This window comes from uncultured Eudoraea sp. (assembly GCF_947490415.1).
Taxonomy (GTDB): Bacteria; Bacteroidota; Bacteroidia; order Flavobacteriales; family Flavobacteriaceae; genus Eudoraea.
Genome location: NZ_CANLGX010000001.1, coordinates 1,038,084 through 1,095,754 on the forward strand (window position 1 = coordinate 1,038,084; position 57,671 = coordinate 1,095,754).

Annotated in this window: 45 protein-coding genes (2 of these 45 cut by a window edge); 17 read left to right on the top strand and 28 right to left on the bottom strand. The window is 37.1% G+C overall.

The genetic code is table 11. The features are described 5' to 3' along the window. Together gmk and nadD are read left to right on the top strand one after the other, a co-directional pair. Positions 1-363, top strand: partial view of a guanylate kinase gene (gene gmk / locus Q0874_RS04595; RefSeq protein WP_299159938.1) — the 3' portion only. Its footprint begins 219 nt before the window's first position; only the last 363 of its 582 coding nucleotides appear in the window; the start codon falls outside the window, past its left edge; the stop codon is at positions 361-363. An 81-nt stretch (positions 364-444) separates the two neighbouring features. Further along, complete coding sequence (gene nadD / locus Q0874_RS04600; protein ID WP_299159940.1) at positions 445-1,029, top strand: nicotinate (nicotinamide) nucleotide adenylyltransferase; 585 nt, start codon at positions 445-447, stop codon at positions 1,027-1,029. Between the two features lie 91 nt (positions 1,030-1,120). Here nadD and Q0874_RS04605 read toward each other — a convergent pair whose 3' ends face one another. From Q0874_RS04605 to Q0874_RS04615, 3 genes are all read right to left on the bottom strand, one after another. Beyond that, positions 1,121-1,627 carry a nicotinate-nucleotide adenylyltransferase gene (locus Q0874_RS04605; RefSeq protein ID WP_299159942.1) on the bottom strand — a complete coding sequence of 169 codons (507 nt, stop codon included), beginning with the start codon at positions 1,625-1,627 and terminating at the stop codon, positions 1,121-1,123. A gap of 227 nt (positions 1,628-1,854) precedes the next feature. Next, on the bottom strand, positions 1,855-2,361 hold the full coding sequence (locus tag Q0874_RS04610; RefSeq protein WP_299159944.1) for a nicotinate-nucleotide adenylyltransferase: 507 nt from the start codon (positions 2,359-2,361) through the stop codon (positions 1,855-1,857). A 245-nt stretch (positions 2,362-2,606) separates the two neighbouring features. Continuing rightward, positions 2,607-3,332 carry a DUF6503 family protein gene (locus Q0874_RS04615; protein ID WP_299159946.1) on the bottom strand — a complete coding sequence of 242 codons (726 nt, stop codon included), beginning with the start codon at positions 3,330-3,332 and terminating at the stop codon, positions 2,607-2,609. A 101-nt stretch (positions 3,333-3,433) separates the two neighbouring features. On the opposite strand from Q0874_RS04615, the gene Q0874_RS04620 reads away from it, so the two are divergent. After that, positions 3,434-5,221 carry a Na/Pi cotransporter family protein gene (locus Q0874_RS04620; RefSeq protein WP_299159949.1) on the top strand — a complete coding sequence of 596 codons (1,788 nt, stop codon included), beginning with the start codon at positions 3,434-3,436 and terminating at the stop codon, positions 5,219-5,221. A 65-nt stretch (positions 5,222-5,286) separates the two neighbouring features. Here the strand turns inward: Q0874_RS04620 and Q0874_RS04625 are convergent, their stop codons facing one another. Both Q0874_RS04625 and Q0874_RS04630 read right to left on the bottom strand, forming a co-directional pair. Beyond that, positions 5,287-7,578, bottom strand: coding sequence for an inorganic phosphate transporter (locus Q0874_RS04625; protein ID WP_299159950.1), 2,292 nt, complete (start codon positions 7,576-7,578; stop codon positions 5,287-5,289). A 73-nt stretch (positions 7,579-7,651) separates the two neighbouring features. Continuing rightward, positions 7,652-8,860, bottom strand: coding sequence for a porin (locus Q0874_RS04630; RefSeq protein ID WP_299159953.1), 1,209 nt, complete (start codon positions 8,858-8,860; stop codon positions 7,652-7,654). 382 nt (positions 8,861-9,242) lie between these two features. On the opposite strand from Q0874_RS04630, the gene Q0874_RS04635 reads away from it, so the two are divergent. Further along, a complete protein-coding gene (locus Q0874_RS04635) occupies positions 9,243-9,602 on the top strand; it encodes a nicotinic acid mononucleotide adenyltransferase (protein ID WP_299159956.1) in 360 nt (119 codons plus the stop codon). 81 nt (positions 9,603-9,683) lie between these two features. Here the strand turns inward: Q0874_RS04635 and Q0874_RS04640 are convergent, their stop codons facing one another. The 3 genes from Q0874_RS04640 to Q0874_RS04650 form a co-directional block, all read right to left on the bottom strand. Then, entirely contained in the window at positions 9,684-10,079 is a 396-nt protein-coding gene (locus Q0874_RS04640; RefSeq protein WP_299159958.1) for a carboxypeptidase-like regulatory domain-containing protein, read from the bottom strand. A 259-nt stretch (positions 10,080-10,338) separates the two neighbouring features. Continuing rightward, positions 10,339-11,529, bottom strand: coding sequence for a multidrug transporter (locus tag Q0874_RS04645; protein WP_299159960.1), 1,191 nt, complete (start codon positions 11,527-11,529; stop codon positions 10,339-10,341). A gap of 20 nt (positions 11,530-11,549) precedes the next feature. Next, complete coding sequence (locus tag Q0874_RS04650; protein ID WP_299159962.1) at positions 11,550-14,372, bottom strand: TonB-dependent receptor; 2,823 nt, start codon at positions 14,370-14,372, stop codon at positions 11,550-11,552. Between the two features lie 219 nt (positions 14,373-14,591). Between Q0874_RS04650 and dgt the strand changes: the two genes are divergently transcribed. Next, complete coding sequence (gene dgt, locus Q0874_RS04655) at positions 14,592-15,935, top strand: dGTP triphosphohydrolase (RefSeq protein WP_299159965.1); 1,344 nt, start codon at positions 14,592-14,594, stop codon at positions 15,933-15,935. On the opposite strand, the gene Q0874_RS04660 is transcribed toward dgt, so the two are convergent. Then, positions 15,932-17,029 carry a DUF3078 domain-containing protein gene (locus Q0874_RS04660; RefSeq protein WP_299159967.1) on the bottom strand — a complete coding sequence of 366 codons (1,098 nt, stop codon included), beginning with the start codon at positions 17,027-17,029 and terminating at the stop codon, positions 15,932-15,934. The two genes, dgt and Q0874_RS04660, sit on opposite strands and share 4 nt — an antisense overlap. Before the next feature lies 1 nt (position 17,030). Next, positions 17,031-18,800, bottom strand: a complete 1,770-nt coding sequence (locus Q0874_RS04665) for a 1-deoxy-D-xylulose-5-phosphate synthase (RefSeq protein ID WP_299159970.1) — start codon at positions 18,798-18,800, stop codon at positions 17,031-17,033. A 74-nt stretch (positions 18,801-18,874) separates the two neighbouring features. Between Q0874_RS04665 and Q0874_RS04670 the strand changes: the two genes are divergently transcribed. Continuing rightward, positions 18,875-19,324, top strand: a complete 450-nt coding sequence (locus Q0874_RS04670; protein WP_299160105.1) for a nucleoside deaminase — start codon at positions 18,875-18,877, stop codon at positions 19,322-19,324. 58 nt (positions 19,325-19,382) lie between these two features. On the opposite strand, the gene Q0874_RS04675 is transcribed toward Q0874_RS04670, so the two are convergent. The 4 genes from Q0874_RS04675 to aspS form a co-directional block, all read right to left on the bottom strand. Beyond that, entirely contained in the window at positions 19,383-19,577 is a 195-nt protein-coding gene (locus tag Q0874_RS04675) for a cold-shock protein (protein ID WP_299159973.1), read from the bottom strand. 90 nt (positions 19,578-19,667) lie between these two features. Continuing rightward, positions 19,668-19,931: a hypothetical protein gene (locus tag Q0874_RS04680; RefSeq protein ID WP_299159975.1), complete on the bottom strand. Its 264-nt coding sequence runs from the start codon at positions 19,929-19,931 to the stop codon at positions 19,668-19,670. Next, positions 19,921-21,717 carry a chloride channel protein gene (locus Q0874_RS04685; RefSeq protein WP_299159978.1) on the bottom strand — a complete coding sequence of 599 codons (1,797 nt, stop codon included), beginning with the start codon at positions 21,715-21,717 and terminating at the stop codon, positions 19,921-19,923. The genes Q0874_RS04680 and Q0874_RS04685 overlap by 11 nt, the downstream gene beginning before the upstream one ends. A 56-nt stretch (positions 21,718-21,773) precedes the next feature. Then, on the bottom strand, positions 21,774-23,528 hold the full coding sequence (gene aspS / locus Q0874_RS04690) for an aspartate--tRNA ligase (protein WP_299159980.1): 1,755 nt from the start codon (positions 23,526-23,528) through the stop codon (positions 21,774-21,776). A 186-nt stretch (positions 23,529-23,714) separates the two neighbouring features. Between aspS and Q0874_RS04695 the strand changes: the two genes are divergently transcribed. Together Q0874_RS04695 and Q0874_RS04700 are read left to right on the top strand one after the other, a co-directional pair. Then, positions 23,715-26,702 carry a SusC/RagA family TonB-linked outer membrane protein gene (locus Q0874_RS04695; RefSeq protein WP_299159983.1) on the top strand — a complete coding sequence of 996 codons (2,988 nt, stop codon included), beginning with the start codon at positions 23,715-23,717 and terminating at the stop codon, positions 26,700-26,702. Positions 26,703-26,722: 20 nt separating this feature from the next. Continuing rightward, positions 26,723-28,030, top strand: coding sequence for a RagB/SusD family nutrient uptake outer membrane protein (locus Q0874_RS04700; protein ID WP_299159986.1), 1,308 nt, complete (start codon positions 26,723-26,725; stop codon positions 28,028-28,030). Positions 28,031-28,098: 68 nt separating this feature from the next. Here Q0874_RS04700 and Q0874_RS04705 read toward each other — a convergent pair whose 3' ends face one another. The 4 genes from Q0874_RS04705 to Q0874_RS04720 are packed head-to-tail and all read right to left on the bottom strand — an operon-like array spanning position 28,099 to position 34,746. After that, entirely contained in the window at positions 28,099-31,605 is a 3,507-nt protein-coding gene (locus Q0874_RS04705) for an efflux RND transporter permease subunit (RefSeq protein WP_299159989.1), read from the bottom strand. Positions 31,606-31,609: 4 nt separating this feature from the next. Beyond that, on the bottom strand, positions 31,610-32,779 hold the full coding sequence (locus Q0874_RS04710) for an efflux RND transporter periplasmic adaptor subunit (RefSeq protein WP_299159992.1): 1,170 nt from the start codon (positions 32,777-32,779) through the stop codon (positions 31,610-31,612). A gap of 26 nt (positions 32,780-32,805) precedes the next feature. Next, positions 32,806-34,140: a TolC family protein gene (locus Q0874_RS04715; RefSeq protein ID WP_299159995.1), complete on the bottom strand. Its 1,335-nt coding sequence runs from the start codon at positions 34,138-34,140 to the stop codon at positions 32,806-32,808. Beyond that, positions 34,141-34,746, bottom strand: coding sequence for a TetR/AcrR family transcriptional regulator (locus tag Q0874_RS04720; RefSeq protein ID WP_299159999.1), 606 nt, complete (start codon positions 34,744-34,746; stop codon positions 34,141-34,143). It lies immediately after the preceding gene. Between the two features lie 163 nt (positions 34,747-34,909). Here Q0874_RS04720 and Q0874_RS04725 point away from each other — a divergent pair, with 163 nt between their 5' ends. After that, the gene (locus Q0874_RS04725; protein WP_299160004.1) at positions 34,910-35,884 is read left to right on the top strand and encodes a polyprenyl synthetase family protein; all 975 of its coding nucleotides are present in this window, start codon (positions 34,910-34,912) and stop codon (positions 35,882-35,884) included. On the opposite strand, the gene Q0874_RS04730 is transcribed toward Q0874_RS04725, so the two are convergent. Both Q0874_RS04730 and Q0874_RS04735 read right to left on the bottom strand, forming a co-directional pair. Then, a complete protein-coding gene (locus Q0874_RS04730; protein ID WP_299160006.1) occupies positions 35,881-37,044 on the bottom strand; it encodes a lycopene cyclase family protein in 1,164 nt (387 codons plus the stop codon). The genes Q0874_RS04725 and Q0874_RS04730 overlap by 4 nt on opposite strands. A gap of 34 nt (positions 37,045-37,078) precedes the next feature. Beyond that, positions 37,079-39,382, bottom strand: a complete 2,304-nt coding sequence (locus Q0874_RS04735; protein WP_299160011.1) for a TonB-dependent receptor — start codon at positions 39,380-39,382, stop codon at positions 37,079-37,081. A 77-nt stretch (positions 39,383-39,459) separates the two neighbouring features. On the opposite strand from Q0874_RS04735, the gene Q0874_RS04740 reads away from it, so the two are divergent. Further along, the gene (locus Q0874_RS04740) at positions 39,460-40,119 is read left to right on the top strand and encodes a metal-dependent transcriptional regulator (protein ID WP_299160014.1); all 660 of its coding nucleotides are present in this window, start codon (positions 39,460-39,462) and stop codon (positions 40,117-40,119) included. After that, the gene (locus Q0874_RS04745) at positions 40,119-40,934 is read left to right on the top strand and encodes a ZIP family metal transporter (RefSeq protein WP_299160107.1); all 816 of its coding nucleotides are present in this window, start codon (positions 40,119-40,121) and stop codon (positions 40,932-40,934) included. Before Q0874_RS04740 ends, Q0874_RS04745 begins: the two co-directional genes overlap by 1 nt. A 33-nt stretch (positions 40,935-40,967) precedes the next feature. On the opposite strand, the gene Q0874_RS04750 is transcribed toward Q0874_RS04745, so the two are convergent. From Q0874_RS04750 to ppk2 (Q0874_RS04770), 5 genes are all read right to left on the bottom strand, one after another. Beyond that, positions 40,968-42,113, bottom strand: coding sequence for an efflux RND transporter periplasmic adaptor subunit (locus Q0874_RS04750; RefSeq protein ID WP_299160017.1), 1,146 nt, complete (start codon positions 42,111-42,113; stop codon positions 40,968-40,970). A 10-nt stretch (positions 42,114-42,123) separates the two neighbouring features. After that, positions 42,124-46,461, bottom strand: a complete 4,338-nt coding sequence (locus tag Q0874_RS04755) for a CusA/CzcA family heavy metal efflux RND transporter (RefSeq protein ID WP_299160020.1) — start codon at positions 46,459-46,461, stop codon at positions 42,124-42,126. Positions 46,462-46,540: 79 nt separating this feature from the next. After that, positions 46,541-46,945: a hypothetical protein gene (locus Q0874_RS04760; protein WP_299160021.1), complete on the bottom strand. Its 405-nt coding sequence runs from the start codon at positions 46,943-46,945 to the stop codon at positions 46,541-46,543. A 39-nt stretch (positions 46,946-46,984) separates the two neighbouring features. Beyond that, on the bottom strand, positions 46,985-47,794 hold the full coding sequence (gene ppk2, locus Q0874_RS04765; protein WP_299160025.1) for a polyphosphate kinase 2: 810 nt from the start codon (positions 47,792-47,794) through the stop codon (positions 46,985-46,987). A 3-nt stretch (positions 47,795-47,797) separates the two neighbouring features. After that, positions 47,798-48,643: a polyphosphate kinase 2 gene (gene ppk2 / locus Q0874_RS04770; protein WP_299160028.1), complete on the bottom strand. Its 846-nt coding sequence runs from the start codon at positions 48,641-48,643 to the stop codon at positions 47,798-47,800. A gap of 220 nt (positions 48,644-48,863) precedes the next feature. On the opposite strand from ppk2 (Q0874_RS04770), the gene Q0874_RS04775 reads away from it, so the two are divergent. From Q0874_RS04775 to Q0874_RS04790, 4 genes are all read left to right on the top strand, one after another. After that, a complete protein-coding gene (locus tag Q0874_RS04775) occupies positions 48,864-50,909 on the top strand; it encodes a S9 family peptidase (RefSeq protein ID WP_299160030.1) in 2,046 nt (681 codons plus the stop codon). A 3-nt stretch (positions 50,910-50,912) separates the two neighbouring features. Next, positions 50,913-51,353: a hypothetical protein gene (locus Q0874_RS04780; RefSeq protein ID WP_299160032.1), complete on the top strand. Its 441-nt coding sequence runs from the start codon at positions 50,913-50,915 to the stop codon at positions 51,351-51,353. Between the two features lie 38 nt (positions 51,354-51,391). Beyond that, positions 51,392-51,799, top strand: a complete 408-nt coding sequence (locus Q0874_RS04785; protein ID WP_299160035.1) for a DUF2141 domain-containing protein — start codon at positions 51,392-51,394, stop codon at positions 51,797-51,799. A gap of 175 nt (positions 51,800-51,974) precedes the next feature. After that, on the top strand, positions 51,975-52,367 hold the full coding sequence (locus tag Q0874_RS04790; RefSeq protein WP_299160037.1) for a DUF423 domain-containing protein: 393 nt from the start codon (positions 51,975-51,977) through the stop codon (positions 52,365-52,367). A gap of 153 nt (positions 52,368-52,520) precedes the next feature. Here the strand turns inward: Q0874_RS04790 and feoB are convergent, their stop codons facing one another. From feoB to Q0874_RS04805, 3 genes are all read right to left on the bottom strand, one after another. After that, positions 52,521-54,746, bottom strand: a complete 2,226-nt coding sequence (gene feoB, locus Q0874_RS04795; RefSeq protein ID WP_299160040.1) for a ferrous iron transport protein B — start codon at positions 54,744-54,746, stop codon at positions 52,521-52,523. Beyond that, the gene (locus Q0874_RS04800; protein WP_299160043.1) at positions 54,743-54,988 is read right to left on the bottom strand and encodes a FeoA family protein; all 246 of its coding nucleotides are present in this window, start codon (positions 54,986-54,988) and stop codon (positions 54,743-54,745) included. The genes feoB and Q0874_RS04800 overlap by 4 nt, the downstream gene beginning before the upstream one ends. Before the next feature lie 131 nt (positions 54,989-55,119). Beyond that, a complete protein-coding gene (locus Q0874_RS04805; protein WP_299160047.1) occupies positions 55,120-55,794 on the bottom strand; it encodes an SCO family protein in 675 nt (224 codons plus the stop codon). Between the two features lie 162 nt (positions 55,795-55,956). Here Q0874_RS04805 and rseP point away from each other — a divergent pair, with 162 nt between their 5' ends. Together rseP and Q0874_RS04815 are read left to right on the top strand one after the other, a co-directional pair. After that, positions 55,957-57,309, top strand: a complete 1,353-nt coding sequence (rseP, locus tag Q0874_RS04810) for an RIP metalloprotease RseP (RefSeq protein WP_299160050.1) — start codon at positions 55,957-55,959, stop codon at positions 57,307-57,309. A 139-nt stretch (positions 57,310-57,448) separates the two neighbouring features. After that, positions 57,449-57,671, top strand: partial view of a GIY-YIG nuclease family protein gene (locus tag Q0874_RS04815; RefSeq protein WP_299160053.1) — the 5' portion only. Its footprint extends 62 nt past the window's final position; the window shows 223 of its 285 coding nt (coding positions 1-223); the start codon lies at positions 57,449-57,451; its stop codon lies beyond the right edge, outside the window.

A 57,671-nucleotide genomic window follows, 5' to 3' on the forward strand; every position in this document is an offset into this window, starting at 1 on the left:
GAAGAAGTATACAGAGATAATTTTTATGGGACTTTAAAAAGTGAAGTTGAGCGTTTGTGGTCAGAGGGAAAGAATGTAATATTTGACATTGATGTTGCAGGTGGCTTGCGGATCAAAAAAAAATATCCCAATAAGACGCTGGCAGTATTTGTAAAACCACCAAGTGTGGACGAACTAAAAATCAGACTAAAAAAGCGAAGTACTGAAAGTGATGATAAAATTAATATGCGTATTGCAAAAGCTTCTGTGGAATTGGCTACTGCTCCGCAATTTGATAAAGTAATTAAAAACTACGATTTGGATACCGCACTTGATGAGGCGCATGAGTTGGTTGCAAATTTTATTGGAGTGAAGAAAAAATAGCCCTAAAGCAGAGGGGCGTTATGAAGTCTGAGACAAATTCTATTGAAATATTATAATGGGTATAGGATATAGCAATTCTTTATGAAAAAAATTGGTCTATATTTCGGGACATTCAACCCTATTCATATCGGACATTTGGTAATTGCCAATTTTTTGGTAGAGTTTTCTGATTTGGATGAAGTGTGGTTCGTGATTACTCCGCAGAGTCCGTTTAAGGTAAAAAAGACGTTACTGGATAATACCCATCGCTATCAAATGGTGTTTGAAGCTGTCAAGGATTATCCCAAACTTAAGGCAAGCCAAATTGAATTTGATTTACCACAACCAAATTATACTATAAATACTTTGGTTCATTTAGGAGAGAAGTATGGTAAAGACTACCAATTTTGCCTCATAATGGGCGAGGATAATCTGAAAGGATTCCATAAGTGGAAGAATTATGAGGTGATATTGGAAAATCATGACATCTATGTATATCCGCGAATTTCTAATGGTTCTTCGGATCACCAATTTAGGGGACATCCAAGAGTGCATTGGGTAAATGCTCCTATTATGGAAATCTCATCCACTTTTATACGAAAACAGCATAAGCTGGGTAAAAATATCAGGGCAATGCTGCCTGATGCAGTCTGGAATTATTTAGATGAAATGAATTTTTATAGATGATAGTCAAAAAAAGGGCCTGGTATAAATTATACCAGGCCCTGCAAAGTAGCAACATCAGGGGTAAAATTTTGTCATCAATTAAGGACGGATATTAAAGAAATTCTCCGTTCTCGCTCATCATTACTCTCATTGTTTTATCCCCATTTACCAATTTAATCTTAAAGTTCTTTTTGGCGCCTTCTCTATCCTCATACCTTATTCGATATACATCCTTGACAATCTCCCAGCTTGGGAATCTGTCCTGTAATGCTTTACGTACTTCATCTGGTAATGGAACATCGTTGTATTTTTCAATGGTTCTTAAAATTTTACCATCGGGACCATAAGCAGCGACTAATTTGCCATCAGGAATCACAAATGAAACAGTATAATAGTCATAATTATCCTGATAAAAATCCTTTGTTGTTACATCATAGGCTGCCGCTTTGCGTTCCAACATTTTAACAGGCACCGGAGCTTCTTTGTTATCTGTTGTACTTAAATACTTATAATTTACAGCCTCAATAACAACTTCGGATAGTTCCTCTACTTTGATCTCTTGAGAATATGTCAGGCTGGCTATCCCAAAAGCCAATAAACCGATACAAATTTTTTTCATGGTATTACGTTTTAAAGTTAATATATAGCCTCTTTCTGGCGTTAATAGCACAAAGATATCTTCCTTCAAAGTTTCCTGAAATGATTTGGATCAGTTGAGCTTCAGGCAAATAATCAAATTTTAAAAATTTAAAGGTTCTGCCGCTAGTCGTCGGACAGAACCTTTTTAATTTAGTCTTGAAGCTACCTGACTATGGTAACTCCAATCGGATTAAGTTAAACTGCTTCCTAAAGAAATTCGCCATCTTCGTTCATCTTAACCTTCATTGTTCTTTCCCCATTCTGTAATTTGAGCTTATAATGTTTTTTGGCGCCCATTTTATCTGTATAAGTAACGCGATAAACATCGCTTACTACATCCCAGTTTGGGAAACGCTCTAACAATGCTTTAGTAACAGCGCTTGGTAATTTAATGTCTTTGAATTTTTCAATAGTTCTTAAAATCTTGCCGTCAGCATCATAAGCGGCTACTATTTTGCCGTCGGGAATATAGAATTCCACGGTATAGTAGTCATAATCATCCTGATAATAGTCTTTAGTGGTTACGTCATAAGCGGCAACTTTACGTTGCAGCATTTGAACAGGAACTGCGGCCTCTTTATTATCTGTTTGATTTAGGTATTTGTAATTCACAGCTGTAACTACAACTTCAGATAGTTCTTCCACTTTGGTAATTTGTGAATATACCTGGCTAACCAGGCCAATAGCCAATAAACTAAGAATAAATTTTTTCATAATTCCAGATTTTAGATGTTGATAAATTTTACGCTTTGTAGCGTAACTTAGGTTAAAAGTATAAAAAGAAATATTCTAACGAAATGATCTTGGTCAGTTCAAATAAGAGGGCCCAACAGGTTAGTAGGGCAGATATTATTCATTAAGCCACCACTAATCTGAACTTCTTTAGTGGTAATTTTAATATTTAGGCAGCCATTGTTAAAAGGGTATTTATTTTTTGATGAACGGATCAGGAATGCTTCTTAGTCTTTTAACCCAGACGTTTTGGTAAGTGTATCCGTACCTAAATATTTGTCATCTTTATTGTAGTACCATGCCCTTATTTTTGGCATTTTAATCCCGTTAATTTCCTCCAGACCATTAAGAATTATGTATTCACCATCATTTTTTTCTTCATCGTGGTAAAACTGATAAACCTCTAGGGCATAAGTTGCGGGATCAAAATAAAAGTACCAGGTATCGTTTCCTACAGCTTCATCATAGGTAACCTTAAGCACATCATAAATTTTGCCCTTAAATGTTTTCTGATATACTTTTCTATCTAACAAGGTTCCCGGATTTTTTAACTTCATTGGCAGCCCGTATAAATAGGTGTAATAGTTTCTCATGGTTTGGGTCCGGTCGCATGTTAATCGATGTTTCGCAATTTCATCCTCAGAAACTGTTTCAGAACCATTGAGCAGAAGTTTACAATTCCCCTTATTTATAATTTGCTCTGTAATTATGTTGTCTTTATTAGTAACTAACTTAAAATATTGCTGAGGAAGATCAATGGTTATCTCACTTAACCTATCACTACTATTAGGAGTCTCCATGGTAATGAATAGTTGCCCTTTAAAATCCACCCAATTTCCTTGCGGATCGTGATAGGCTATCGCTTTGTTGAGCAATTGATTAGGTGAAAGGTCCTGCCCAAAAAGGATGGTAGTACTCCAAACGCAAAATAACAGTAAGAAAGCTTTTGTCATGATTTGATTATTTTCTTATTACAAGGAATTACAATATCTTAAATTTACTTAGAATTAGCTATTTGTTTACTTAAATTTAAAAAATAGACTAAAGTAGATACATGGAATACGGCTTTACAGATATTTTACAATTGATCGGCTCCCTGGGGTTATTTCTCTTTGGGATGAAAGTAATGAGCGATGCCTTGTTAAGGCTGGCAGGGAATAAAATGCGGTCTATTCTTGCAACCATGACTTCTAACCGGTTTTTAGGTATAGCAACCGGCTTTCTTATTACATCTGTAATACAATCTTCCTCTGCAACAACACTTATGGTGGTAAGCTTTTCAAATGCATCTTTACTAACCTTGCCTGAAGCCATAAGTGTAATCATGGGTGCTAATATAGGTACTACCATTACCGCATGGCTGATTACGCTTTTGGGATTTAAGGTGAGTATGAGCTCTATAGCCCTCCCTTTGGTTGGCTTTGGCTTTATATTTACGTTTTCAGAGAAAGAGAATACAAAAAATTGGGGAGGATTTATCATAGGATTTGCAATTCTGTTTATAGGATTACAATTTTTAAAAGATGCTATGCCCAATATTGATGATAATCCGCAAATTCTTGAATTTCTCAAGCAGTACACTAATGCCGGGTTTTGGTCTGTGCTTCTTTTTTTATTAATTGGCACAATTCTCACCCTGATCATTCAGTCTTCCAGTGCTACTATGGCACTGACCTTAATAATGACAGCACAGGGCTGGATTCCATTTGAGTTAGCTGCCGCTATGGTATTGGGAGAGAATATTGGCACCACTATTACGGCCAATATTGCGGCCATTGTGGCCAATTTCCAGGCAAAAAGGACAGCAAGAGCCCATCTTATTTTTAATATTTTGGGTGTAATCTGGATGCTGGCTTTGTTTTATCCATTTTTAAGGATGATAAGTTGGACAGTGCAGGAATTGGGGTCTCCATCTCCTTTTGTAAGTGCCGCAGCTATACCAGTCGCTATTTCATTATTCCACACGGTTTTTAATATCCTGAATACATTCATTTTGGTTTGGTTTATTAAGCCCATCTCCCGATTAGTTGAAAAAATAGTACCTGAAGTTGTAGCCCCGGATATGGCAATAGAAGTACCCAAATATTTAGACAAGGAAATGTTAAAGTATCCGGAAACCGCAATTGCTTCCATAATAAAAGAAACCAAATATTTATATAAAAATGCCATTTTTGAAATTGTGGCTCATGCATTAAATATTCACCGGGAAGATATCATATCAGATATTAAACCGAAAACTGTAGTCAAAAAATCGACAAAGGATTTTAAAACGGATGTTCGGGCATTGTATTTAAGAAAAGTAAAAACTATTTATGGGGAAATCATAAAGTTTGCAGTACAAGCGCAAAGTAACCTTAAGTTAAATGATGACCAAAACAATCAAATAATGGAACTAAAAGTGGCTAATAGGAAAATGGTTGAAATAATTCGCAATGTCCTTGATTTGGGAAATAATGTTTCGAAATATTTAGCTTCTGATAATAAATATATTAAAAATGCCTATGATAAGTTTAGACAAAAAATAGTTAAGGTATTACGGGTTATTTATTTGTTCCGTACTGAAAAGGAAAAAGAACAACATCATCAAAAACTCATGTTACTAAGGCAACAAGCTAAGGAGAGTATACATAAGAGCAATCTGGAAATTGACCGTTTAATTAGAAAAGACTTAATAACAACCGATATGGCTTCTTCTCTTGTGAATGACACTGACAACCTTAACAGTCTAATAAAAGAACTTATCGACGTTGCCGACATACTTTATGGCCGTTCTAGCACAACTTTTGATGAAACAAAGGCTATGGATAAAAACGAGAAGGACATCTTAGTGCCAGCAAAGTAAAATCTACCTTAAACCAGACCTCAAGGGACTAAAATTAGGTGTGTACTTTGCTATTAAAAGTGATGCTAATCTGTTGTTCTTGCAAGATCAACACTGCGATCGTGCATATCATAATATAGTTCCAGTAAATTAATAGTCGCCGTCATCAAATCCTTCGTTTCTAACAGAAGTGAAAAATATAAGGTCGTGTTTTTTGGACTAGATTCTTCCGAACGGGTTCTTTGTACTTGTTTTTCAACTTTAAGAGAAACCATTTTAAATAATTCTTCCTTTTGTTGTAAAATCCTTCCAATTTCTTCAAAAGAACGATTATCAAACGCCTGTTTGGAACGGCCAAGAAGGGATTCCATTTCTTGATTTATTTCGGTAAGTTCTTTAACCTGATTATACTTTAATTTTTTGTGATTATTGTTGACATGCTTATGGGTAATTTTTGTAATGTATTCAAGAGATTGTGCAATATCCGTTAAATAGCCCAAAATATTTATATAAAAATTACTTGCCTCTATACTACTATCATCAAGATTTTTAATAAAGTAAAATAAATTGTCTCTTAAATCATCTATTTCATCCGATAATTTTACAACATTTTTCTTATTCTTTTTAAGTGTATCCAGGTCTTGCTTCGCCAAACCGTCTATACTATTTCTATACAGTTTACTACTCCTTTTAAGTACTTTAGAAATATTATGAGCACTTTCTTCTATTACACCCTGTATGGAAGTACTTTCTGATCTAATTAACATATCCTCGGCACGTATAGCCTTGGCTTTCCGGTTATAGGAAATGTAATTTCTTGCCAACAATAAAATAGCAACAAATAGCAATACCGCAATTGCAGCTCCTTTCCCGAAACTAATAATAGCTAAAATAATACCTGCAGCAAGGAATGCAACAATTGCAGTTGCAAACCAACCACCAATCACATTCAATACACCGGCCACCCTATAAACGGCACTTTCGCTGCCCCAGGCACGATCAGCCAGTGAAGTTCCCATAGCAACCATAAACGTAACATAGGTTGTAGATAAAGGTAATTTATAAGAGGTTGCAATTGAAATCAGTATACCAGCTACCATAAGATTTACAGCAGCTCTAACCATATCAAAAGCTGCATATTCATGTATTTTTCCTTTGGCCAGGGCAAGTGTAGGTTTTTTAAATTGCCTGTTAATTCTTTCAAGTAGGGAATTTGGCAATACCGTTTCAGTATATCTGGATGCTAAAATTGAAAGCCTTACTAAACCTCTAGACAAGTTATTTGGTTTAAAACGTTCTTTAGCATCTCCCTCTCTTGCCAAATTAATCTCAGTATCTGCTACATATCGCGCTTTTTTTGAAAACCATAATGTGGCTACCATAACCATACCTGAAATGAACAGTAATATTGTTGGTGTAGGCACTTTTGTGGCCAATACATCCATACTAAATTCTGTGGCGGCCACACCAGAAACTGTCCACGCCTCATAAGACTGATATGCTGCAATAGGGACACCAATAAAGTTTACAAGATCATTTCCTGCAAAGGCCAGAGCCAAGGCAAACGTACCTACCCCAATAATCAATTTATATATATTAGTTTTAGTAAGTTTTACCAATATATATGACAATAAAGACCAGAATACAAAACTGACCAGAACAATGGGTAATACCTGATTTTCCAAAAAGGTGCTAATGTTTACCCCTCCAATTAAATCGTAACTTTCACCGGCATAAGGAGTTCCTTTAATGCCCTTCATAAATATAAAATAGGTGATTGCAGATAATGCCACACCACCAAAAAGAGCACCTACCCACTTCGATTTTTTTTCAAAATCATATGACAATAAAATACGGGATATCCATTGTACAATAGCTCCTATTGAAAATGCTACCACTACAGACAGTAAAATTCCCATGATTATCTGAAACGCCTTTGAAGTGTTTATATAATTCACTACTTCTGAGAAACTCCCACCATCGGCACCAATTTTAATTAAAGACATGGCTACTGCAGCACCCAATAATTCAAACACAATAGATACCGTTGTAGATGTGGGCATCCCAAGAGTATTAAAGAAATCCAATAACAGGATATCCGTAATCATTACGGCCATGAAAATGAACATAATCTCATCAAAGTAAAATTCTCCCGGGTTGAAGATCCCTTTTCTGGCAACTTCCATCATCCCACTGGAAAAAATTGCCCCACAGGCAATACCCAAACTGGCCACTATCATAATTGTTCTAAAAGATATTGCTTTAGAACCAACAGCAGAATTTAAAAAATTTACTGCGTCATTACTTACGCCTACTACCAAATCTGCAATGGCAAGAGTAGCCAGTGCTATTAGCATTATAAAATAAATATTATCCATTATACAAAGAGGATTAATTTGTAAATATCTAAAGTATGCATTTTTAATATATTACCTAAAGGTTATTTTTATGTCAAAAATGGAGATCCATTTGTAATCTGTATAGTAAAACGTCTGTTTCTCCCAGAATATCTAAAAAACTGACATCCGTTTGTACTTTCAATTTATGACCTACTATAAATTTAGAAACACCAAATGTATATTGATCTGATTTGTTGTTACCTGTAATTTCCAGATCGGGGGTTACATTAGAATATCTTACAGCCAAAGCCCAATTACTTTTAAATACATACCCGGTTGCAAGGTTTAAACCAGTACCAACCCTAACAATATCTCCAGTCTCGGTGCCATCAGAATTTTTAGCTACAGGGTCATCGGCAGTCCTGTTTGCATATTCGCCCATAAACGAGAAACCTCTGTATTTGAACATGGCATCCACAAAAAGTGTTTCTATTGTAGTTTCATAAAGACCTACATCATTGAACATATAATCACCCAGGTTACTTCGGGTTCTTACCGCATTAGAATTAATATCATAAGTAGCTGACAACATTAATTTAGGCTTTTCTTCCCTTTCAAGATCACTGCCAAAGTAATCACCTTTATTTTTGAATTTCCCAAAAGGCAAAAGTTCCAGACGTCCGGTATATTGATGGCCCCCTAAATTTCCAAGAACCACATTCCTCCCTTCTCCCTGCGAAAATGCAATTTTCTCTCTTACCAAGAATTTATCTGTAAGATTAAAATGATGTCTTAATTGTAACCCGATATCGCGATCTATATTATAGGCAGCGTTTAATATGGAACGATCCACTAATTGCATATTTCCAGAAGAAATAACCCGCTCAATATTGCCAGGTAATTTTGTCTGCCCTGCCCATAAAACAAAATTTCCATAGAAATTCCACATGATTACAGCATCCATTATCATTCTCGGGGAATTTCGTGTAAACTCGGATTGCCCTGCCTGATCTCTGTTAGACAACCCTAATTCAATTTTATATTTCAGTCTGGGAGAAAGTACAAATCCATCGAATTTAAGACGAGCCCGACGAACAAGCATATTAGAAGCGGGATCTACTAAACCACCATCTGGTTCTTTTTCCCATGCAGCCGTGCCTAATAATTGCATACGCGCAGCAATCTTCATGCTCCAGGTGCTATCCTTTCCCATCAAATTAAATATTCCTTTGCCAAAGACTCCTGGTGAATTGGTTTCCTGTGAAATTACAGAAGAAAAAAAAGTTAAAATAAATGCCAGTGTTAGAAGCTTAGCCTTCATGAGTTATTAGTTTTTGTCTGAGACAAAGAACCAACATAGTTGTTAATACAACGTTAACGCAACATTAATTTATAGAACAAAAAAACTGCCTTGGCCAAAGGCAGTCATTAGAATTCATAAATGATAGTCGACAAAAACTAATATTCAATATGAAATTGCTAATAGTTGTGTTTAAACACAGCAACAAATCTCAAGAAAAGTTATGATGTATATGTAATGTAAAGATTAAATAATCATTAAAGTCAATTGAAAATGAAAGTATGTAAAATACTATAAATCATTACTTATCGTTTTTAATGTAAAATTAACGTTATGTAAAAGTTCATTTAAGGTTAAAAATATTTAACTTTATACAATTAATGAATTACAAAATAAACTGAATATGAAGAAAGCAGTCATATTAATAGTGTTGACTTTTGTCACAGTATTAGCCTATGGACAGGAAAACAAAGTACAGAAACTAAATAAAGAGACCAACTTAATAGAAGTTACGGACTATCATGATAATGGTATGATTAGCCAGGAAGGGACTTTTAATTTAAAAGGGCAATTACATGGTGAGTGGATTAGTTATGATGCTTTAGGAAATAAAATATCTCAGGGCAGTTATGAAAATGGATATAAGTCTGGCAAATGGTTTTTTTGGTCTAATAATACAATGAAGGAGGTTGAATACAGTAAAAATGAAATTGCCAGTATTAACGGAGTAAAAAATTCCTCAAGGGTAGCCGACAATCATTAATATTTTATGGTATTAATCATAGATAAAACATCCCGCCGATCGGCGGGATGTTTTATTTTACAATACATTTCAATTTTTTTATCAAGGACTTTTTTCAGAATTGGCAGCAATGTATACAGGCTCTTCTGATACGCTCTGCATACGGGCAATATCCTGAAGGCTTATTTTTTTGGCTTCGAGTTCATTATTGACCTGCGTAATCTTATTTTCCTCGATTGATATTGGTATTTCTAAAGTCTCATATCCCAAATAACTGACTAATAAGGTGTAATTCCCGGGATCAATACCGGCTATTTCAAAATTTCCATGAAAATTAGTCTGGACACTTATAGGTGTATTTTTGATTTGTACATGGGCAAATAGCATGGGTTCGTTATTCATCTCTTTGTCGAGGATTGTACCCATAACAGAGCCCTGTTCCTGTGAAAACAAGAGTGCTGTAAACAATAAGGAAAAGACCAAAACTAAATATTTCATTGACTTAATTTTTCTACTGCAAAAGAAAGACGTCAATGTAAAGCTAAGGTTACTTCTATATTAAAGTTTGGTAACAAAAAGGTTATCAAAATTTAGGATAGCAGAAAAAATATTGAGAGAAACAGATCAATAGTAAGTTATATTCGTGGATCATCAAGACCACAAATTATTGCATTTTTTAAAAATGATCCCCAGTACTTTAAATATAAAAAGCTCGGCATTGCCGAGCTTTTTAATCGAGTATATACTATTTTATAAATTAATTGACCCCTACAGTCCAACCTGTTCCCCAGGCAGAAACATCTGTTCCGGTACCATTACCATCACCTGAAATAAAGTCTGCCTCTGTAAATGTATATCCGGTATCATTTTTTAGCTTGGTAGTGACATTGTTAAAAGTAACATCAACAACACCAAGATTACCATCTAAGACCCCCTGGCCTGTTGGATTACTTCCTGTATCACCATCAAGATCAAAACCTTCATCAAAATCATTAAGTACTATATTGGTGAAAATTCCCTGGGTACCCGCCCTAAGACGTATAGCTTCACTGGCATCGTTAGCACCAACTACTGTTACATTAAATACATTTGGAGCGGAAAAATACCCACCGTCGTTGCTAAAGTCTGTATTATAGCCATCACATTCAAAGGCTTTATCATGTGACACACCGTGCTGTACATAAACATCTGTTAGTGTTCCGGTATAACCTTCAGTCCAGTCAATAGAATCATCTTCTGCATTGACAATAACTATATGACTCGCATTTACGGTTCCACCGAAAAACTCTATGCCGTCGTCAGATCCTTCATAAATCTCAACATAGTCTATGGTAGTGCCATTTCCAACCGCATATAAAGACAAGCCATTTAGTTCCGCATTTCCGTCAATAGCTCCACCGGCATATTCAATTCTTAGATATTGAATGTTACCAGAATTATCTGTTGGAGTATTCCCCCCATAAGATAAACCTCCTACCTCTGAAGTTGCAGTATCTTCTGAACCATCTGCAGTAGAATTTATAGGTGCCTTCCCACAAATAACAAGTCCACCCCAATCCCCGGAAGAAGGGCTGCCGGCGTTAGAGGTCATTATTATTGGGTTACTGGCTGTGCCTAACGCATTTATTTGAGCACCTTGTTGTATAGCTATATAGGCATTTACCCCAACTGGCTGTGCTTTAATAGTAATACCGGCAGGGATAGTCAAAGTAGTTCCATCTGCCATTAGAACCGGTCCGGTTATAACATAGTTAATTTCGGAATCCAGCACAAGATTTTCTGTATAGACACCACTCAAATTAACCGTGTTATCTCCAGGATCTGTGCCACCACCTGATATGTTATTAATAACACTGTTATCATTTATAACAATATCCGGGGTATTGTCCTTCTCGCATGCAAATATTAATGCGGCGGTTATACCTAATACTAAAAATTTGTTTTTCATTGTTTTAAGATTAAATAGAATTAAAATTTATATTTGAGGGTTAGCCCAATGTTAACCCCAAGAGTATACTCTCTTATTATAACATCACCTATCCCCGTATTTTCTCTGATTAAAGAAACTTCAGGATCCAGGAGATTCATTGCGGTAAGATTAGCTTCAAAGTGTTCGCCAATTTCGTTTTTCCAAACAAAATTTAATGTAGGGACTGATTTTTCTACAATATTGCCCAAACTTCCGGCCCCTAAGGAAAAGATCCTATCGGAAAAATAAGAAAACACTACGGTGGCTTTAGGTTTATAATTACCAAACACCGGGCTAAAATTAAGATCGGTATTTATAATAAACGGAGACGCTCCTTCCAACTCATCAGAATCCCTGTCAAAAGTGGTTCCAAAGGTATTTTCGGATCCTGCCGGAATGTCTTTTAAATCTTGCTTGGTACTTGTATAAGCGGCATTGAGGCCAAAAGACAATACAGGGATATCATCGGTGTTAGAGATCAGATTTTTGCGAAATTCAAGTTCTACGCCGTAAATGTTTGCCTGATCTCCGGTCCTGAAATAGCGTTGCGTGCCTGTTGCGTCTGCTGCAACAACCCTGTTTACGGGATTTTTAATGGTTTTTGAGAAAGCTGCTAACGAGATAATTTCATCCCGCTCTAAAAACCACTCGTATTTTAAGTCAAAATTGTATACATCCGAATAGGTTGGCCCCTGCCCATTCAATCCACCTAATAGATCCGGATTACCGCCTATTCTCTGAGTTACAGATTCGTAAACAAATGGAGCAACTTCTTTAAATTCCGGAAAAGATGCGGTTTTACTGAAGGCAAATCGCAAATTGGAATCATCATTTAAGGCATAACGGACATTCAAACTGGGTAAATAGATGTTTTCATAAACATTTCGAAAACCAGGGTCATCCGGCCTGATGTTTATTACATCATATTCCACATTTTGTGAAAAAGATTCAACTCTGAAACCTGGGACCAAGGACCATTTTTCACCCAGGTTTAATTCTGCTGAGGCGTATACTCCATGAATATCAAGATTTCCGGTATAGGTATTCTCTGGTAATCCCGGCCTGTTTTTATTACCTATTTTATCGTTAATAGGGTTGAGAACAATTAAATCATATAACCCTGATCCTTCAGGGATATTTATGTTTGAAACATTAAAAATAGAGTTAAAATTATTGACATCGGTTACAGGTGTATTGTCCCGGTCCACTATTTCATAGCCATATCTTATACTGCTAAACCTACGTTCTTTGGTTCTGCCGTTATATCCAAAATTTAATTTTACTTTCTCAGATAGTTTATACCCCAGATTAAGGTAACTATTTAGCTCATCATCTTTTATGCTTTGAAAGAACCTCTGATTGTCAAAAGGGATATTTGTGTAAAAAACAGGGTTTGTATTGTTGTCGCCATCTAAGGCGAATTGATAATTTTCAAGAGTGATTCGTTTTCTATCGGGTTCATCTGAAAATACATTGTTATATCCTATACCCCAGCCCAGCGTAATTTTATCATCAAAATTGTGAATACCGGTAAGTTGATTTACAAAAATCATGTCCTGATTAAACTGGGCATTCATAACGTAAAACCCCTCATCGGTATTTAATATTGCATCCCTGTTTGTGCCAAGACCATTTATTCCGTAGTAACCAACTGCATCAACAGAATTATTGATAAATAATGAACTTAATTTAACAACATGATTAGTATTTATTCTATAACCAATGTTCGCCAATGCGGTAGTTGTGGTATTATAGGAATATTCCCGAACATTAGGGAAGTCGGTTTTAAGAACATTGGTATAATCACGTGCAGGACCTTCCAATAATTCATAACCATTTTTAAAAGAAGTTGCTCCAAAAAGGCTCAATCGGGACTCTTTTCCAAAAGAAAAGGAATAACCTCCTTCAATTGCTCCGGAAATATTTATTGGATCCCATGCGGCTTGTGGATCTACCCCATGGGCCAGGACTATGGCGAATGGGTCATTGCTATAACGATTATAGAATCCGTAATTGCTGGGCCCTTCACTCCGGACAAAATTTTCACCGGCTACATTTGAATTTAAACCACTACCCAATGAAACTTCTAAATAACCATTGCCGGTGTAATCTTTAGAATCTATATTAACGTTCCCTGCTGCAAAATCTCCATAAAATGCGGAGCCATAAGCTTTGCTAACTGATACATTCTCTATAATACTTGACCCAAAGATATCAAGATCAATATTCTTTTTATTAACGTCATTAGAAGGTAATGAAAGCCCGTTCATAGTGGTGTTTTGGTATCTGTCACCAAGACCTCTTACATAAACATTACTGGATCCTTGCTGCTTGGATATCCCTGAAATTTGAGATACGGCTGCCGCGGCATTATCAATTCCCTTAAGTTTCAGCGCTTCTGCACTTATGGCCTCCTGAATGACAAGCGCCCTTTTTTGTTCGAGCAACAATGCTATTTCTGAATCTTTACTAGTTGATACGGTAATTACTACCTCATCCAATGAAACACTACCTGCCCCAAGTGCCGTATTAATCTGAGTTACTTTCCCGCTCTCTACAACCACATTAGGAATTTCCAGCGTTTCATAACCTAAAAAGCTAAAAATCAATGTATACTCACCGGGTGGCACCCCTGTAATTTCATACAGGCCATCGAAGTCTGAAGTGGTTCCTTTAGATGTATTTTTTATAAGAACATTGGCAAACGCAAGAGGCTCATTATTTACCTCTTTATCTGTAAGCTTACCTATTATACTTCCAGCTTCCTGGGAATGACCTATAAAGTGGGTAAAAATAAGTAGTGCAATAAAAACTTGTTTCATCAATTTGATTTACGTTTTCAGCCGCAAAGAACGCTATGAGTTGTAAAAGTCCTGTTACCTGCAGGTTAAACATTTATTTTATTAAGGTTACCATAAGGTTAGCAGATTAAGGAAACGTTAAGGTGTATTGTTCCTGTTTATTAATTCACTGAAAAATGGATTATTTAAGTATTTATTCACCTTTAAAAAAATGTATCTTGCCAGCTTAATCTTAGACATATGAACTGGGAACAACTCCTTTCTTTAAGACGATTCGGGGACACACATAAAAGACTTCGAAATGAGCAAAACGAGACCCGCTTAGGATTTGAAGTTGATTATGACAGGGTCATCTTTTCGGCGGCTTTCAGGAGTCTGCAAGACAAAACTCAGGTAATTCCGCTTTCTAAAACGGATTTCGTTCATACCCGTTTAACCCATAGCCTGGAAGTTTCTGTGGTTGGGCGCAGCCTGGGAAGGATTGCTGGTGAAAAGCTACTAAAAAAGCACCCATTTTTAAAAGAAACCCATGGGTATAAATTTGGAGATTTCGGCGCCATAGTAGCTGCAGCCGCTCTGGCCCATGATATAGGCAATCCACCATTTGGTCATAGCGGAGAAAAGGCGATTGGGGAGTTCTTTAAACACAGGGAAGGTAAAAAATACCAATCGGTTTTATCTCAAAAAGAGTATCAGGACATTATTGATTTTGAAGGCAATGCAAATGGGTTTAAGTTACTTACAGAATCACGCGAGGGAGTATCAGGCGGACTCCGGCTAAGCTATGCCACGTTGGGAGCCTTTATGAAATATCCGAAGGAATCTCTTCCGAAGAAGCCAACAACTCATATAGCTGCTAAAAAATTTGGATTTTTCCAGTCAGAAAAGGAATTCTTTAAAGAAGTAGCTGAAGAATTGGGTCTTATCTGCACAAGTGCAGGGGAGGATATAGCCTATTCAAGGCACCCTCTGACTTATTTGGTGGAAGCAGCTGATGATATCTGTTATACTATTATTGATTTTGAAGATGGAATAAACCTGGGATTGATCTCAGAAGAATACGCTTTGGAGTACTTGATTAAACTGGTTAAAGACACCATAAATACAAAAAAGTACAATTCATTAACTATTATGGCCGACAGGCTCAGCTATCTAAGGGCATTAGCAATTAATACGCTCATTACGGATGCGGTATCAGTTTTTCTTGAAAATGAAGAAGCGATCATAAAAGGTGAATTTGAGGTCTCACTTCTGGATCGTAGCCGCTATAAGGCCCAAATTGAGGACATTATTCAATTAAGTGTTAACAAAATATATCGCTCTGCGGGAGTTATAGAAAAGGAAATTGCCGGATATAAGATTATCTCTGATATTTTGGAAGTTTATACAAAGGCCCTGGTTGGTCAAAAAGAAGGTAAGCCCACGAACTATGATAAGCTTTTAATAGAAACCTTGCCGCATGCCTATAGAAATACAGAAGGTTCAACGTATTCTGTTTTGTTAAATTCCTGTTGTTTTGTAGCTAGTCTATCAGACAGTGCAGCTGTTCATATACATAACAAAATAAGCGGAAAACAACTTTAAAAACTATATGCTAAGCCAATTGCCAAAACCTGTCTGAATTGGATTTTGGGAACCCCGGGATCAATTACATTACCAGTGTCAGAGATTACCTGGTCAAAACGAATATCATCATCATAAATAACCTGGGTGCCTAAATTGGCCTCAAATAAGTCATTCACCTTAAATGTAAAATTCAATTCCCAGTCTACATCTATATTACCAAAACGCCTTATATAATCCGTAAAAAGACTTAGACGATGATTCATATTTATATTGGTTGCTATCTCTTTCTCCCAGGTATTCGTAACCAGGACCCCGAACTCAATAAATTTTTTTTCGCCTTTTTTAATGATATTTCCAGCTGTATCATATTCCGCTCTTTTAACTCCAAAGGCACCTTGGTTTGCCAGTGTTTGATCAAGAACAAAAGTTGCTTTTACCGTTGTTGGAGATAAATAGAGGTTAAAGTTTTTTCCTTCAGGAACAAAGGAAGGACCCCCACCAAAGAATAGATATCCGGGAGCCATAAATGTGGAGATGGGATTGTCTCTATCCGGATACTTAAAACCATCAGTAAATTGTGTATTAAATTTAGTATTAATTGAATAGTACCATTTGCTCAAAGTATCCCGGCGATAGCCAAGACTAGAAGCAAGCCTTATTACATCCTCTGTTTTTCTGGGTTCTCTATCTTCCTGAACGTTTATACCGTACCTAAGGATTGCTTCATTATCCCAGGTAAAGTTTCTGAATTTGTAATTTCTTGCAAATTTCAAGTTTACTATGGCAGAAATAGAATTTTCACCCCCGGCGTTCCAATTAACAAAGGCTACCTCACTTATATTTAATCCCAATTTATTTTCCTTTGACCAAAAGGAAGGGATTACGAAGGGTTTATATGGTTCACTCAGCACTTTAGTGTCATTGAATGAAATAACAGGATTGATAAAGCGAATTCCTCTGGGGACTGCTTTTATTTTGTATTGTGTGGCCCGGATAACAATAGTATCAATTTTTGTAGTATCAACAGCTGTGCCCGAAGGAATAGTATCCTGCAGGTATGCATAGGAAGAGGATAATACCAACAATCCGAATAAAATTAATCTTCTTGTCATACTATAACTCCAATAATTCTAAAAGAAGTTTTTTAATGGATTGGTCATCAAGATGTGCCATTTTGTGCAATTCTTCTACTGTTCCATGTTCAATGAAAACATCATCTATTCCGCATATTGAAATAGGAATAGGGTTATTTAAATCGTTTGCAAATTCCAAAATGGCACTTCCAAAGCCCCCAATTTTGCAACCATCTTCTACGGTGATTATCTGCTCATAGGTATCAAAAATAAAGCGTAACATTTTCTCATCCAAAGGCTTGGCAAAACGCATATCATAATGGCCTATTTTTCCTGGCATATTCAGGTCTTTAATAAGCATGGAGATAGTGTTCCCAAGGTGGCCTAAAGATAGTACAGCAATTTTATTTCCTCGGGTCAATTCTTCAGCGACACCAATTTCCATTTTTTGGAAAGGTTGTTTCCAATTAGTGGTAGTAGCACGCCCTCTGGGGTAGCGAATTGCAATTGGCTGTGAAAGGCTATCTTGAATGGTATACATAATATTGCGGAGCTCCGCCTCGTTCAGGGGTGAAAAGATAATGAGATTTGGGATACACCGTAAATAGGCTATATCATAAATTCCGTGATGTGTGGCACCATCTTGTCCGACTATTCCCGATCTGTCCAGAATGAAGGCCACCGGAAGATTCTGTAAAGCAACATCATGAATTACCTGATCGTAAGCCCTTTGTAAAAAGGTAGAATAAATAGCGCAAAAAGGCAGTAATCCTTCAGCAGCCATTCCTGCAGCCATAGTAACCGCATGTTGCTCTGCGATACCAACATCAAAAGCCCTTTCCGGAATTTGCTCCATCATAAACTTTAAGGAACTTCCGGTAGGCATGGCAGGAGTAATGCCAATAATCTTATCATTTTTTAATGCAAGTTCTACCAGCGTTTGGCCAAATACATCCTGGTATTTAGGCGGCATATTTTCGGCCTTCGCGCTTATTAAATCGCCGGTTTGTATGTTGAATTTACCCGGAGCATGATAGGTAACCTGATTCTCTTCTGCCTTTTTTAAACCCTTACCCTTAGTTGTAATAATATGAAGTAATTTAGGGCCTTTTATGGCTTTCAACCGTTCTAATTCTTTTATCAGAGCTTGGATGTCATGACCATCAATCGGTCCTGTATAATCAAAATTCAGGCACTCGAAAATATTCTCATCTTTTGCCGTACCCTTTTTGACATTAGTCAGGTATTTTTTAAGAGCACCTACACTGGGATCTATGCCAATGGCATTATCATTGAGGATTATAAGAATATTCGTATTTGTAACACCGGCATGGTTCAATCCTTCAAAAGCCATCCCACTGGCAATAGAGGCGTCGCCAATAACTGCAATATGTTGTCTTTTAATATCTCCTTTTAATTTTGATGCAAGAGCCATCCCCAGGATCGCAGAAATTGAAGTGGAACTATGACCAGTTCCAAAGGAATCATACTTACTTTCATCTCTTTTTGGAAAACCACTTATTCCACCCAGTTGCCTGTTAGTGTGAAAGACATTTTTACGCCCTGTGATAATTTTATGGCCGTAAGCCTGGTGACCAACATCCCAGATTAATCTGTCAAAAGGCGTATTAAATACATAATGTATTGCCAAAGTTAATTCTACCACACCTAAGCTTGCACCTAAATGTCCTTCTTTGACGGCTACTATATCAATTATAAATTCCCTTAATTCTTTGGCAAGAAGAGGTAATTCATTCGCTTTTAATTTGCGAAGATCAGAAGGATAATTAATAGTATTCAGCAGTTTCATAAGAAGTAACAAATGTACATTAATTCATTTTTTGATATAACCACATCTATTCCTAATATTGCAGTATTATGTCTATTGATTTTAAATTTGACGATGCTTATTTTATGAAAAGAGCATTGCAGGAGGCTGAAACTGCTTTTGAGAAAGGTGAAGTTCCTATTGGAGCAATAATTGTTGTGCAGGATAGAATAATTGCCCGGGCGCACAATTTAACCGAGCGACTTAATGATGTAACGGCACATGCGGAAATGCAGGCAATAACATCTGCCGCTAACTTTTTGGGAGGAAAATATTTACATAATTGCACTTTATATGTAACTCTGGAACCTTGTCAAATGTGTGCCGGGGCACTTTTTTGGAGTCAAATTCCTAAAATTGTTTTTGGAGCTTATGATCCTCAAAGGGGTTTTTCTGCTTTAGGGGGACAATTACATCCAAAAGCTACTATATCCGGGGGTGTTTTAGAAGAGGAGTGTGCAGAATTGCTAAAACGGTTTTTTATTCAGAAACGAAGTTTGAATTAGGAACAAAAAAAATCCCCGATTTTGGATCGGGGATCGTTCAATTCAAAATAAAATATTTTTATCCGATTACTTGCACTTGTGCCGCAACCATGCCCTTTCTTCCTTCTTCTTCTTCGTATTCTACTTTGTCGCCTTCGTTTAATTCCACTCCGTTCAATGCTGTGGCATGAACAAAGATGTCCTTCCCGGTGTCGTCGTTGGTAATGAACCCGTATCCCTTGGATTCATTGAAAAATTTTACAGTTCCTGTCATTAAAATAAGTATTAAAATAAAAAAATTACGATACGAAAGTATGATTTTTTGCGCAGACCTCTTTAAAGAAAAGGCAAAATTTGACCAAATTTATTGATTTTCAGACTTTTTGGGAAGTTTACCTTGCATTTTACGAATATTTTCCTCAGTGAGCATATAATCCTTTACTTTTCTGGTTTTGCTCTCCTTAATAAGAAATAACGGCATAGCTATTAAAAACAGCCCAACAGTGCCAAATCCAATATATTTATTGGCAATTTGAGAATGTTCTTCTCCAAGTGAGAAACCATAAAATATAGCCCCCAGCGATCCCAGTACAATTAAAAGAATGATATGTTTGAGTCTAATTTGCATCTTCTTTTGTAAAGTTAATCAACTTCCTTCTATAAGCGGTTAGCAACTTCGATTTTGAAATAAATCCAAAATATTTACCATCTTTAATTACCGGCAGGTTCCATGCACTGCTATCCTGGAATTTTTGCATTACTTCCTGCATAGAGTCTCTTTCATAAAATATAAGTTCAGGGGCATTGTGCATAAAGGATTCGACCCTTATTTTATCATATAATGTTGTGTCAAACATAAATTCACGTATGTCATCCAATAGAACAATACCTACAAGGGCATCATTTTCGTCTATTACCGGAAATATATTTCGGGCAGATTTTGCAACCGATTTGTAGACCAGTTCACCGAGTGTCATATCCTGCCTGACGGCCTTAAAATTCTGTTCAATAATATCATCGAGCTCCATTAAAGTGAGCACAGTTTGATCTTTGTTATGCGTGATAAGCGCGCCTTGTTCTGCCAATTCTCGCGTATAAATAGTATAATCAATTGCATTTTTTGTGAGAAGAAAGGAAATTGCTGAAGTAATCATTAAGGGGACAAAAAGTTCGTAGCCTCCTGTTATTTCAGCAATTAAAAAGATGGCGGTTAATGGTGCCTGCAGCACCCCGGCTATAAGTCCTGCCATTCCAATTAGGGTAAAATTACTCTCATTCACGGAAAGCCCCAACCCTAAATTATTGATCACCTTTCCAACCACATTACCTAAAGCGCTTCCCATGACCATAGTAGGAATAAATATACCTCCTGCGCCCCCGGCTGCAAAAGTTGTAGTCATTGCAACAGCTTTGAAAATGGTAATCCCGAAGAGTAGTGCTATAACGACCCATATATTATTGGTGTAGTTGTCAAAAGGGGTTTTACCCAGCGCATCAATATGTTCACCGTGCAAGAGCTTATTAATAAATCCAAAACCTTCTCCATAGAGCGGTGGAATAAAATAGAGCATAATACCAATGGCCAATCCACCAACCAGAAGTTTATATTTTGGACTTTTAAATCTTTCAAAGAAAGCTAGTATTCCAAAATACATTTTTGTAAAATAAATAGAGGCGATAGCCGTACCTACTCCTAAGACGATATAGAAAAATGTATCTTTTATTTCAAATTTTTCAGTTATGGAAAAGCTAAATAAAGATTCATCTCCAAGAAAAAAATAGGACGTAAGAACACCGGAAATAGAAGCTAACAACAATGGCAGCATTGAAATCATAGTCAAATCCAGACTAAAAACCTCGACGGCAAAAATTATTGCGGCAATAGGGGACTGAAATATTGATGCAATAGCCCCCGCAGATGCACAGGCTATTAGAAGGGACCTTGTTTTGGCATTAATATGTAATAACTGGGCAACATTTGAACTAATTGCTGCTCCTGAAGCTACAGCAGGGCCCAAAAGTCCAACAGAACCCCCGAATCCAACAGTTAACGGGGCAGTAACCAAAGGCAAAAATATTTTCTTTGCACTGATAATCCCTTTCTTTTTAGATAGTGCAAAAAGAATAGAGGAAATGGCGTGCTCCAATTTTTCCTTGTGTACAAACTTTACATACAAATAAACCAGTGTAAGCCCAATAATTGGGGTAACAAAATACAGCTGGTAATTTGAAAAAACGATTCCTTTTTCCAAAAGAGATTCTATGAAGTAAGTGATGTTTTTAAGCGAAACTGCCGCAAGACCGGCTAAAAATCCAACAACCACACTCATTAACTGGGTAAAGGTCTTATTGGAGATATTTTTGTACCTCCATTTAAGAAACCTGGTAAATAAGGTTGTTATTCGGTTGGGCATTACGTGATTATACGTTTAAAGGTATTAAAAAATGCCGCTTTAAGACGGGATTGATGTTAAGTTTGAATATCCAATTTTAAGTGAAGTTCCTTCAATTGTGCATCATCAATAAAGGCAGGTGCATCAATCATTACATCTCTTCCACTATTATTTTTTGGAAATGCAATAAAATCTCTTATGGTTTCCTGTCCGCCAAGAATAGCCACTAATCTGTCAAGGCCAAATGCAATTCCTCCATGAGGGGGTGCGCCATATTGAAAGGCATCCATTAAAAAACCAAATTGTGCTTTGGCCTTTTCTGGCGTAAAACCTAGATGTCTGAACATGGTGGCTTGTGTATCTTTGTCGTGAATTCTTATTGATCCACCACCAATTTCATTTCCATTTAAGACCAAATCATAAGCATTGGCTCTAACCGCAGCCGGATCAGTATCCAGTAATTCTAACTGTCCTGGTTTGGGAGAAGTAAATGGGTGATGCATAGCATGGTAATTACCCGTTTCTTCATCTAACTCCAGTAATGGAAAATCTACAACCCATAATGGCGCAAATTCTTTCGGATTTCTAAGTCCCAGGCGTTCTGCCATTTCCATGCGTAAAGCACTTAATTGAGTTCTTGTTTCTGCAATATTGCCTGAGAGAATACAAATAAGATCTCCAGGTTTTGCACCAGTATGCTTAGCCCATTTGGTAAAGTCTTCCTGGTTGTAAAATTTGTCAACAGACGATTTAAAACTTCCGTCTTCATTATATTTTACATATACCATGCCTTTTGCGCCTATCTGTGGCCTGCGCATCCAATCTATTAATTGATCAATTTCTTTTCTGGTATACGACGCTGCGCCGGGTACCGCAATACCAACAACCAATTCAGAGGAATTGAACACATTAAAATCTCTGTTCTTAGCTACTTCATTTAATTCTCCAAATTCCATTCCGAATCGGATATCCGGTTTGTCATTACCGTATCTCCGCATGGCTTCGTCATAGGTAAGTCTGGGGAATTCTCCAGTTTCTACCCCGATAATTTCAGCAAGCAGATGCCTGGTAAGACCTTCAAAAGCATTTAATATATCATCCTGTTCCACAAAAGCCATTTCGCAATCTATCTGGGTGAATTCAGGTTGTCTGTCTGCTCGTAAATCCTCATCTCTAAAACATTTTACAATCTGAAAATATTTATCCAACCCACCCACCATGAGTAGTTGCTTAAAAGTTTGAGGAGATTGTGGCAACGCGTAAAACTGCCCTTCATTCATCCTGCTAGGCACAACAAAATCGCGGGCACCTTCCGGGGTGGATTTTATTAAATAAGGGGTTTCCACTTCTATAAAGCCTTGTTTAGTAAGATAATTCCTTACCTCTAAGGTAACTTTGCTGCGAAAAATGAGATTTTCTTTAACCGGATTTCTTCGAATATCCAGATAGCGAAATTTCATTCTCAGGTCTTCTCCACCATCAGTTTTGTCTTCAATGGTAAATGGAGGTAACAACGATTCGTTTAAAACATGAAGTTGGGTAACTAATATTTCGATATCGCCTGTGGGGAGATTCGGGTTTTTAGAAGTTCTTTCAATCACAGTTCCCTTTACCTGTAATACAAATTCGCGACCTAAATCCCTGGCTTTTTCCAATATTTTAGGATCACTTCGTTCTTCATCAAATACCAGTTGGGTAATGCCATAGCGATCTCTAAGATCTACCCAGACAACAAAACCTTTGTCTCTTGTTTTTTGCACCCAACCAGACAAGGTGACTTCGTTATTTATATGAGATGATCTTAATTCACCACAGGTATGACTCCTATACATTTTAAGTTTCTTGTATTACAGCCGCAAATGTAAGAAGATATGCTTGTAACCCTATAAATAGTATACAATTTTAAATGCAAAAAAGATTTTAACAGGAATTTATTTATAGGAAAAAGCAAAAAAAATATTTAAGTGGCCATTTATTTATTACATTGAAAGGAAATAACTAATTCAAAACTTAAAAACATGAAACAATTTCTACTTAGAAATATATTCCTATGGTTGTTTTTGACTTTACCCATCTTTGCATTTTCGCAAGGAAAGGTGAATGGGAATATTACAGACTCTGAAGATGGTGTGCCTTTGGCCGCAGTAAATGTGGTTGTTAAAGGAACCACTTCAGGAACTACTTCGGATTTTGACGGTAACTATGAAATCGAGGTCAGCAGTTTTCCGTCTACTTTGGTTTTTTCTTCTTTAGGATATGAAACTAAGGAACTGGAAGTAAGCGGCCCAACAACATTAAATGTATTACTGGCTCCATCGGCAACCGGGCTTGACGAAGTTATTATTACAGGGCTTGCTTCGTCAGTAAAAAGATCTAATGCAGCAAATGCAGTCGCAACGGTCTCGGCAGAGGAATTGGCCGGGGTTACACCACCCCAAACTTTAGATGGAGCTTTGCAGGGTAAATTTGCAGGAGCTTTAATAACCAAAAGTTCTGGAGCTCCGGGAGGAGGTATATCTGTGAGGTTAAGAGGGGTGACCTCTGTTAATGGTAATGCCCAACCATTGTATATTGTAGATGGGGTTTATGTGAATAACAGCAGCATTTTTGCACCCGGATTAAATGATGTCTCTCGTGCAGCAGCTGGTGGAGCTAGTGTTTCCAGCAATCAAACCCAAGATAATCCATCTAACAGGATAGCCGATCTTAATCCGGACGACATTGAAAATATTGAAATTCTTAAGGGTGCTTCGGCCGCGGCTATATATGGAGCCAGGGCTGCCGCTGGGGTAATTATTATCACAACTAAAAAAGGAAAAGCAGGAAAGACTAAAATTTCGTTTTCCCAAGCTATAGGTTCTAACAGTGTAATTAATTTGCGAGGTTTAAGAAACTATACAGCGGAAATTGCTGAAAATGGTTTTGGAGCCGGTCAGGGTGCTCTTTTTACACAGGCTCAAAATGATGGTAGTTTAGTTGACTACGAAAAGGAGATTTTTGGTGAAAGTGGTTTTATTTCCAATACTAACGTAAGCGCCTCAGGGGGTACCGAAAAAACACAATTCTTCGCAGGTTTTACAAATAATGAAGAAGCTGGGATTGTTAAGAATACAGGGTATGATAAAAAGTCAATTAGGTTGAACCTGAATCATAAATTCTGGGATGATAGGGCAAACCTGTCCTTGACCACGAATTATATTAACTCTTCTTCAAACAGGGGGTTTTTTAACAACGATAATTCAGGTACTACCATAGGGGTGTCGCTTACATCTACCCCTCCCTGGGCTAAATTGTTTCCGGATGAAAATGGAAATTATCCAGACAATCCATATGGCGCGTCAAACCCTTTACAAACCAGGGATTTAGTTACAAATAATGAGAAAATCGAAAGGTTTATAATAGGGGGAACAATGGATTTGATGCTTTACCAAAAAGAAAGATCCAATTTAAAGCTGATCCTAAGTGGTGGAGTTGATTACTTTTCGTTAGTTACCACGGCAATTTTTCCAAAAGAATTACAATTTATGAAACCTTCCAATGGGGGATTGAATGGATTAACGGCACAAGGCACCACCCAAAATAAGGACGCAAATTACTCGGCATTTTTGGTTCATAATATTTACACGGCAAACAATTTAAACTTTACTACCCAGGCGGGTATAACCAAGCAGACTTTTTCGCAAAATACAATAAGGAATACAACATCTAACTTAATAGCCTCCGAGACTAATTTGGACCAGGGAGCCAATGTTTCTGTTAGTCAATTTAGGTTGGAGCAGGAGGACTTCGGATTCTTCATACAGGAAGAAGTGAATTACCAGGATAAGTTAATTGGAACCATAGGTTTAAGAGGAGATAAGTCCAGTAATAATGGCGATGCCAACAAGCTGTTTTATTATCCCAAGGCCTCCGGAGCAGCTAACCTGCATAATTTTGATTTTTGGAATTTAGACGTTTTAAGTCAGTTCAAACTTAGAGTAGCTTATGGTCAAGCAGGTAACTTTGCACCCAATGGGGCATTATTCACGGCGTATAATAATTCACTTATAGATGGGATAGTTGGAATTGTAGTTCCGAATACTCTGGGAGACCCGGATATTCAACCTGAAACTCAAAAGGAATTGGAATTTGGAATCGATGCCGGGTTATTGGAAAACAGGATTTCACTTGAATTTTCATACTATATCAAAAAGGTAGATGACCTAATTTTACAGGCAAACAATGAACCTTCCTCTGGTTTTAATTTTAGGTTTGCAAATGCAGGGAATTTAGAAAACAAAGGTGTTGAACTCGGAATAAATGCCAGTGTATTTGCTAATCGGGATTTTAGCTGGGATACTGGAATCTTATTTTTCAAAAACAAATCAAAAATTACCAAACTAGACGTTGATCCTTTTGATACCGGCGGGTTTGGGACCGGACTTGGTACCTTTAGAATAGAAGAAGGGAAAAGTGTCACTCAAATAGTAGGTAATGACGGAGACGGAAATATAATAGTTCTAGGTGACGCAGAACCAGATTTCCAAATGACTTTCAACAACAATTTCAGGTACAAAGACTTTACTTTATCCTTTCTTTGGCATTGGAAAAAAGGAGGAGATAATATTAACTTATCGAATCTGCTGTTTGATTTTGGCCAAACTTCTGGGGATTATGATGATTTCACATTAGACCCTTCGGGTACTTTATCCAATGGGGACTATAGAATAGATTCATTTTTTGCCGGAAATGCCGCGGCTTTTGTTGAGGATGCAGGTTATTTAAGATTAAGGGAAATAGGGTTATATTATTCGCTCCCCCAAAATTTTTTAGAAAAGGCATTTAAAGGATATGTATCCAATATAAGGGTTGGATTATCAGGGAACAATCTCATAAACATTTTTGATTATAATAGTTATGATCCTGAGGTTTCTAATTTTGGCTCCAATGGGTTGTCATCCGGTGTTGAAGTAACGCCATTCCCGTCATCCAAGCGCTTTATGTTTCACTTTTCAGCAGACTTTTAATTAATAATAATATAAGACAAATGAAAACACTAAATAAATTATTAATAGTAACTCTAATTTTCTTGGCCTTTGGTTCTTGTGAAGTTCAGGATGGTAAGAATTTAAATGGAGCTGATACTACTTCGATATCAGAAGATGTTTCCAGAGGAGAACTCGGAGATGCAATAGCTGGAATTCTTTCGGATATGAGGGAACGTATCGAAACTCAAGTAGATGCAACTTCTGTATTAGGCAGAGAATACTGGAGAATTCAATCATCTGATCCCAGGTGGACAGGGGATTTGTTAACCGGGCTGCTCGACGATAATACATTCTATACTACGGCTCCTTATTCTGCGAGGTATGCTACCGTAAAAGATATAAATCTTGTATTGGAAGGTTTGGTAAATTCAACAGCGGATTTCACTGAGGCAGAAAAGGCTGCAGCTAGGGGTTTAGTCAATACCCTAAAAGCACACGAGCTTTTGATGGTTCTTAATGCTCAATATCAGAACGGGATAAGAATAGAAGTATCGGATCCGGATAATTTGGGCTCATTTGTAAGTTATGATGAGGCCTTGTCATCCTTATCGAGTATCTTATCGGATGCTTCTTCTGATCTTTTGAATGCAGGAGCAAGTTTCCCGTTTCCCATTCCATCGGGATTTGAGGATTTTAATACTCCGTCAACGTTCGATGAGTTTAACAAAGCGTTGGCTGCCAGAATAGCGGTTTATCAGGGAAATTATACTGAAGCCCTGGCATTGCTTTCTGAATCATTTCTTGATTTAGGCGGGGATTTAAATAGTGGAGCATACTTCACCTTTTCCCTAACTGGCGCAGATTTATCCAACCAATTGTTCTTTGCGCAAAATTCAACTATTGCGAATGCCAGAATTGCCCACCCTACGTTCATTACAGATGCGGAGGCGGGTGATACCAGGCTTAATAAAGCACCGTTAAGAGATGCTCCATTAACTGCAGATGGTTTAACCGGGGAGAATGATGTTTTTATCTACCAAAGCAATGTTGATCCAGTGGGTATTATTAGGAATGAAGAGCTGATTCTGTTATATGCAGAAGCGAATCATATTACCGATCCTACTGAGGCCGTTAACGCCATCAATATAATTAGGAATGCTGCTGGGTTGCCTAATTATTCTGGGGGAACAGCTCCGGCAGATTTGGTTAATGAAATATTGCAGCAGCGGCGTTACTCATTATTTGCTGAAGGTGGCCATCGATGGATTGATGTAAGAAGATTTGATCGACTAGGAGATTTACCATTAGATAGGCCTGGGGATGGTACTGCAGAACAATTCCCAATACCTCAAAATGAAAATCAATAAAAAGTGATTAGACGTAAAAAAACCCCTGACCTTGTGGTCAGGGGTTTTTTGTTAGGATCTTTTGCCGCTTAAGCTGCTATTTCAAGATCTTTCTTTTTTAGAGGTGATTTTTTGGCCCCTCCTTTGAGTTTAATCTTTATTCTGTATACGATATTAAACAGAACAGGAACTATTATTAGGGTAAGGAAGGTAGCCACAATTAATCCAAAAATAACCGTCCATGCCAGAGGCCCCCAAAAAATGACGTTGTCTCCACCGATATAAATTTTAGGGTCAAACTCCGTAAACAGCGAAAAGAAATCAATATTAAGACCAATAGCCAAAGGAATTAGTCCCAGCACGGTGGTAATTGCTGTTAGCAAGACCGGTCTCATTCTGGCTTTTCCGCCTTTTACAATTAATTCTGTGACCTGTTCTCTGGATAAGAGCTCTTTATCCTCCATCCCTAAAGACACTTTTTTTCGATCTATAAGAATTTGTGTATAATCCAGGAGGACCACTCCATTATTAACAACAATACCAGCCAAAGATATAATGCCCATCATGGTCATCATAATTACAAAAGGCCAGCCGGTGATCATTAATCCGCCAAAAACGCCTATAAAACTGAGGAAAATCGCTGTCATTATAATAGCAGGTTTTGAAATACCCCCAAATTGGAACACAAGGATTAACATTATTAAACCTAACCCTGAAAAGAATGCGCCAACCAAAAATTGCATCTGTTTATTCTGTTCTTCAATCTGTCCCGTATAATCGATTTTTACATTGGCTGGAATTCCCTTGTATTCTTCCATTTCCTTTTTTATCTCCGCCACAATTGCCCCAGCATCTGTAAATCCTGGTCTAAGTCCCGAATAAAGTGTTACAACACGTTTAGTGTCCTTGTGTTTTATTGCACTAAAACTGGAAGTATTCCTCTGAGATGCCACGGCAGATACAGGAATTTCTTTTATACGGCCAGTTGCCTGGTCCCTGAAAATTACATTCTGATTGAACAGTGCACTGGTATTATATCTAAGGTCTTTATTAAAACGAACATTAATATCATAATCTTCGCCACCTTCTTTATAAATACCGGCCTTGTCTCCAAAGAGTGAACGCCTTAACTGCATTCCAACCTGTCCTACCGATACGCCAAGCTCACCGGCCTTTTCACGATCTACAGTGACCTGCATACTCGGTTTTCCGGTATTTACATCAATCTTTAATTCTTCAATGCCTTCTATGTTTTTAGTATTAAGGAAATTACGCATTTGCTCTGCGGTATTTATTAAAACGTCGTAATCCTTCCCTTCAATTTCTATATTTATTGGATATCCAGAAGGAGGAGCAATCTGGTCTTTTTCCACAGAGATAGCAACCCCAGGGTATATGCCTTTTAGACCATCCTGAATTTCTTTACGCAGAGCTTCTGTATCTCGACCATTTCTAAGCTTATATTCTCTCATAGAAATGGTAATCTTACCCCTGTGTGGCATTTCTGCTGCTGAGCCTCCCTCTGTAAACGGATTTTCTGCGCCTTTACCTACCTGGGAAACACTCGATGCGACAAGTAAACTATTTTCGCCATCCATATATTTAGGATCATCTGTAATCGCGTAAACCCTTTTTTCGATATTTTTCGTTATTTCATTAGTTTTTTCTATAGCCGTGCCCTGTGGATACTCTATATAAACATAAATCTCATTAGGGGTATTGTCAGGAAAAAATTCCACCTTTGTTCTGCCGCTTCCGAGTGATATACCAAAAGCAATAAAGGCAGCTATCAGCAACAATACCGTAAAACCAAAGTATACATATACATTTCTTCCTTTAAGAGCACTCCTTAATCGATTTTCGTACCAATTTTCAAAACGGGACAAGTAATTTTTTTGAAATTGTAAAGCTGCCTTTTTAAGTCCGTACTTGTATCCCCAGAACAAAATCACCAGGACAATCATTAAAGAACCTAAACCACGGACTGCACCACCAACGATAATTATAAACAGTCCAATTCCTCCAAGCACGATACTCAGTCGAATAAGTTGTTTTAGTGAAAGAACTTTGTTGCCCACCTCCATAAAGCTCGATACCAGCATAGAGTTCATAAAAATGGCAACGAATAATGAAGAGCCAAGGACCACAGATAGGGTTATCGGGAAGAAAATCATAAACTCACCCATAATACCGGGCCAGAGTCCCAGCGGTACAAAAGCAGCAACTGTGGTGGCTGTAGAAATAATTATGGGAAAAGCAATTTCTCCAATACCTTTTTTGGCGGCCTCAATACGAGACATACCTTCTTCTTCAATTAAGCGGTAAACATTTTCAACAACAACAATACCATTGTCTACCAGCATTCCCAGTCCCATTATGAGTCCGAACAATATCATCGTATTTAAAGTATATCCCATGGCAGATAATATCATGAAAGACATAAACATGGACATAGGGATTGCAAATCCAACAAAAAGAGCGTTCCGAAAACCTAAAAAGAACATTAAAACGGTTACCACCAATATGATCCCAAAAATAATGTTGTTAACCAGGTCATCGACCTGATTTAATGTGCGACTTGAGGAATCATTGGCGATACTTACTTGCAAGTCTGCAGGGAAATAATTCTCCTTCGAATCCTTTATAATTTCTCTTATATGATCCGCTGCAGTGATCGCGTTTTTTCCGGCTCGTTTTTTAATATCGAGCATAACTACACTACTGCCTCTTTCCCTGGCATAAGTAGTTCTCTCTTCTTCCTTAAAGGAAACGGTTGCAATATCCTTGAGGTAAACGGCATCATTATTTTCTGATTTTACCACAAAGTTCTCAAGCTCGCTTGGGTGTTGTATTTCTCCTAAAATTCGTATAGTACGACGCTGTCCGCTGGTCTTTAAATTTCCTGCTGACATAGTCATATTCCCATTGCCTATTGCTTGTATAACATCGTCAAAACTTACTTTGGCCGCCATCATTTTATAAATATCGACGGCTACTTCTACTTCTTTTTCCTGTGCTCCCCTTATATCCACACCTTTAATCTCCGGCAAATCTTCTATTTCATCTTCCAGATACTCCCCAAATTCTTTTAATTTCTCAACTGGATAATCCCCTGTCAGATTTACATTCATGATAGGAAAAGATTCAGATAAATTAAGATCAAAAACATCAGGCTCAACTTTTGCTCCATTGAAAATAGGCCAGTCTTCTCCAGCCTTTTCACTATCAACTTCGTCCTTCACTTTTTGTTTGGCATATTCAACAGAAATATCTTCATCAAATTCAACCACAATCATAGAATAATCTTCCTGAGAAGTAGATGTGATTTCAACTACATTACTTACATTTTTTAAACGGTCTTCGAGAGGATCCGTGAGCAACCGCTCAATGTCTTCTGCTGTATTTCCGGGATAAATCGTACTAATATATATCTTGGTTTCTTTTACCTCCGGGAAGTCTTCTCTGGGCATTGAAAAATAAGACGATAATCCAATGAAAAAAAAGATGCCAATCATTACGTAAATGACCGACGGATTATCAATAGCCCATGAAGATAATCTGAATTCCTTATTAGCGTTTCTCTGTTGCTTACTCATAAGACTATTGAATTATTTTTACTTTCTGATTTTCTCTGACATTGCGAGCACCTTCCATGATTACCTGTTCACCGGGGTTAATTCCTTCTATGACTTCAACGTAGTCTCCCTGCGTTAGCCCCGTTTTAATTATCTGTTTTTTTGCTACTGCCATGTCATTTGAATCAACCTCTGTGGCGATATAGACATATTGCTCACCCTCCGCATTTTCAGAGATCAAACTCTGTGGAATTAAAATAGCCTTGTTATTACTGTAATTGTTAATCTGTACACGAGCTGTAAGATTTGGCTTTATATTATTATTTTTATTGGGTACTGCTATTTCTACTCGAAAAGATCTGTTAGTTGGATTAATAAAATTTCCTGTTTGCCTTACAACGGAAGTAATACTATCGCCCAGTACAGGGAAATAGGCTTTTACTTCTTTACCTACTTTTACCCCATTTAAATAACTTTCAGGTACGTCCACTTCAATGTACATATCAGAAAGGTTTACAATGCGAAATACTGCTTGCCCATTAACCGGTGAAACAACAGTTCCCTGTTCTTGAATAACATTGTCAATTATTCCTGAGAAAGGGGCTCTTATATTTGATTTCGCCAACTGGCTTTGAGCTTGTTTAACAGAATTCTCTACTGCCTGATAATTTGTTTCTGCCTGCAGATATTGAATTTCAGATCCAATTTTTTGCTCCCACAGTCTTTTTTGACGCTCAAAAGTAGTTTTTGCAAGTGCTGCCTGGGTTTTTAATTGTTCAAGTTGACTACTCATTCCACCATCATCAATTGTAGCCAAAAGCTGACCTTTATTCACTTTTTGACCTTCTTTCACATAGACTCGAACTAATGTGCCGTTCATCTCCGGGTAAATCAGTACATTTTGTTTGGTCATTACGTTTCCTTGAAGATCGAGATAGTGACGAAACTGCTGCTCTTTTGTTTTTAAGGTGGTAACCAATGCTAATTTTGAATTGCTATCCTTTACATTTATAACAGAATCCAGAAGCCTAAGTTCTGAATTCAATAGTTTTTGTTTTTCGGCAATTTCCTGTTTTTTTAATTTAATTGCTTCTAAATTTCCTTCAGCAATTAAGGTTTCAACTGACTTAACTGGACCATCTCCACAGGATATTATTAGAAATGAAATTAGTATTAATAAAAGAGTATTTTTCATTTTATTCGGTTTTGTAAGTTGAGGGTTTAATTGTTGAGAACAGTTTCCAATTCTGTTTTTCTGTTGATAACTTGCACCATAGATTCCAGATAATCCTGCTGTGCGGTATAAAGTTGAATTTGCGCTTGTCTTAATTCAAAACTGGTAGCAAGCCCTTCAAAATATTTTGTTTGATTTTTCTTTTCAATGCGCTCTGCAAGATTGAGATTACTTTTGGCTGTTTCGTAGTCCTCAATGGAGAAAATATAATCGCTTTTAGCCCGTTCAAGTTGAAGCCTGATCTGTTCTTCGGTTTCTGTCAATTGAGTTTTTGCCTGGTCATAGGCAATTTTAGCTCTTTGGGTAGATGCACTTCTATTGAGTGAACTGAAAATAGGAATTTTCAAATCGAAACCTAGTACAGATGATCCATACCATTGCTGTTCATTTCCAAAAAAGGAGAACGTATTGCTAAAGGCAGATGTTCCATAATTTACAAATGCATTAAGTGTTGGCAAGGCTTTACTTTTGGCCAGCTTTAGTTCGTAATACCGTTGTTCATTCAGGTTGGCGACCAGCTTATAATCAACATTATTTTCCATATAGAATTCCGAATCCAGGAGATTAAAATCAATTTGTTTTAATACCAAATCATCCAGGTTTTCCTCTAATATGGTTTGGTTTTCAATAGGAAGCCCCATAATTAAGTTTAACATTTGTAGCGTGATATCTTCAAATCGGATTGAATTTTTTAATGCACTAATAATTGAAGACAATGTAATTTGAAGTTGTTCAACACTTTCTTCATCACCAAGGCCATTCTCAAAGAGTTTTTCAGTTTCGAAGAGATTTTTCTCTAATGTTGCCTTATTGTTCTCGAGGATAGCAACAGTTTCATTGGCAAGCAAAACATTACCATAGGCCTCTATGACCGCTTTCCGTATTTCTTGATCTGTTTTCTCCTTATTGTTTTGACTATATCTAAGAAAAGCTTCGGTGGCTTGTACGCCTACAATATATGAACCATCGAATATTTGCTGACGAAGTGTGGCAGTTGCATTAACCTGATTTTGTTGACCAAAAACTATGGGAAGAAAAGAACCAGGTTCTCCTCCAACAATTTCACCAGGAATCAGAGTTACAGGTTGTTTTAATTGATTTTGGTAGCTAAGATCACCGTCAATCTGAGGTAAGCCAGTAGCGATCACCTCCCATTTTTGCTTTTGAGCATCTAATATTTCTCTATCGGCATTAATAACACTATAGTTATTTTCAAGGGCATATGTAATGGCCTCTTCCAGTGAAAAGCTATTGGTTTGTTCCTGGGAAAAAGACCAACCAAAAAACATAAATGTTAAAATGGTTAAAAATCGAATTTTCATTTAATCCTGATTTGAGTTGATTATGTTATTGAGTATTTTTCTCCCTTTGGGTGTGACAACACCCCGGAGATGGTATTCCAAATAGTCGTCCATAAGATCAAGCACCGGAAATTTAGCCACAGGGAATAGTCGGCTATCCTTAATACTAGTGACTCCAGAAAAGTAAATTCTTGCGACAAATTCAACGTTCAGATTATCCCTGTAAATTCCTTGATCAATACCTTTCTTTACATTGTTTACCACACAATCATGCATCATATCAAATTGCTTACCTCGAAGGGTATTATAAATTCTGGGGTAGTATTTTTGAAGTTGAAATTGGGGAGAAGTTTTCTCATCGTTTAAATGCTGCATCACCAGTCTTTTGATCTCATAGAGCTCTTCAATTGGGTTCTTTTTAAGTAAACATATTTCATCAATTCCGCAGGAAACGGAATCAAATACATGCATGGTGCAGGCCTCTACCAATTTGGTTTTGTTTTCAAAATTTGAATAAATGGTTTTCTTGGAAATGCCCATTGCCTGAGCCAGGTCATCCATAGTAACACTTTTAAATCCAAGATTTAGAAAGAGGTCCGTTGCTTTAATTAAGATTTTTTCTTTCATAGTCGAGGTCAAATATAATCAGGAAACTATAAAAACATAAAAAGTTTCCTAAGTTTTACATTTTTTTAACAAACTACCTGATTAAAGTCATTTTTGTTTACAGGAAATTTACATTAATGTTCTTCAGTGACTGCTTTTAATGTATTTTTGAAAAAAATTCAAAATGCCAGACATCGAGTTTTTTCGGGGATGTTTTAATTCCTATCTGGAAAATAAACTCAGTACAAAAGAGCCTCATAATCTATACGACCCGATAGCGTATATAATGGATTTAGGAGGGAAGAGGTTAAGGCCAATATTAACACTCATTAGTGCTGATGTGTTAGGCGGTAAACTTGAGGATGCCCTGGATGCGGCCCTTGCAATTGAAATTTTTCATAATTTTTCGTTGGTACATGATGATATCATGGATGCAGCACCACTCAGAAGAGGAGAAAAGACTGTGCATAAAAAATGGGATATTAATACAGGTATTTTGTCTGGAGACGTAATGCTTATTAACTCCTATCAGTATCTGGAAAATTATCCGGCCGATTTATTTAAGTCGCTGCTAAAAGTATTTAGCAAAACAGCTATTGAGGTCTGCGAAGGCCAGCAATATGATATGGACTTTGAATTAAGTGACCATGTTACAGTTCCGGATTACCTTAAAATGATTACATATAAGACAGCCGTATTGATTGCAGCAGCTATGAAAATGGGTGCTATAATTTCCAGGTCTTCAGAGAAATCACAGGATGTGATTTATGATTATGGTATAAATCTTGGCATAGCCTTTCAATTACAAGATGACTATCTGGATGCCTTCGGTGATCCTGAGAATTTTGGGAAACAGGTAGGTGGTGACATCATAGAGAATAAAAAAACATTTCTGTATATACGGGCTATGGAATTAGGTACCGCGGAGGAGAAAAATGAATTGAAAAATCTTTTTTCTATAAAACCCCAGAACCCTCAGGATAAAATACAAACTGTAAAGCAGATTTTTACAAGGAGTGGTGCGGCGGAAGTTACGAGGAAAGAAATTGAAAAGTATACCCAGCAGGCATTTCAAATACTTGAATCTTTGGAAGCACCGGAAAATAAGAAGGAAGTACTGAAGCAGTTTGGTAATAAACTCATGAACAGAGAGGTTTAAAATAACCGGTTAAACAGTGCTTTCGTAAAATAGCTTTTGGGACAACTTGAAATAATCTCAAAATCATCTTTTACGTTGGTTTCCTCATCTAAAAATTTGAAAATCAATTGGGGACTACTGCCCTTAAAGAGGGACTCAAAAATACGCCTGCCCTTGCTGTTATCTTTGTAAAGGATATCTAATAAAAGCAAATCATAATACCAATATCGATCTTTATGACTAAAAGAAGAAAGTGGTTTGTTTCTTTTTAGGAAAACAACCAATTCTTTGGTTTTTCTGTTCGTACTCATAAAGGTATATCCTGTGCTGGGTTTGGCCCATCCTCCCGCTATTCCTATGTGTAAAATGTTATCGCTGTTCTTTGCAGAAAAATTATAACACGTCATAGGAATATTTCCTTTTTCTTTCTCTGTTATCTCGTATTTAGAACACTTAAGTTTTTCTTTAATATAGTCTTTAATAGCATTTTCATACTCTTCTTCAGGTAATGTATCAGCAGAAAATAAAGTATATTCAACCAAACCCTCTGTTTCTGAAAAAGGTAAAACATACATAAAGCGAGTATTGCCTTTTTGGGGGATCGAAAAATCCATAAAAGTGGCCTTTTCAGGATTAAAAACAGGCTTTTCAGATTTAATAAACCACCCTATAAAATGTTGTTGTAAAACTGGGTATTTGGTTTGTTGGTAAAGTGACTTATAATCAAAAACACTATTAAATACTTGTTGAGCACGGTAATTCCCATTCTCCGTAAACACCTCCACATGGCCTGTATGATCGATCATTCCTTTAAACAGAGCTCGAGAAAATGTAATATTTTTATAAGCCTCAATGCGATTCAAATAGGCGCTATAAAAATCGAGCCCGCGTAACATCTTATAGGTATAGGGAGCTATTTCACGATTTGCTTTAAAACTTTCCCCTTCAAATTGAATTTGGCTCCAGCTTTTACTGATTATTTTATCAAAGTCACCTGTACTCTTTTCCCAAAAGCACCAGGTTCGATCATTGGTCTTTTTAGCATCCTTGTCGATTAATAGAATAGTTTTATCCTTAAAATACGGATCGCTTCCAAAGGCATCAGCTAGCATTAAGCCTGCTGCACCTGCACCAATAATAATATAGTCGTAGTCTGTCTGCACAAATATGAAAAAGATCAAAAGTACAAATTACAACTCAAGTAAATCGGATCCTCTAATTCAAACGGTAGCGCATTCCTACAAATCCTCTCGTTCCCTGATTTGGGCCATATACATAAGTGGGATCAAAAGTAAGGCCATATGGGTTGTCTGCTGTTGGTATGGCATTTCCCGAATTGTCAAATTGAACATTTTTGTCGAAGGGGTCATTGGCTCTCGCTATAATAAATGGATTTCCCCTGTTAGGTGTCCAATCCAACAAATTTTTTATACCCCCGTAAAATTCAAAATCTTTTACGCCGGAATAAGTAAATTGAATATTTTGAATACTCCAGGTGGGAGAATATTCCTGTCTGGGATCGAGCTCGCTCAATAGAGGCAGGCGCATTGGGCCATATAGATTACCTGTGTAATCAAAAGTAAGATTTAGAGCTCTGAAATCATAAGATATGCTCCAGGTTCCACTAAAACTTTCGGTTAAGATTTGCCGTTGGGTGATGCCGTTTTGTGTACTGCTTACATCCATTAAAGTAGCTCCTAAAAGTATTTTCAGTCCGGCAGGGAATGCCAAGTCCAGGTTAGCACTTATGCCTTTGGAAACAGATTTACCATCTAAATTTTTGTAGATTATCAAATTGGGATCCGTATCATAATCGGGAAGAATTACATTATTGAAATAGGTGTAAAAGGCTGAGGCATCCAAACCAATAAATATCCCATCGTTACTATATATTTTTTTAAGGTAATTAAGATTTACATTTATGGAACGCTCAGGTTTCAGATCTTCAGTAATGATTACCTCCCTGGCGCCGGTTAGAGCGGCATGTTCCTCAGTAAAAAGGTTGACCACCCGAAAACCGGTACCGGCATTTAATCGGATGATGTCGTTGTCGGTAAATTTCCACCTATAGGCTAATCTTGGCGTAACTATGGAACCGTGTCTTTTGTCATAATCATAGCGGATACCAGTAAGTAAGGAATGTTTTTTTGAAAATTTTACCTCATCCTGAACAAAAAGGCTGGGGATCCACACTATGTCTGCCTTATTCCCTGCCAATCCTGAAGTTGCAGGGGTATTATCATCATAATAATTGTATTTTAATGCGCTTCCAAATAGGAGATCATGCTTTGCAAATACCTTGTCCCAGGTTAATTGCGCAAAACCAATACGCTGATCTGCCAGGTAAGGTATCGCGCCATATACAGAATTTTGACTGTGGTCATTGTAAGAAACAGAAAGCAGTATATTTTCTTTAACGGGCAATTGATATTTTCCCAGTATTTCCCATCTTCTAGTGTAAATGCTTTCCCCATATATTTCTTCTCCACCTCTGAATTCAGGAGACCATTGCATTTCACCACCCCATCTGTCTTCGTAAAAAAAGCGTCCAGCCAATGAAAAAATACGGTTGTACTCCCGATTTAAATTCCATTTTTGGAAGAAAGAGATGCGATCCTGAAGGGTCAAGTCTGTGAAATTATCTCCATTGTCATCAATTGGGTTGTCGTATTTGAAATAGTTTAAACCTAATAATAAATTGGAATTATTTCCAAGTTCAATTTTAGAGCCAATATCAAGGTTGTATTCACCCCAGCCACTCATAAAGCTGTCGGCTGCAAAAGTGGGGGCACTCAACGCATTTTTTGTAATTATATTAATCAGTCCCCCAACAGCTTCACTCCCATACAAAGTGGAAGCTGGTCCTTTGACAATTTCAATTTGTTCTATTAAAGAATTTGGGATTCCAGACAGTCCATACACAGTACCTAAACCGCTTACAATAGGCATACCGTCTATTAAGACAAGAGTGTATGGCCCTTCGAGTCCATTAATATGAATATCTCCTGTATTGCAAACATTACAATTAATTTGAGGGCGAACGCCATTAACATTTTGAAGGGATTCAAAAATACTTGAAGTAGGATTTTTTTTAAAAAATGTGGGTTTATATACTTCCACAGGGACAGGACTTTCCAATCGTTTTACGGGTTTTAAAGTGCCTGTAACCACCATTTCCCCCAATTGCTCTGATGAACTATTAAGTACTATAGTAAGTATCAGCGTCTCATTATCGGCCAAAGCAACTTGCTGGTAGAAACTGGTATATCCCATAGAAGAAGCTTTGATTTTATGGGTGCCATCGGGAATGTTATTAATGGTAAACTCGCCGTTCCTATCTGAAGATGTGCCAAGATTTGTTCCCTGAAGATATATATTGGCAAAGGGCACGGGTATCTTCCCCTCCAAAATAATACCTTTAATAGTATTCTGCTGAGAATATGTAGCAGATATCCCCATGATACCTGCAATCACCAATAGGACTATCTTTAAAGAAATATGCACGGCAATATATTTCATATGACAAATATATAATTTAGATATAACTAAAAATATGTTTTTACAAATTAAAATGTATTTTTGTTAAAATGTTTTTTATGACCCATTCTGAGGAAAATTATATAAAAGCTATATTCCATCTGGGTATGGGTAGTGAGGACGTTATTTCAACCAATTCCGTAGCAGAAAGGATGGAAACCAAACCGTCTTCTGTGACGGACATGATGAAAAAGTTATCAGCAAAAGGACTGGTTCATTACAAAAAGTATCAGGGGGTATCGCTAACCCCCCTTGGTGTTAAGACGGCCTTATCGATAATAAGAAAACATCGATTATGGGAGGTTTTTTTAGTAGAAAAATTAGATTTTACCTGGGATGAAGTACATGAAATAGCTGAACAACTAGAACATATTGAAAGTGAAAAACTAATTGATAAGCTTGATGAATTGCTAAATTTTCCAAAGTTTGATCCGCATGGAGATCCAATTCCCGGTAAAAATGGCGAGTTCATAGAGCGTGATAATCAACTATTAAGTCAAATTCCCATAGGTTCTTCAGCAATATGTGTGGGGGTAAAAGATTCATCTGCCGTATTCTTAAGGTTCCTTGATAAAAACAATATAGCTCTTGGAAATAAAATGAAGATTGTTGAAAAAGAAGAGTTTGATAATTCATTGCGAATTCATATTGACCAAAGAGAATTAAATCTTTCACAGCAAATAGCTTCTAACTTATACGTTAAAATGATCAAGTTATGATGGAGAATGTCATTAGTTATTTTGAATCAATAAATCCTATTTTGGCTGCTTTTTACGCAACCCTTTTTACCTGGGGTCTTACAGCATTAGGTGCCGGTCTGGTCTTTTTTTTTAAGACCATGAACAGGGCCGTACTTGATGGAATGCTTGGCTTTACCGGTGGTGTAATGGTAGCTGCAAGTTTTTGGAGTCTTCTTGCTCCGGGAATAGAAATGAGCCCGGGGGAAGGTTTTGTCAAAGTTATACCGGCGTCGGTCGGATTTTTGCTTGGTGCAGTTTTCATTTATGGACTGGACAAGGTTTTGCCGCATATACATATTAATTTTAAAGAAAGTGAAGGAATAAAAACACCCTGGCACAGAACAACACTGCTCACCCTGGCTATAACCTTGCATAATATACCAGAAGGCCTTGCAGTGGGGGTGCTCTTTGGAGGAGTTGCTGCCGGTTTTGAAGGAGCCAATATAGGTGGAGCAGTAGCTTTGGCACTTGGGATAGGCCTACAAAACTTTCCTGAAGGTTTTGCAGTGGCCATGCCATTAAGAAGGCAAGGGTTGAGCAGACTTAAAAGTTTTACCTACGGACAAGCATCTGCTATGGTAGAGCCCATAGCTGCAGTTTTGGGCGCATGGGCAGTACTTACTTTCCAGCCTATTCTCCCTTATGCCTTGTCATTTGCAGCGGGAGCGATGATTTTTGTGGTTGTGGAAGAGGTAATCCCTGAGACGCAACAGGATAAATTCACTGATATTGCCACAATGGGCTTTATAGGAGGTTTTATTATTATGATGGCTTTAGATGTGGGATTAAGTTAATTTACTCTGCTATAATTTTTTTCATGCTTTTCATCATTCGCCCATTAAGGTAAATGCACCCTTCGTTAAAAACTTTGAATCGGCAGGAAAGTCATTCGCATTCTTTATGGAGGTGTAACCATTATATACAGCACTTACTTCCACTTTTACCGGTTTGAAATTATACACTTCCTCTTTTTGGAATTCCAGTAATAGGAGGTATGATGTGCCCTCACTGGATACAATTGCCTCCGAAGGAATACTCATGGTCACATTATCTGAAATAATTATAGTTGCGTGGACGAACATTCCTGTGAGAAAATTATGCTTTTCAAGATCTTTAAGATGACCATGTACTTTTACCGTTCTGTTTTCTTCTATGGATGTGCTTATTAAATAGACCTCTGCGGTATATACTTCGGATGATGCTTCCGGTATTTCAAAGGTAATTTCCTGCCCTTTATGAAGCCTCATTATATCCTTTTCAAAAACAGACAATTCTAAATGGATATGGTCATTATCTACAATTTCAATAATAGGTGTTGCAGGCGAAACATACATCCCAAGAGATACATTAACCTGGGTAATGCTGCCACTAATGGGGGCATTTAATGTGGAGGTAGTACTTATAATACCCTTTTCAACATCTGAAGGGGAAATTTTAAGCAGATCTAATTGTTTTCTAAGCCCCTTGTAAGTGGCTTCTGCTTTTTTATAGTCGCTTTCAGCTTTTAAAAAACTTTTTTGTGATGAAATGTTTTCTTTAATCAATATTTGTTGGCGTTCATATTCAGATTTCAAATAGGTCAATTGTTCCTTTATCTCTAAATATTCTTGTTGTAAGGCCACAAAATCCGGATTTTCAATAGTTACCAATGCTTGCCCTTTGGTTACCCGATCTCCGATTAATAAATGCGTATTTTTAATATAACCACCCATAGTTGCACTCACTACTGCTCTGTTTGCAGGAGGCACATCAATTAATCCATTGGCCTGAACCAATTCAGGAAAAGATTTTTCTTCCAGACTACCTATTGTCATTGCGTTTTCTTCAAATTGTTCATTAGAAAGTTCAATAACGGTATCTTCAGGATTTAGATCCTCCTGAACGTCTGTTCTATGTACAGGCTCTACATTTTTACAGTTCAAAATACTGATTACAAATATGAATTGAATGAAATAATATAAAATACGTTTCATGACTTAGTTTTTAATAAGTTAGATAGTTAATGGCAATAACGGTTTGATTGTAATCATTAAGGCTATTTAAGTAATCCAGTTTAATCTTATAGGCATTTTCAAGACTAAGGATATACTGGAAATAATTGATTTCACCGTTTTTGAAACTCAGGGTAGCCATTTTTAAAATTTCATCAGATATAGCAGTGCCCTCATCTTCATAATATTTTAGGGCCTTTTCCTGCTTAATTAATTCGGCGTTAAGGGCCATATATTCAACATTTAATTGAACTTCATACTCCTTTGATTGTTCAACTGCAATATCACGGGCAATGGAGGATGCCTTAATTTTAGAAGATTGACCAAAAAACAACAATGGGATTTTAAGACCCAGATAATAGCCGTATAAATTTTGATTCAGATTGCTGTTCGATCCCAGAAAATAGCTCAAACTCAGATCGGGTAATAAAAGTTGTTTTTCATATTTGCGTTCATTGTCAAAAAGATTTACTCTATTAGAATAATATTCTAATTCTATACTGTTTTCCAAGGCCATAGGATTCAATTCAACCTTCTTTTGTGCGGCCATTCTAATGTTAATGCTGTCCTCTACCTGTACTATTTTAATTAAATTTACATAAGCCAGGACAACATCTTGTTCGGCTTCATCTAATTTAATTTGGATCTGTTTTTGTCTGGACTGAGTGGTTATTTTTTCCAGGTAATTGGTTTCTCCAAGTTCAAAACGTCGTTCAGCGATGGTCGCAAAATCTCTAAACAGACTATCTATTTGCTTATAAATAAATTCCTTCTCTTTTGCATATTGATAGTTATAAAATCTGGCTGTGACCTCCTTTTTCAATCTTTTCTTTTGGATTTCATACGCACTGGCTTCTAAATTATAACCGGCCTTATTTACTTTCTTTTTCGAGAAATAAACTGTTGGGAAAAGAAAATCCTGCTGTACCCCAAAAACGTTTATGGGTTCACCATTGATGGCGAGGTTATTTTGGTCATATTCGTAATAAACCCGGGTCTTGTCAAAGCTGAAAGCACTGGATATCATGGCATCAGACTTGTCGACCTTTAATGACTCTGCTTTGATGCCTGCGTTGTTTTCCAATGCAATTTCCATTAATTCGTTTAAGGTTAAACCACTTTCCTGTGCACTTAAAACAGGTGTAAAAAGAATAGCTGCGATAAGAAGCGCATTAGAATTATTCTTTTTTAGAAGTCTTTTTACTTCAAGTTTTCCTGGTTTATTAAATATGCTATATAATACCGGGAGCACAATTAGTGTCAAAAAGGTGGCACTTACCAGGCCGCCTATCACAACGGTTGCTAAAGGACGTTGTACTTCAGCTCCGACATTTGTGGATATTGCCATTGGTAAAAACCCTAATGCGGCTGCAGATGCAGTTAGTAATACAGCTCTCAAACGGTCTTTTGTGCCCTTAATAATTAGCGCTTCCATGCTTTCAAATTTTTCTATTTTTAATTCTTTAAAATGTTCTATTAATACAATACCATTGAGAACAGCAATACCAAAAAGGGCAATAAAACCTACTCCGGCAGAAATACTAAAGGGAAGGTCTCTTAACCATAATAGCAGTACTCCTCCAACAGATGCCAGGGGAATTGCCGTAAAAATTATTAAGGTTTCTTTAATGGATCTAAAAGCCAGATAAAGCAAGACAAAAATTAATGCCAGAGCAATAGGTACCGCCACCATTAATCTTGATTTCGCGCTTTGCAGATTTTCAAATTGCCCGCCATAACTTATGGAATATCCGGCAGGTAGCTTTATGTGGTCATTTATTAAGTTTTGTGCATCATCTACCACCGACTGTAAATCGCGGTTACGGACATTAATGCCTACCACGATTCTCCTTTTGGTGTCATCCCGTGATATTTTGGCAGCTCCTTTTTGATAGGAGATATCAGCAAGCTCACTCAAGGGAATCTTACCATTGGAAGGGAGATCAACAAATAAATTCTTAAGATTGTCAATATCCTGTCTGTTATCGTTTGTGAGGCGAACTACTAAATCAAACCGCTTTTCGCCTTCGTAAACACTACCCACTTTTTTCCCGGCAAATCCCATGGCAATCATATCATTCAGTTCCTTGATATTCAGGCCATAACGTGCAATTTTTTCACGTTTGTATCTGACGTTCATTTGAGGAAGGCCAACAATTTTTTCGACAGTTATATCAGCAGCCCCGTTCACATTTTCAATTAACGATTTTATTTGATTGCCTATTTTGCTGAGAATTTCCAAATCTTCACCAAAGATTTTTATGGCAATATCTGCCTTAACACCTGTTATTAATTCATTAAACCTCATTTCAATGGGCTGAGTAAATTCTACTTCTATGCCGGGTAGTATTGAAAGTGCCTCTTTGAATTTATTGGCCAGTTCATCCTTAGAGTTAGCCGATACCCATTCTTTTTTTGAATTTAAAATTATAATGACATCACTTTCTTCCATAGACATTGGGTCTGTAGGAACTTCTGCTGCACCAATCCGGGTAACTACCTGCTTAACTTCTGGAAAGTTATTTAGTAAAATTTGCTCGATCTTGGTTGTCGTTTCTACTGTTTTACTGAGTGATGTCCCGGTTTTTAAAACAGGTTGTATTACAAAATCACCTTCATCCAATGTGGGAACAAATTCACCTCCCAGAGAAACAAAAAAGGGTATTGTCAGTAATAAAACCATGACCGCAAGACCTAACACTATTTTTTTTCTTTTAAATGCCCAGTGGATTGTAGGGGCAAAAGAGTCATTGAGCCATCGCATTATATAAAATGAAATGTTCTTTTTAGAAGGATCTGAAGGTTTCAGGAACAATGATGATACTACCGGAACATACGTAAAACATAAGATCATTGCACCAATAAGGGCGAAACTAAAAGCTAACGCCATGGGCCGAAACATTTTACCTTCAACTCCGCTGAGAGAAAGAATAGGTATAAAAACGATCAGGATGATAAACTGACCAAAAATTGCTGAGTTCATCATCTTAGACGCCCCTTCGTAAGTTATTTTATCCGTGAATATTAATTTTTCAGAACGGGATAATTTACTCATCTCATCGCGTTTTCCGGTGATTTGAAACGCAATGAATTCAACTATAATTACAGCCCCATCTATAATTATTCCAAAGTCGATGGCGCCTAAGCTCATCAAATTTGCGTCTACATTAAAAAGGTACATCATAAAAATAGCAAAAAGCAAACTGAGCGGAATTACGGAGGCTACCACTAAACCTGAACGTAAATTGCCCAATAGCAGGACCACAACAAAAATTACGATCAGACAGCCAAAAATCAAATTTTCAGTCACCGTAAAGGTTGTTTTATTTATAAGCTCACTTCTATCCAGGAAGGCGTTGATTTGTACCCCTTCAGGTAATGTTTTTGAGATTGAAGAAACTCGTTCTTTAACGGCATCAATTACCTGTTTGGAGTTTGCATCTTTAAGCATCATTACCTGCCCCAAAACCTTTTCACCCTCACCATTGGCTGTGATAGCTCCAAAACGCGTGGCACTTCCGAAACCAACTTTAGCCACATCTTTTATATAGATTGGGACTGAATTCTCATTTTTTACTACAATGTTTTCGATGTCTTCCAAAGAAGCGGCTAAGCCTTCGCCCCGAATAAAATAGGCCTGATTTACTTTTTCGATATAACCACCACCTGTAACACTATTGTTCAATTCCAGGGCATTTATGACCTCTTTTGCGGTGATTTTCATCGCGTTTAGTTTTTCCGTACTAATTGCAACTTCATATTGTTTTAAAAAGCCTCCCCAGGTATTAACTTCAACAACCCCGGGAATACCCGAGAGTTGTCTTTTTACCACCCAGTCCTGAATAGTTCTTAAGTCTGCAGTTGAATATTTTCCTTTATATCCCGGTTTTACATCAAGGATATACTGATAGATTTCTCCTAGTCCCGTAGTAATTGGCCCCATTTCCGGCCTACCGAAACCTTCAGGGATTTTCTCTGAGGCTGATTTAATCTTTTCGGCAATTAACTGACGGGGCAGATATGTTCCCATTTTATCTTCAAAGACAATGGTCACAACCGATAATCCAAATTTAGAAATAGACCTGATTTCCAGGACACCGGGTAAATTCGCCATTTCAAGCTCAACAGGATAGGTAATAAACTGCTCCATGTCTTGGGTAGACAGACTTCTCGAAGTGGTAATTACCTGAACCTGATTATTTGTAACATCCGGAACGGCACCAATAGATATCTGGGTTAGGGAATACAGCCCAAATCCAATTAAAATTATGGTGAATAAGAGGATAATAAACTTCTTCTTAATACTGAATTCTATAATACGTGATAACATAATCCATGGAATAATGATTGATAATCATGCATAATTGGTAAGGAAAATTATGCCTGCGAAAAAAATAAACCAAGATGAACTATACCGCGCGGGGGGGTTGGAAAGGGGCTTCTTTCTCGCAATTAGAATATGAAGCCTGATAAAAGAAATCTGTAGCTGAAGTTACCAAATCGTCAACGGGTTTAATATAATATGCTTGCAAATCCTTCACCATAAAAGCTGAAAGCAAGGTCATATGGGGTTGGTGCTGAAATGGCAATTCTTCGTGTTCTTGTTTTTCTTCCTGATGTTTTTTATTATGGTCTGCTTCAAGCTCTCCATAATGCTTGGAAATAAAGACAAACAAGTTATCTCCATATTTCTCAGAATGAAATTTGGCATGCTCTATTAATTCACTAAGATCAACAAGATCACTGATACAAATGTTGAAACTTTGTATCAGAATAAGGAAAGAAGCTGTTATGGAAACTAGTTTTACCATCATAATCCTTGAGTAAATATACGATAATCTGTAATATTCTAATTAATCCTCCTCCTCCTCAACGATTTCATAGGGGATAGTATCTATTATATAACTCAAGGCTTTAATTCTCGCATCGGTTTTTCTATCGGCGTTTATAATTATCCAGGGAGATTGTTTTAAATCTGTGTGTTCAAACATTTTTAACTTGAACTCGGTGTATTCATCCCACAGCTCCTGCGCTTTGCGATCAACGGCGGTCATTTTCCATTTTTTTAACGGATTAGATGTAATTTCCTTAAACCGAAAAGCTTGTTCCTCCTTTGTAATGGAAAAATAGAATTTTATTAAATATGTATCAGAATCCATAATCATTCTTTCAAAACTATTCACATGTTTCATAAAATTCTGATACTGTTGTTTAGTGCAAAAACCGTTAACGGGTTCAACAACAGCCCGATTATACCAACTTCGGTCAAAAAATACCATTTCACCTGGTTTTGGTAGCTTATTTACATAGCGCTGAAAATACCATTGCCCTCTTTCTTCAACTGTTGGTTTGGGCAAAGCAACAATCTTGTATTGCCTGGGATTAATATATGCTGTGATTCTTCTTATGGCCCCGCCTTTGCCGGCTGCATCGCGGCCTTCAAAAATTACAACTATTTTCTTATTTTTTGCTATTACCCAATTTTGAAGTTTTATGAGTTCTGTCTGAAGCTCTTTAATTTTCATTTCATGCTTTGCCGAACGCAAGGCCTTTTCAACATTAGTCTTTTTATCAGAGAACAGACTTTTCAATCCCAATGAAGAGTTCAATAATGAAATGTCATCTTCACTAAGCTGAATTTGTTTCGTATCCTTTGTAGTCATCTTTTATATATCAATTTGTTCAATATGCCTGTAATACCTGAGAACTACGTTAGGATCTGGTAATATGCTTGTTTTGTGTTTTGTTTTTCTTGTATAATCAAACCTGGAAAGCACATAACGAATACTCTCAAGACGGGCAGTCTTTTTGTTATTGGCTTTTACAATTATCCATGGACTGAAAGTGGTGTGCGTTTTGGAAAACATTTGTTCTTTATAATAACTGTATTTATCCCATAAGGCCTGGCCCTTTTTATCTACCGGACTAAATTTCCATTTTTTTAACGGATTTAATAACCGACTTTCTATTCGCTTCTTTTGTTCTTTTTTAGAAATAGAAAACCAAAATTTTATAAGCTGAATACCATCTTCATAGAGCATATGTTCAAACCCGGGAACCTGAACCATAAATTGTTTATAATCATGCTTATCACAAAAACCCATTACGGGTTCAACCACTGCTCTGTTATACCAACTTCTGTCAAAAAAAACAATTTCTCCGGGATTTGGAAGTTCCTTAATATATCTCCTAAAATACCATTGTCCGCCTTCAACGTCGGAGGGTTTAGAAAGCGCAACAACTCTCATTGATCTTGGATTAAGGTGTTCGGTAAAACGTTTAATAGCCCCTCCTTTACCTGCTGCGTCCCTGCCTTCAAAAATTATAGCGACTCTTAGTTTTTTTTTAATTACCCACCGCTGTAAGTTTACCAGCTCTATCTGTAAAAGTTTAAGTTCTTCTTCATACCGAAGCGTATTAAGTACCTTGGAAATGTCCATTTCCTTTTGATTGGCTATGGCAATTAGGTCTTTTCTCTTTTTAGCGTTAAGAAGATCTTCCGGTAAAAACATTTGGTGCTTGTATTAGGTAAAGAGCTTATTTTGAAAACATAAGTTTTGATTGTCTCTTAAAATTTGGTCGTAACTATAAAGATACTAATTTTGATCAATAATTTTAACACATTCAGACTTGTTTTTCTTTCAAATTAATCCTCAAAATAAAGGCTTGCCTGTAAATTGTTTTAATTCATGTTAATGATTAAGTTTAAAAAGTATTTCAAAATCTTATTCTATGATTCTTAGGAAAATATGTTATGTGATAATTTTATTATTTATTGGATTTCAGGCTTATACTCAAAAACAAAAGTTTAGTTACCTGGATGTTTTTGAACTTGAATATGTTTCTGATCCGCAAATAGCTCCTGATGGTGCCCGGATAGCTTATAGGAGGATGGGTTTTGACATAATGAAAGATAAGGCTGATGGTAACCTTTGGATAATTAATTCTGATGGTTCGGGACATCAAAAGCTTACGTCGCACGAAGTAAGTGAACAAAGTCCCCGATGGTCTCCAAGTGGAGATAGGATTGCATTTATTAGTACAACCGGTGAAGGTTCTGAAATTTTTATGTATTGGTTAGATAGTGGGAAGTTGGCAAAAATTAGCCAGCTCCCATTTAGTCCGAGTGCAATAGCATGGTCACCTAAGGGCGACCAATTGGCATTTTCTATGAATGTTGAAAAAGAACCTCCGGTAATTGCAAAAATCCCAAAGAAACCTGAAGGAGCAATATGGGCTGAAAAACCAAGAATTACAGATCGGTTATATCATGAGGCAGATGGGCGGGGTTATATAAAGCCTGGCTTTAATCACATCTTTGTAATTCCGGCTCAAGGAGGAGCAATTAGACAGGTGACGGCGGATGATTACCACCATAGAGGAAAGCTTTCATGGTCTGCGGATGGGAATAAAATATTTTTCTCGGGAAATAGAACGGAGAACTGGGAATATGATTTTCGAAACAGTGAGATATATGAGGTGGAGGTTGCAACAGGCCGTATAAAGGCCTTAACTGATAGGAAGGGGCCCGATAACAACCCGGCTGTATCACCAAATGGGAAATATGTTGCTTATTTGGGATTTCAGGATAAAGTACAAACGTATCAGGTTGAACAATTACATATTATGAAAACTGATGGTACAGGGGGCAGGGTATTATCTAAAGATCTTGACAGGAGTATTTCGGGTATGATTTGGGACGCAAAGAATACAGGACTCTATATTTCATATGATGATAAAGGAAACACCAAAGTTGGGTATATTTCATTAGATGGGAAAATTACCAAACTGGCGAATGATCTCGGAGGCACTTCTATAGGGCGGCCCTATGCCGGCGGATCATTTAGCGTATCTAAAGATGGCACGATCGCCTATACACAAAGCAGACCTGATTACCCGGCTGAGCTGGCGACAATGAGTTTAAAGTCTAAAAGAACAAATAAGATTACTGCTCTTAATAAAGCTCTTTTTGACTATAGGATGTTGGGTAATGTTGAAGAAGTTTGGTACAAATCCTCTGTGGATCAGAGAGAACTTCAAGGCTGGGTGGTCTACCCGCCAAATTATGACGAGAATAAAAAATATCCATTTCTGGTTGAAAATCATGGAGGACCGGTTCTTAACTATGGTGACAGGTTCTCGGCGGAGATACAACTATATGCAGCGGCAGGTTATATAGTTTTTTATCCTAACGCCAGGGGAAGCACAAGCTATGGGGAGGAATTTGGAAATCTGTTATACAATAATTACCCGGGTGACGACTACCATGATGTCATGGATGGAGTTGATTATTGTATAAATAAGGGAATTGCTCATCAAGACCAACTGTATGTTACAGGGGGAAGCGCGGGGGGTATTATGACTGCATGGATAATTGGTAAAAACAACAGGTTCAAAGCTGCAGTGGTAGCAAAACCGGTGATGAACTGGATAAGCAAAACCCTGGTTGCGGATAATTATTTTGGATATGCCAATTCCCGGTATCCGGGTCAGCCCTGGGAAAATTTTGAAGGCTATTGGAAATTTTCTCCCTTGTCTCTCGTTGGTAATATAGAAACACCAACAATGGTAATGGTTGGAATGGAAGATTTAAGAACACCTCCAAGTGAAGCCAAACAGCTTTATCACGCCTTAAAATTAAGGAAAATTGAAACCGTGTTGGTGGAGATCCCTGCCGCGGGTCATGGTATTGCGAGCAGACCAAGTAATTTAATTACAAAAGTTGCGCATACCCTGGCATGGTTTGAGAAATACAGGCAAGAAAGTCAAAATGACTAGCTTATGAAAGGAAAAAAAAGGCATTGGTTTTGGAATTTACTTATAGTCCTAACTGTAATTGTCTGTATATTAAGTTTTTTAGCACATTATAAAAATTGGATATGGAAAAAGCCAGATAGAATCGAAATTTTATCCGGAGTATATTATATGGAGTTACCATTTAATACGATGAATGAAGTATCCATGGTAAGCAAAATCCCCTCTTTGGATCGTAAAAATGGTTTTTCGGCCTGGGAAAAGGAAAAGGGGATTTTTAAAGATTCCCTGAATGAAGAAAAACTCGTTTATGTTTATGTAGACAACTTACGCCATCCAAAAATCAGATTAACCTACAACGATTCCCTTCTGCTTTTTATCAATTTGACTGATTCAGTTAAAACAAAAGAGCTATATCTTTACCTCGAAGAAAAAATAGATACCCAGGAGATACAATTAATTCAGTAAAACGGAGTTTCCTAGTACAAAACAAATAATTTATTCTAATGAAGTTATTATTTCTAAATCTGCTACTTTTACCTTTTATGATGTTTTCTCAGAACAAACTTTCGGTAGACGTAACCGGGGTTAAAAGCAATAACGGCAGTGTACTTGTTGCAGTATACGATAGTTCGGATAGTTTTTTGGATTCAGATAAAATGTTTTCAGGAGGTAGCAGTAAAGCAGAATTAGGGAATACATTGGTTATAATTGATGATTTACCGGATGGGGAATATGCACTGGCAATTTTTCATGATGAAGATGGTGATGACGAATTGGATACCAACTGGATTGGAATACCAAAAGAACCTATTTGTTTTTCAATTGGAAAGATGAAAACATTTGGGCCTCCAAAATATAGTGAATGCGCGTTCAAAGTAGAGGGAGATAAAAAAATCCAGGTTTCTCTTTAATAAAATTCACTTCATGTTTCTTTTCAGGCCAATTTGTGTGAAACCACACTACTATTAGCGCAATCACACAAGGCCGAGACTAAAATAAAAATTAGAAAAGGAGAATATTTTTTTCATTTATTGAATAAATTATCCTTTGAAGTATTCCCGGACTATCTGTATATTTAAAACTATTATGGAGACTATTCTAATTGTTCAGTTACTAGGTGCTTTACTGGGATTACTAGCCGTGGTGTTTGGTGCGTTTGGGGCTCATACACTAAAGAAATCCCTCTCGGAAGCACAGCTTAAAAGTTTTGAAACAGGCGTAAAGTATCAAATGTACCATGCTATTTTGTTGCTTGTCCTGGGATTTAATCTGGGTTTCACCACAGCTTTGGAGAAAAATATGGCCTATTGCATTATCATAGGCACTTTTCTTTTTTCCTTTAGCATATATGCACTTTCTATAGGTGCCTCAAAGGGGAAATCCTTGAAATTTTTAGGACCTGTTACTCCTTTGGGCGGATTGCTCTTGATAATGGGCTGGGGGTTGCTGTTTTATTCCTTTATTGCAAATATGGTATAATCTTAATGACATCCGCAATTGCCCTGTTCACATGAGCCTTTGGTCGCTTTTTTGGAAGAAAACAGACGCTTAGGCAGGAAGTACTTTTTGGCTATATAAAATATGGCAATAGCTAAAGTCAGATAAACCAATATGGGTTGCAGTACACTCATCTTATTTCAAAACCTGATAGGCAATTAAAGCTACAATATACGCAAAAACACTCATAAACACCAATTGAGCCATAGGCCATCGCCAGCTATTAGTTTCACGCTTTACAATGGCCAGGGTACTCATGCACTGCATAGCAAAGGCATAAAAAAGGAGCAGTGAAATACCAGAGGCCAGATCAAATAAGGGTTTTTTGGTAGTGGGATTTATTTCTGAAGCCATCCTGTGTTTAATAGTATCCTCCTCGTCGTTGCCAACACTATAGATAGTGGCCAAAGTCCCAACAAAAACTTCCCGTGCAGCAAAAGAAGTCAATACGGCAATACCTATCTTCCAGTCGTAACCTAAAGGTGCTACTGCGGGTTCAATGGCTTTCCCAATGGTACCTATATATGAATTTTCAAGTTTGAAACCTGCTATTTCCTGTTTACGTGCTTTTTGAATTAGAACAAGTTCTTTTTCATTTAATGAATCCCTGATTTCGTTATTAGTAATTTGGGCCTTACTATCCTTCAGAAAAGATTCATAATCACTCAATTCATTTTGAATGCTGCTGGTATTGAACTTGGTAAAACCTTCAGTATCAATTTTCTCATTAATTATCTCGTCCGCATTTTTAAAGTTGGAAGAGTAGCCATTTGAGCCCAAAAACCATAAAACAATTGAAATTGCAAGGATAATTTTACCCGCACCATAAACAAAACTTTTGGTCTTTTCAATTACCGTATAAGCTACATTCTTTAAAAGAGGCAACTTATAACTTGGCATTTCTACCATAAAAAATGATCTGCTTTTTATGTTAAGAATTTTGTTGAGAATCATTGCAGATACAATTGCGGCCCCAAATCCAATCAAGTACAACAAGGTAAGTGTGAGTGCCTGATAACTCAGGCCTATAATTCTACCCTCAGGAATAACCAGTGCAATAATGATGAGATATACCGGGAGACGAGCAGAGCAGGTAACAAAGGGGGTTACTAAAATGGTAATAAGACGTTCCTTCCAGTTTTCAATATTACGCGTAGCCATCACTGCGGGAATCGCACAGGCCGTTCCGGAAATTAATGGGACTACACTTTTCCCACTTAAACCAAAGGGCCTCATTATACGATCCATTAAAAAGACCACCCTACTCATATATCCGGACTCCTCCAATAGGGCAATAAACAAAAATAAAAAGGCGATCTGAGGAATGAATATTACGATTCCTCCAATACCTGCAAGTATACCTTCTGCTAAAAGATCAGTGAACATTCCCGGCGGCAAGGAAGTTTTTATCCAGTTGCTTGCAGCGGCAAACTGCTCGTCAATAAAATCCATTGGATAACTACTCCAGTCGTAAATGGCTTGAAAAATGGTCAATAAAATGACCAGGAAAATTAAGTAACCGAATATCTTATGGGTTAAAACCCTATCTACTGTTGCTCTGAATCCCTTTGCAGCATTCCTGTCTATTTTATAGGTCTCTTTTAATACTCCATTTATAAATTGATATCGGAGAATGGTCTCCTTCTGTTGTAGTCTTTTTAATTCTGACTTGGTCTTTGTGGTAAATGAAGAGGTGTCCTGTACGGCCTTTTTCTCAATAGGCATAAAATTGACATCCTGTGTAATTACAAGCCACAACTTATAGAGATCTTCATTGGGAAATGTCCGTTGTAATCTTTCAAAATATTCCGGCGCTATGACCGTGGCATCTACGTTCGGTTTAACAGACAAATTTTTATAATCTGCAATCAATTGGCGAATTCGCTCTATTCCTGTACCCTGTCTTGTACTTACCAGAGCTATTTTGGTATTTAATTTTTTTTCAAGGAGAGATACGTCCAGGGTAATACCCTTTTTAGGCATCCGGTCCGACATATTGATGACCAAAATTGTGGGGATCTTAAGGTCTTTTATTTGAGTGAAAATAAGCAGATTTCTCTTTAAATTTTCAACATCACTAATAACCACGGCTACATCAGGGAAATCCTTGTCGTTTTTATTTAGAAGTAATTCTACAACTACACTTTCGTCAAGGGAAGTTGTATTTAGACTATAAGTGCCCGGTAGATCCAGAATATGAGCTTTAACGCCTCGGGGCAATTTACAGATACCTTCCTTTTTCTCAACAGTTATCCCCGGGTAATTACCTACTTTTTGATTCAGGCCGGTTAATTGGTTAAAAACAGAGGTCTTTCCTGTATTGGGGTTACCGATAAGTGCTACATTAATATTTTTACTCATAATGTGGCTTTATCTTCTATAAGATCTAACTCAATTTGAAGGGCAACGGATCTTCTTATGGCAATATGAGAACCATTAACATTTATATATAAAGGATCTTTTAGAGGGGCTATTTGAATCAATTCTACCTCATTTCCCGGAAGGCACCCTAATTCTAATAATTTAATAGGCAGCATGCCCTTGGTAAATTCTTTAATAATTCCCCTTTCACCTCGCTTTAAATGTGCAACAGTTGTAACCAATTTTTATTTAGATTGATTTTAAGTAAGGACAAAAATAATGGAAAAAGATGAGGTATTAGGGCAAATATTGAAAAAAGAAAAACATGAAATTTCTTAAAATAACAGGATTGGGTATGACCGGAATTGACACCTTAATTAAGGTAAGACATTTTTAAAACTTCCAGATCCTGCAGTAATTTATCCATTTCCTCTTTGTTGGTGCCATCATAAGTTCCTCTTATTCTGCGATCTTTATCGATTAAAATAAAGTTTTCCGTGTGTATCATATCAAATGGCCCACCGTCTCCATCAGTTTTTACTGCCAGATAGGATTTTCGGGCCAGTTCATAAATATGTTTTTTATCGCCGGTGACCAAATTCCATTTTTTATCATTAACTCCTTTTTCTAATGCATATTTTTTAAGTTGAGCAACAGAATCTATATCTGGTGTAACGGAATGCGATAATAGCAGCACATCCTTGTCATTTGCAATCTGGGATTGTAAATAGACCATATTTTCAGTCATTACCGGGCATATAGTGGGGCAGGTGGTAAAGAAGAAGTCGGCCACATAGATTTTATTTTTATAAAAATCCTGCGTTATGGTCTCGCCGTTTTGGTTAGTAAGTGAAAAGTTGGCAATGGTGTGGTATTTTTTTACATGGACCAGAGTACTATCTACCAATTCTGAATTAAAATCTGCCGGTTGATATACAGGGAGTACCTTTTTAGGCTGCAACGCATTGTAAAACAAATAAATGATAATCGCAGAAAGCAAAAGGAGTACGATTCCAAAAAATTTGTATTTACTGAAGAAAGAAAGCATTCGCCGTTTTTTGCAAAGGTACAGCGGCAAATCATAGCATTCAAAAACTTTGATATGGGTTTGCTGCTAAAACTTTCTTAAATATCTGCCCGGGACCATAGTTTCTTTTTATAAGACCTTGTAAAAGTGTACTTTTGTGCGCTTTACTTATAAAATCTATAGATGGATCCCATACTTATAAAGACCATACAGTTTTTTCTGAGTCTTTCACTTTTAATTGTTCTTCATGAATTAGGACATTTTATCCCGGCTAAGCTATTTAAGACGCGGGTGGAGAAATTTTATCTTTTTTTTGATATTAAATTTTCCCTTTTTAAGAAAAAAATTGGAGAAACTGTTTATGGGATCGGATGGCTGCCACTGGGAGGTTATGTTAAGATAGCAGGCATGATTGATGAGAGTATGGACACGGCCCAAATGGCGGAAGAACCTAAGCCCTGGGAGTTTAGATCCAAGCCGGCCTGGCAGCGACTCATTATTATGCTCGGAGGTGTTACAGTAAACTTTATCCTGGCAGTTATCATTTATATTGGAATGGCCTATTCTTATGGAGACCAATACATACCCATGGATAGCTTAAGCGATGGTATTTGGGTTACGGAAAAGAATATTGGTGATGAATTAGGGGTGCAAACCGGGGATCAGATTGTCGCTATTGATGGGGAAGAAGTTGAAAATTTTGATAGTCTTTTGGGGGAAATAATCAATGGCAACACCATAACCATTGAAAGGGATGGAACCACTATTGAAAAGGAAATTCCCGTAGATTTCATATCCACATTATTGGAGGACGAGGATAAAATAAGATTTATAAGCCCCAGGCTTCCTTTTATTGTGGGAGGCATACCCAAAGAATCAGCGAATAAGGATTCGGGACTGAAAGTAAAGGATCATATAGTTGGTATTGGAGATCAGAAGATTAGGTATTTTGATGAAGCCAAAGCCGTAATACAACGTTATACAAACCAAAAAGTAGATCTTATAGTAAGTCGGGATGGAAGGGAAGAACAAATCCCAGTGGTAATTAGTGATTCAGCTACTATCGGAATTACTATGGGAGCCCTGCCTTTTGACCAAATGGAGGAGATGGGCTATTTTAGGTTAGAGACCAGGAAATATACTTTTATGGAGTCTATTCCCGCCGGAATTGATAAGGGGGTGACCACACTAGTAAGTTACGTAAAACAACTAAAGAAAATATTCAACCCGGAAACCGGAGCCTATAAGGGCGTTGGAGGTTTTGCTGCTATAGGCGGTATGTTTCCGGATACCTGGAACTGGCCTGTATTTTGGTCAACCACGGCATTGATATCCATCATTTTGGCTTTTATGAATATATTGCCAATCCCGGCATTAGACGGGGGGCACGTTACTTTTTTATTATATGAAATGGTTACGGGAAGAAAACCCAGCGACAAATTTTTGGAGTATGCCCAGATGATCGGATTCTTCCTTTTAATCGCATTACTGTTATTTGCCAACGGCAATGATATTTATAAATGGCTTTCTAAATAGAAAACAGATTTTTTTTGTTGGGCTATTTGAAAGAAACTATTATATTTGCATCCCGAAAAACGGGGAAACATTCCTCCTTAGCTCATCCCGATAGCTATCGGGAGGTTAGAGTTTCGGGAGACGTTCATATTTTTTTGATTTGCATTATGTTTATATCCTTTATTCTGATTTATTAAATCGATATTATATCGGGGAATCGGAGAATGTGGTTAGGAGATTGAAAGAGCATAATGATGGTTATTTTAAAAGTTCTTTTAACAGTACTGTTAACGATTGGATAGTATATCTATCCATTGTATGTTTAGACAGAATACAGGCAAGAAAAATTGAAAAGCATCTTAAGAGTATGAAAAGCCGGAAAT

What these genes read in the sequence shown, in the direction of transcription:
- nadD (WP_299159940.1), top strand. Translation starts at nt 445, where the DNA reads ATGAAAAAAATTGGTCTATATTTCGGGACATTCAACCCTATTCATATC.
- Q0874_RS04605 (WP_299159942.1), bottom strand. Translation starts at nt 1,627, where the DNA reads ATGAAAAAAATTTGTATCGGTTTATTGGCTTTTGGGATAGCCAGCCTG.
- Q0874_RS04610 (WP_299159944.1), bottom strand. Translation starts at nt 2,361, where the DNA reads ATGAAAAAATTTATTCTTAGTTTATTGGCTATTGGCCTGGTTAGCCAG.
- Q0874_RS04615 (WP_299159946.1), bottom strand. Translation starts at nt 3,332, where the DNA reads ATGACAAAAGCTTTCTTACTGTTATTTTGCGTTTGGAGTACTACCATC.
- Q0874_RS04620 (WP_299159949.1), top strand. Translation starts at nt 3,434, where the DNA reads ATGGAATACGGCTTTACAGATATTTTACAATTGATCGGCTCCCTGGGG.
- Q0874_RS04625 (WP_299159950.1), bottom strand. Translation starts at nt 7,578, where the DNA reads ATGGATAATATTTATTTTATAATGCTAATAGCACTGGCTACTCTTGCC.
- Q0874_RS04630 (WP_299159953.1), bottom strand. Translation starts at nt 8,860, where the DNA reads ATGAAGGCTAAGCTTCTAACACTGGCATTTATTTTAACTTTTTTTTCT.
- Q0874_RS04635 (WP_299159956.1), top strand. Translation starts at nt 9,243, where the DNA reads ATGAAGAAAGCAGTCATATTAATAGTGTTGACTTTTGTCACAGTATTA.
- Q0874_RS04640 (WP_299159958.1), bottom strand. Translation starts at nt 10,079, where the DNA reads ATGAAATATTTAGTTTTGGTCTTTTCCTTATTGTTTACAGCACTCTTG.
- Q0874_RS04645 (WP_299159960.1), bottom strand. Translation starts at nt 11,529, where the DNA reads ATGAAAAACAAATTTTTAGTATTAGGTATAACCGCCGCATTAATATTT.
- Q0874_RS04650 (WP_299159962.1), bottom strand. Translation starts at nt 14,372, where the DNA reads ATGAAACAAGTTTTTATTGCACTACTTATTTTTACCCACTTTATAGGT.
- dgt (WP_299159965.1), top strand. Translation starts at nt 14,592, where the DNA reads ATGAACTGGGAACAACTCCTTTCTTTAAGACGATTCGGGGACACACAT.
- Q0874_RS04660 (WP_299159967.1), bottom strand. Translation starts at nt 17,029, where the DNA reads ATGACAAGAAGATTAATTTTATTCGGATTGTTGGTATTATCCTCTTCC.
- Q0874_RS04665 (WP_299159970.1), bottom strand. Translation starts at nt 18,800, where the DNA reads ATGAAACTGCTGAATACTATTAATTATCCTTCTGATCTTCGCAAATTA.
- Q0874_RS04675 (WP_299159973.1), bottom strand. Translation starts at nt 19,577, where the DNA reads ATGACAGGAACTGTAAAATTTTTCAATGAATCCAAGGGATACGGGTTC.
- Q0874_RS04680 (WP_299159975.1), bottom strand. Translation starts at nt 19,931, where the DNA reads ATGCAAATTAGACTCAAACATATCATTCTTTTAATTGTACTGGGATCG.
- Q0874_RS04685 (WP_299159978.1), bottom strand. Translation starts at nt 21,717, where the DNA reads ATGCCCAACCGAATAACAACCTTATTTACCAGGTTTCTTAAATGGAGG.
- aspS (WP_299159980.1), bottom strand. Translation starts at nt 23,528, where the DNA reads ATGTATAGGAGTCATACCTGTGGTGAATTAAGATCATCTCATATAAAT.
- Q0874_RS04695 (WP_299159983.1), top strand. Translation starts at nt 23,715, where the DNA reads ATGAAACAATTTCTACTTAGAAATATATTCCTATGGTTGTTTTTGACT.
- Q0874_RS04700 (WP_299159986.1), top strand. Translation starts at nt 26,723, where the DNA reads ATGAAAACACTAAATAAATTATTAATAGTAACTCTAATTTTCTTGGCC.
- Q0874_RS04705 (WP_299159989.1), bottom strand. Translation starts at nt 31,605, where the DNA reads ATGAGTAAGCAACAGAGAAACGCTAATAAGGAATTCAGATTATCTTCA.
- Q0874_RS04710 (WP_299159992.1), bottom strand. Translation starts at nt 32,779, where the DNA reads ATGAAAAATACTCTTTTATTAATACTAATTTCATTTCTAATAATATCC.
- Q0874_RS04715 (WP_299159995.1), bottom strand. Translation starts at nt 34,140, where the DNA reads ATGAAAATTCGATTTTTAACCATTTTAACATTTATGTTTTTTGGTTGG.
- Q0874_RS04720 (WP_299159999.1), bottom strand. Translation starts at nt 34,746, where the DNA reads ATGAAAGAAAAAATCTTAATTAAAGCAACGGACCTCTTTCTAAATCTT.
- Q0874_RS04725 (WP_299160004.1), top strand. Translation starts at nt 34,910, where the DNA reads ATGCCAGACATCGAGTTTTTTCGGGGATGTTTTAATTCCTATCTGGAA.
- Q0874_RS04735 (WP_299160011.1), bottom strand. Translation starts at nt 39,382, where the DNA reads ATGAAATATATTGCCGTGCATATTTCTTTAAAGATAGTCCTATTGGTG.
- Q0874_RS04740 (WP_299160014.1), top strand. Translation starts at nt 39,460, where the DNA reads ATGACCCATTCTGAGGAAAATTATATAAAAGCTATATTCCATCTGGGT.
- Q0874_RS04745 (WP_299160107.1), top strand. Translation starts at nt 40,119, where the DNA reads ATGGAGAATGTCATTAGTTATTTTGAATCAATAAATCCTATTTTGGCT.
- Q0874_RS04750 (WP_299160017.1), bottom strand. Translation starts at nt 42,113, where the DNA reads ATGAAACGTATTTTATATTATTTCATTCAATTCATATTTGTAATCAGT.
- Q0874_RS04755 (WP_299160020.1), bottom strand. Translation starts at nt 46,461, where the DNA reads ATGTTATCACGTATTATAGAATTCAGTATTAAGAAGAAGTTTATTATC.
- Q0874_RS04760 (WP_299160021.1), bottom strand. Translation starts at nt 46,945, where the DNA reads ATGATGGTAAAACTAGTTTCCATAACAGCTTCTTTCCTTATTCTGATA.
- ppk2 (WP_299160025.1), bottom strand. Translation starts at nt 47,794, where the DNA reads ATGACTACAAAGGATACGAAACAAATTCAGCTTAGTGAAGATGACATT.
- ppk2 (WP_299160028.1), bottom strand. Translation starts at nt 48,643, where the DNA reads ATGTTTTTACCGGAAGATCTTCTTAACGCTAAAAAGAGAAAAGACCTA.
- Q0874_RS04775 (WP_299160030.1), top strand. Translation starts at nt 48,864, where the DNA reads ATGATTCTTAGGAAAATATGTTATGTGATAATTTTATTATTTATTGGA.
- Q0874_RS04780 (WP_299160032.1), top strand. Translation starts at nt 50,913, where the DNA reads ATGAAAGGAAAAAAAAGGCATTGGTTTTGGAATTTACTTATAGTCCTA.
- Q0874_RS04785 (WP_299160035.1), top strand. Translation starts at nt 51,392, where the DNA reads ATGAAGTTATTATTTCTAAATCTGCTACTTTTACCTTTTATGATGTTT.
- Q0874_RS04790 (WP_299160037.1), top strand. Translation starts at nt 51,975, where the DNA reads ATGGAGACTATTCTAATTGTTCAGTTACTAGGTGCTTTACTGGGATTA.
- feoB (WP_299160040.1), bottom strand. Translation starts at nt 54,746, where the DNA reads ATGAGTAAAAATATTAATGTAGCACTTATCGGTAACCCCAATACAGGA.
- Q0874_RS04805 (WP_299160047.1), bottom strand. Translation starts at nt 55,794, where the DNA reads ATGCTTTCTTTCTTCAGTAAATACAAATTTTTTGGAATCGTACTCCTT.
- rseP (WP_299160050.1), top strand. Translation starts at nt 55,957, where the DNA reads ATGGATCCCATACTTATAAAGACCATACAGTTTTTTCTGAGTCTTTCA.